The following is a 48,127-nucleotide window of genomic DNA, read 5'->3' as shown; positions in this document are numbered from 1 at the left end:
CGGCGTAGATGCCGGTCGCGGTGTAGTAGTGCCGCTTGTAGCGCAGCACGCAGACCAGCTCGGTGGCCAGCGCCTCGTTGCACACCTGGATCACGCGCTCCAGGTCGGCGCCGTACGCGGGGGTGATCGGCCCCTTGTCGATCTCCTGCCGGGCCCTGTCCCGGATCTCCGTGATGTCGGTCAGAAACTCTGCCATGTCCCTCCCCCTACCCTGCTTGTCTCACACGGCAAGCCCTCCGCTCCCCCAAGGGGAGACCTTCGAACGTGCCGGGTGAGAAAAGTCAGCCCCCGGTGTCCGCGGGCAGCGTGGGTTCGAGGTAGTGGGCGTGGATGACCGACTCGATCCGCTCCGGGTCGCCGGAGGCCAGGCCGCTGATGACGAGACGGTGGCGGCCCGCCGCCTCGGCCATCTCCAGCTGCTGGCGGTCGAGCGAGGAACGCATGAGGGCGTACATGTGGCCGTTCATGGTCTCCCACAGCTCGGCCAGGCGGCGGCGCCCGGAGGCCAGGACGATCTCACGGTGGAAGCGGGTGTCGATGTCCACCAGCTCCTGCATGTCACCTGCCCTGGCCGCGCCGTCCATCTCCTGGACGAGCTGTTCGAGACGTTCGAAGAAGCCGGAGGGCAGGTTGGTCACGGCGTCTCGGGCGGCGGCGGACTCAAGGACACAACGGGCGTAGCAGATGTCCTGGATGTCCTCGGTGGACATGCGGGTGACCATGCTGTACCTGCGCGGGTTGATGTCGACCAGTCCCTCGTTGGACAGGTCGCGCAGCGCCTGACGCACGGTCGCCCGGCTCACGCCGTACTCCTCGGCGATGCCCGCCTCGACGAGCCTGGTCCCGGCGGGCAGCTCGTCGTTGAGGATCTTGCGTCGCAGCGCCAGCCGTACCGTCTCGGGTAGGGATAGGTGTTCGAGCACTTCCCCTGGTGTCCTCTCTCGCGTCGCTCGCGTTGACGCCTGTCTGGTTCAGTATGGAGCGCCGCTCAGCACGGTCTCCGACAGCGCGGGTTCCCCGCCGGGGTCGACCGTGACGGGCAGCAGGTCCGCCGGGCCCGTCAGGACGGGGGTGACGCCGGGACCGTGGCCCGGCAGCGGGCTGTCGCCGTGCGCGACGACGCCGACGGTGCGCCAGCCGCGCCGGTAACCCATGTTGTGCCGCACGTCGACGTCGTCGAGCGCGACCAGGTCGCCCAGGCGCAGCCCGGCCAGGCCCGGGGTGGAGGGCGTGACCTGCACGTCCAGGTCCCACATCTGCGCGGGACGGCCCAGGCCGTTGCCCACCAGGCGGCTGGGGACCGTCCCGCGCACGGTCACCGTGACCTTCCCGTCCTCCACGCGCAGCGGCAGCAGGCCGAGCAGGCGCGGGTCGAGGTTGAGCACCTCGACGCCGGGCACGCCGAGGGAGGCGCCCTGGCCGTGCCCGCGCACGGAGATCCCGTCCCCCGGGCGCAGCGCCGCCAGATGCTCCTGCGCCATGCTGACGATCACCCGGCCCGCCTCGCCGCGTTTGCCGACCACCCAGCCCCGCGCGCCCCGCGCCGCCCCGGTACGGACCACGACCTCGTTGCCCACGCAGGCGTAGGCGGTCAGCGCGTGCCGGGCCGCCGGGTCGGGGTGGACCAGGCAGGCCCCCGGTGCCACGTGGTCGGCGTCGAAGCCGAACGCCGAGTCGCCGAGCCGTACGCCGAGCACGACACCGCCGTCACCGGCCGGGACGTACGGCCTGCCGTCGGCGTCGATCCGGTAGGGCGTCATGCCGTCGATCTCCGGGTGTTCGACGATCCCGAGCAGGTTCACGGCCAGCGTGCTCATCGGATCACCTCCAGGTTGGCGTCGGGACTGCGGACGATGTGGAAGGCCTCGGCGGGGCCGGTGATCAGGGACGACGGCCCCGGTCCGTGACCGTGCAGCATGCAGTGCCCGGTGGAGATCACGCCGATAGTGACATATCCGGACCGGTAGCCGCGACCGAAGCGGTGGTCGGCGTCCTCGATCGCCACGAAGTCACCGATCCGCAGCCCCTCAAGGCCCAGCGACAGGTCGGGGGACAGGCCCGCGTAGGCGCCCATGAGGTCGGTGTTGGCGAACTCGGAGGCCATGCCCGCGCCCGCCCCGACGGCCTCGGCCGGCACCGTCGCCGCCACGTGCACCTCAAGCCTTCCGTCTGCGCGGGTGCCGCCCGGCATCCGTTCGACCAGCTCGGGAGAGCAGTTCTTCACGGTGAGGGCGGGGTGGTCGGTGAGCCGCAGCCCCTGCCCCCTGGCCACGACCGTGACGGGGTCGCCGACGGTGACCTCGGCGAGCGCCTCCTCCGGCAGGTCGGCGAGCACGTAGGCGTGCTGGCCGATCACGAACCCCTCCGCCCCCGAGGCGGTGCGCACCGTGTTGCCGACGCAGGTGAGGAACTGCAGCGCCATGTTGGCCCCGGGGTCGCGGTGCCGGATGGACAGGCCGGGTTCCAGGTGGTCGGCGGCGTAGCCGGTGGCCGGGTCGCCACAGTGCACGCCGAGCGTGACGCCGCCCATGCCGGGCAGCAGGAAGGCGCGGCCGTCGGCGTCGGGCCTGGGGCCGTTCCTGTCGGCCAGCGGCGGCCAGACCTCGCCGGTCAGGATCTGGGTGACCAGGCGGGCGGCGTTGGTCTCCGCCCTCATGGCCTGGGTCCGAACCTGAAGCCGCGCACCCGCAGGGCGGGGGCGGTCGCGGCGCCGTTCCACACGTTCATCAGAGGCTGGGTGGCGAGTGTGTCGCCGACCGCGTCCACCCGGGACAGCAGCCCGAAGACGCTCTCGGTGAACCGCTTGCCCGCCACGGGGCGGGTGATCCTGCCGTTCTCGATCAGGAAGCAGCCGTCCCTGCTCACCCCCGTGATGGTGGTCCGCCCGGGGTCGACGACGCGGGTGTACCAGAAGCGCTGCACGTAGACGCCGCGTTCGACCCCGGCGACGAGCTCCTCGTACGGCGTCGCGCCGGGGGCCATGACCAGGTTGGCCGGGATCGCCAGGGGCGACTCCTCGCGGGCGATGTGGGCGTGCCCGGTCGAGGGGACGCCGAGTTCCGCGGCCGTGGCCAGATCGGTCACCGCCTCCCCGACCCGCCCCGCGGTGAGGAACCCGACCCGTCGTTTCGGTGTTCCCTCGATGTCGAACGGGAACGGCAGCCCGACCCCGGCGAGCGCGTCGTCGGCGACCGTGACGCACGGCGCGGCGACCGGCTCGCCCGGGGTGCGGGCGACGGCGCCGACCCCGGCGGCGAGCGCCTGCCCGGTGAACCCGAAGGCGCCGAAGAAGTGCAGCAGCTCACCGGCGGCGATCGGGCCGAGGACGACGTCGTGCACGCCGTCGGGCAGCTCGACCGGCCGCCTGGCCCGCGCCGCCTCGGCCACGGTACGGCTCGCCGCCTCCCGCAGGCCCAGCGCCCGCGCCGACCTGCCCAGGTCACACCAGTAGGAGGAGCCCTCGCCCGCCTTGACGGTGAGGGCGCCCGAGGCCTCGGTCGCGGCGGCGTAGGCCCGCACGCCGCCGGTCCCGGCGACCGCGAGCTCGGTGACGGCGCGGCCGAACATGCCGTAGGCCCCGGCGCCCGCGGCCCTGGCCTCACCGATGACATGGGCGGCCTCCGCCGAGCGGGCGGCGGCGTCCCACTCCTCGACGTCGGCGTGCCACAGGTCCGGTTCCGGGTACGGCCGCGCCCGGGCGACGCCGCAGGCCCCTCGGGCGCCGCCGCGCGCCAGTTCGAGCGCGGCCCGCGCGGCCGTCTCCGGCTCCTCGATCCTGGAGGTCGCGGCCCGCGCGGTACGGCCGTCCACGACGACCCGCACCATGAGCTGCCGTTCCACGATGTCCTGCGCCTGGTGAATGCGCTCCCCGGCGAAGCGGGTGTACTCCCCCGAGCGCACGGCGAGGAAGGCCTCCGCCTCGTCGGCCCCCGCGGCGCCCGCGAGCGCCCGTTCGACCGCCTCAAGCGCGCGGTCCCCGCCGGTGTAGGGCCTCATCCCGTCTCCCCCGTCCAGGTTTCCGTCCCGGCCTCTGTCCGGGATTCCGTTCGGGCCCGTCATCACGCGACCCCGATCCGCACGCCGCGTACGAGCGCCGGGGAGGCGCCGTGCCCGAGGAAGCCCCACTGTTTCGGCTCGCCCTTGCCGCAGGGCATGCCGAACGCCCTGAACTCCTCCGGGCCCGCGACGGCCTCGACCGAGCCCCAGAAGCGCGGCGTCACACCGCCGTAGGAGAGGTTCTTGAGCAGCCGCCCGCGCCTGCCACGCCGTACCTCGTAGGCGACCTCGGTGCCGAACTGGAAGTTCCAGCGGCGCTCGTCGATGGACCAGCTGCGGTTGTCGTCGACGTAGTAGCCGTCGCCGAGGCGGTCGAGCAGTTCGTCGAGGCTTCCCGAGCCGGGTTCGAGGAAGACGTTGGTGGCGAAGCAGACCGGCGGGTAGGCCCAGCCGTCGGCCCTCGCGGCGCCGATCGGGGTAAGGCCGAGCCTGGCGGCGCTGTCCCTGCTGGACAGGAAGTCGACCACGACGCCCTCGCGGATCAGCTCCCGGCGCGCGGCCGGGGTGCCCTCGTCGTCCCAGCCGAAGGAGCCCCGGGTGCCGGGCACGGACGGGTCGGCGGTGACGTTGACCGCGGGTGAGCCGTAGCGCAGCGCGCCGAGCGCGTCCGGGGTGATGAAGGACGTCCCGGCGAAGTTGGACTCGTCGCCGAGGATGCGGTCCAGTTCGAGGGCGTGGCCGCATGACTCGTGGATCTGCAGCGCCATCTGGGCGGGGCCGATCACCAGGTCCGCGGTGCCCGAGGGGGCGACCGGCGCGGTGAGCAGGGCGACGGCCTCCTCACCGACCCGCGCGGCCTGTTCGGCCAGCCGCAGCGACTCCACGTACTCCCATCCGGCCGCGGCGGTGTTGCCGTGGAAGGAGTTGGGATAGGAGCGGCGCTGCACGTCGTGCTTGTCGGCGGCGAAGACCAGCACCATGGCGCCCGACTCGACCAGGTGCTGGTGCTGGCGGGAGCCCTCGCTGTCGGCGAAGTGCCGGTGCTGCCGTTTGGCGTTCAGCCCGACCTCGGCGGAGACGACCTTCTCCGGTGCCCCGGCGGCGGCGAGGGCCTGGTCGAGCAGGCCGTACCTGCCGGGGAAGGAGAAGGGGTCGGTCGTGACCTCGGTGGTGTGGCGCCCGCTTGAGGGCGGGCGCGGCGGGAGGGCGACACGTTCGGCGCCCGCGAAGGCGGCGGCGCGTGCGGCGGCGACGGCCCGTCCCGCGACGGCGCGGACGTCGGCCTCGTCACCGAGCGGCGCCGCGGCGAACCCCCAGACCCCCTCGCGCAGGACCCGCACCCCGACACCCATGTTCAGCTCGGAGCGCTCGTCGCGCGCCCCGCCGTGCCTGCCGTACAGGCGGGTCTCCTCGCACTCGACGAGCCGGACGTCGGCGTACTCGACGCCGGGACCCGAGGCCGCGCCGAGCGCCGTCTCACACAGGGCCCGTGCCGCCGCGTCGTCGTGGGCGTTCCCCCAGGTGTGCGCCTCCTGGCCCGTCACCTGGCCTCCTCAAGCGATTCGAGCGGGCCCTCAAGAGGGCTCTCCAGGGGGCCCTCAAGGGGAAAGGTGACCCAGCTGCGCTCGCGGAAGGACCGTTCGAAGGTGTTGATCGTCTCCTGGACCAGCGCGCCCTGCCCGAAGTCGCCCTGGTTGAGCGGGCCGCCGGAGAGGATCTCGTCGGCGAAGTCCCGGCACAGGTTGGAGTAGAACAACAGCGGCCAGGGCTCGGTCGAGCGGCCGCCCTCGGGGAAGAAACGCTGCGGGATCTCCCGTTCGACGAACTCGACGGAGCCCTTGCTGGCCGTCCTGATCGTCTGGCAGACGCCCGCCTCCTCGACCAGCCTGACGACGATCGCGCCCTCGGAGCCGTAGACGCGGGCCTCGATGCCGGGGAAGTTGCCGACCGTGACGAACGACGACTGGATGGAGGCCAGCGCGCCGCTCTCGAACTCGGCGATCCACATGTCGCCGTCGTCGATGTTCATCCTGGTCATCAGGCCGGTGTCGCGTACGACGCGTTCGGGGACGAAGTTCCGCATCGTGCCGACCGCCGAGGTCATCGGGGAGTCGACCCACCAGTGCATGATGTCGATGATCGGCGCGCCGTACCCCTCGATGGACGACACCTGGATGACGTCCGGGTCGGCGTCGGCGTCCACCTGGCGCAGCGGGGTCGAGGGGTCGAGCCACTGGCTGTTCTGCTCGTAGCCGTTGAAGATGTACGGCTCGCCGACGAAGCCCGCGTCGATGAGCTCCTTGGCGTACAGCACGGCGGGGGCGTATCTGAAGGTGAAGCCCAGCTTGGTCTTCAGCCCCTTCGACCTGGCCAGTTCCGCGGCCCTGCGCGTCTGCCGGTAGTCGTGGTGCACCGGCTTCTCGCACAGGACGTGCTTGCCCGCCTCAAGGGCGGCCCAGGAGATCTCGAAGTGCGCCCGGTTCCCGGTGGCCACGTCGACGACGTCGATGCCGGGGTCGTCGAGCAGCTCGCGGTAGTCGGTGACGACGCGCCCGACGCCGAAGCGCCTGCCGGCCTCCCCGGCCACGTCCGCGTCGGAGTCGGCGAGGGCGACCACCTCGACGCGGGGGTCACGCTGCCAGCCGGGGATGTGGGCGACCTGTGCCCACCGGCCCGCGCCGACGACGGCGACCCGCACCTTGTCCTGTCCCATTGTGAGAGATCCCTTCGGGGGTTGTGCCGACCCGGTCAGCGGCGGTTGCGCACGCGAGGGTCGACGACCGCGTACGTGAGGTCCACGAGGAAGTTCATGACGACGACGAAGAAGGCGGCCAGCAGCACCGCGCCCGTGACGATCGGGACGTCGAGCTGGTCGATGGCGTCGTAGGTCAGCTTGCCGACGCCCGGCAGCCCGAAGACCGACTCGATGATCAGGACTCCGCCGAGGAAGTAGCCGAAGTCCATCCCGATCATGGTGATCAGCGGGGTGAGCGCGTTGCGCAGCGCGTGCCTGGTCAGGACGGTCCGCTCACGCAGCCCCTTCGACCGCGCCATCTGGATGTACGGCGAGCGCAGCACCTCCAGCATCTGGGCGCGGGTCATCCTGGCGTACCACGCCGCGCCCGCCAGGCCGAGGGTGAAGGTCGGCAGCGCCAGGTACCACCAGAGCGGGTCGCCGAGCCCGTTGAGCGGGAAGATCGAGAACCGGTAGGCCAGGTAGTACAGCAGCAGCAGCCCGACCCAGAACGGCGGGGCGGACAGGCCGATGAGCGCGCCGAGCGTGGCGAGCCTGTCGGCGGCGCTCTTGGGCCGGTAGGCGGCCACGATCCCGGCGGGGACGCCCAGGAGGAGCTGCCAGACGATCCCGCCGACCGCGATGAGCGCCGAGGTCGGCAGGGCCTGGGCGAGCTGTCCGGCGACCGGCGCGCCGTGCAGCGCGTAGGAGGTGCCGAGGTCGCCGTGCAGGAGCCTGCCGAGGAAGGCGGTGTACTGCGACCACAGGGGGGCGTCGAGCCCGAGCTGGTGCCGGATCGAGGCCACGGTCGCCGCGTCGGCGTTGGGGCCCGCGATCAGCCTGGCCGGGTCGCCGGGTACGGCGTAGGCCATGAGGAAGGCGAGTGTGACCACGCCGAGCAGGACCAGGACCATCTGCCCGATCCGGCGCAGAACCCATCCCGTCACGCCGTCACCTCCGTTCCGGTGCGGTCGGGTCGAGCAGGTCGCGCAGCCAGTCGCCCGCCAGGTTGAAGGCCAGGACGGTGGCGATCAGGCAGAGACCGGGGGCGAACAGCAGCCACGGCGCGACCTCGTAGTATCTGCGGCCGTCGTCGACCATCTGGCCCCAGGAGGCCTCGGGCACCGGCACGCCGACTCCGATGAACGACAGCGAGCTCTCGATGAGGATCGAACTGGCCACGCCCAGCGTCGCGTAGACGATGATCGCCGGGACGAGGTGCGGGAGGATGTGCCTGACCATGATCCGCGTGTCGCTCACGCCGAGCGTGCGGGTCGCGGTGACGAACTCCCGCTCGCGCAGCGAGAGCACCATCCCCCGGATGACACGGGCCAGGTAGGTCCAGTAGACCAGCGCGATGACCAGCACCACGTTGCGCTGGCTGGGCCCGGTGACGGAGATCAGCGCGACGCAGAAGAGCAGGATCGGGAACGACATGACCATGTCGGTGATCCGGCTGATCACGGTGTCCACCAGGCCGCCGAAGTAACCGGCGGTCACCCCTGCCACGACCCCGACGACGGTGGCCAGGCCGTTGGCGACGACGCCGATGGTCAGCGAGACGCGGGCGCCGTACAGGAGCCTGGACAGCACGTCGCGGCCGTTGGGGTCGGTGCCGAGCGGGAACTCCCCGCCGGGCGGCACGGGCGCGCCCCTGGCGGTCAGCCCCTCGGCGTAGGTGCGCATCGGGTCGTGCGGGGCCAGCAGCGGCGCCAGGATCGCGGCGAGCACCAGCAGCACGAGCACGGCGACCGAGACGAGGGCGGGGATGTCCCGCAGGAGGCTGCGTCCCGCCCTGCGCAGGCCGTCGCGCACGCGGGGCTCGATGGGCTCGGTGGGCTCGATGGGCTGTGCGGCGGTCACGGTGTCACCTCGGAATCGCGCTCCGGTTCGGGCGCGAGGTGGCAGGCGGTGAGCTGGCCGCCCCGTTTGACCGCGAGTTCGGGCCTGACGGTGCGGCAGATCTCCTCGGCGAGCGGGCAGCGCGGATGGAAGGCGCAGCCCGCGGGCGGGTCGGCGGGGCTCGGCGGCTCCCCGGCGAGCCTGACCCTCGGCCCGGTACGGCGCGCGCCGGGCACCGGGACCGCCGCGAGCAGCGCCTGGGTGTAGGGGTGCCGCGGGGCGCCGAAGACCTGGTCCCTGGTGCCGATCTCCACCAGCCTGCCGAGATACATGATCGCGATCCGGTCGGCGGCGAACCGCATCGTGGACAGGTCGTGGGAGATGAACAGGTAGGCCAGCCCGCTGTCCTCCTGCAGGTCCTTGAGCAGGTTGAGGATCTGGGCCCGTACCGAGACGTCGAGGGCGGAGACCGCCTCGTCGCAGGCGATCACGGCCGGGTCGACGCCGAGCGCGCGGGCGATGGAGACCCGCTGGCGCTGGCCGCCGGACAGCTCGTGCGGGTAGCGGGTGGCCAGGGCGGCCGGCAGCCCGACCCGCTCCAGCAGCTCCCGCACCCGCGCGGGCCGTTGCCCGGCGGGCAGGCCCCTGACGATCAGCGCCTCCTCGACGGTCGCGCCGATCCTCATGCGCGGGTCGAGGGAGTCGTAGGGATCCTGGTAGACCATCTGCATCTGGCGGCGGAAGGTCTTCAGGGCCGCGCCCCGCAGCCCCGCGATGTCGCGCCCGCCGATGCGGACGCGCCCACCGGCGGGGTCGGTGATGCGCAGCAGGGCGCGGGCGACCGTGCTCTTGCCCGAGCCCGACTCACCGGCCAGGCCGAGGGTCTCCCCCGGCGCGACCGTGAACGAGACGCCGTCGACGGCCCGCACGGTCACGCCGCGGCGGCGGGAGAAGTGCACGCGCAGGTCCTCGACCTCGACGACGTTCACCTCGCGTTCTCCTCTCTGGTGTGCGGTCCCGGTGCTCACGGGCGCTCCCCGGCCGCGGTGGCGACGTGGCAGGCGACGCCGTCCTTCATCAGCGGTTCGATCTCGTGGCAGACGTCCTCGGCGAGCGGGCAGCGTGAGGCGAACGAGCAGCCGGGCGGGCGGGCGCCCGCCTGGGGCGGGCTGCCCGGGATGGACGGCAGCCTGCGCGGCAGCGGCCCCGTCATGGCGGGGATCGAGCCGAGCAGGGCGCGGGTGTAGGGGTGGCGGGGGGCGCCGACGATCTCCTCGGTCGTGCCGCTCTCGACGACGCGCCCGCCGTACATGACCAGGACGCGGTCGCAGAACGTCGAGACGACGCCCAGGTCGTGGCTGATCAGGATGACGGCCGTGCCGAGTTCGGCGGTCATCCTGTCCATCAGGTCGAGCACCTGGGCCTGCACGGTGACGTCGAGCGCCGTGGTCGGCTCGTCGGCGATGAGCAGCCTGGGCGAGCAGGACACGGCGATGGCGACGGCGACCCGCTGCCGCATGCCGCCGGAGAACGTCATCGGGTAGTCGCGCAGCCGGGCCGCCGCGTCCGGGATGCCCACCTCGGCCAGCAGCTCCGCGGCCCGTACGGCGGCGGCCCCGCGGTCCATCCCCAGGTGCTCACGGAGCGTCTCGGTGACCTGACGTCCGATCCGCACCAGCGGGTTGAGGCTGGAGAGCGGGTCCTGGAACACCATGGCCGCCTGCGCGCCCCGCCAGCGGCGCAGTTCGTCCCTGGGGAAGGCGAGCACGTCGCGTCCCTCGAAGCGCACGGCGCCCGACTCGACGGTCGCGGCGGGCCCGAGCAGCCGCATCACGGCCTGGGCCGTGACGGACTTGCCCGAACCGGATTCGCCGACGATGCCGAGGCGTTCGCCCGCGGCGACGGAGAAGGAGACCCCGCGAACGGCCGTGTGGTCGCCGTTGGGCGTCGCGAAGCGGACGACGAGGTCGTCCACGTCGAGCAGCGCGTCCATGGTCAGCCTTTCACCGGGGGCAGCGGGAGCATCGGGGATCGTCACAGGGGGTCAGCCGAGCGGCTTGCCGTCGGTCTTCCAGTAGTTGGTCATGTCCCAGGCCCAGACGGGCTGCGGGAAGTAACCGCCCACGTTCTTGCCGAAGACCTCGGTCTTGGAGCCGTAGTAGAGGGGCACCAGCGAGTTGCCCGCCAGCAGCCTGGTGCTGGCCTGCGTGTAGAGCCGCTGGGCCTCCTGCTCCGAGTCGGTGGCCAGGGCCTTCGCGACCAGGTCGTCGGTCTCCTTGTCACAGGAGAAGGCGTAGTTCTGGCCGCCCTGGACGGCCGCGGCGCAGGCAGTGAGGGCCTGGAAGAAGTTGCTGCCCTCGGGGTAGTCGGCCACCCAGAAGCTGAGCGCCATCGGCGCCTTGCCCGGGGTGCCCGCCAGTTCGAAGAACGTGCTCTGCTGGAGCGGGCGGGGCTCGGCCTTCACGCCGATCTTGGCGAGGTCCTGCTGGAGCTGGGGCAGCAGGTTGGTCCACGGCGGGGTGTTCCAGGAGTAGAGCGTGGTGGAGAAGCCGTCGGGGTAGCCCGCCTCGGCGAGCAGCTGCTTGGCCTTGGCGATGTCCTGGTCGTGGACCAGCTTCTCGTCGGTGTGGCCGAGCACGCCGGGCGGCAGGAACTCGTTGGCCACCTGGCCCTGGCCGTTGACCAGCTTGAGCAGGAAGGCGCGGTCGACGGCGTAGGAGACGGCCTCACGGACCTTCGGGTCGTCGAACGGCTTCATCTTGACGTTCAGCGTCAGGAAGTAGGTGCTGGGCTTGGCGATGGTGACGGTGCGGTCCTTCAGCGCCGCGTTGGCCGTCACCGACAGGTACTGGGCGGGCGGGATCGGGTCGCCCATCAGGTCGATCTGGCCCTTCTCCAGCTGCAGCAGCGCCACGTCGGGGTTGACCCCGAGCAGCTCGACGACCTTGTCCACGTAGGGGCGGGGCTTGTCCCAGTACTTGGCGTTCTTCTCCAGCACGATCTGGCGGCCGGGGGAGAACTCCTTGAAGACGAACGGGCCGGAGCCGAGCGGTTTGGTGGCCGCCTCCGCGCCGGAGCCCTCGGGGATGACCGAGGCGTGCGGCATGGCCAGGATGTACTTGAAGGCGGAGTTCGGCTGGGTCAGCTCGATCCGCAGCTCGCTGTCGGAGACGGCCTGGATGCCCTTGGGGGTGCCCTCGGGCTTGTTTCCGTACTCCTCGGCGCCCGCGACGCCGGTCCAGAAGCCGCGCACCGGTGACTTGGTGGCGGGGTCGAGGATGCGGGCGAAGGAGTAGGCGAAGTCCTTGGCCGTGACGGGCGAGCCGTCGGAGAAGGTCATCCCCGGCCTGATCCTGATCGTGTAGGTCTTACCGTCGGGCGAGACCGCGGGCGGCGCCTCGGCGCCCTGCGGGACGAGTTCGCTGGTCGAGCCCTTGTAGTCGTAGAGGCGGTCGTACAGCATCCGCATGTTGTTCCAGCACGTCGCGTCGTAGCAGACGGCCGGGTCGAATGTCTTGGGGTCGGACTTGTAGGCGACGGTCATGGTCCCGCCGGCCCTGGGCGTGCCGTCGGCCGGGCCCGTGCCGGGGGTGTCCGCGTTTCGCTGGACCCCGCCGCAGGCCGCGGCGGCTCCGAGCGCGACCACGGTCGTCGCCGTGGCGAACATGATGCGGGAGCGGCGTGTTTTCGCCATCGGTTCCCTCCTCTGGAAGAGCAATGCGGAGTCCTCGATCCCCCGAGGACCTGGTGGAGGGACTGGCCCGCCGTCCTGCTCGCTGCCTCCGCTGTCGATCGTCGACAATCGACAATATGGAACGAGATTCGGGCTACCGTCAATAGCTGATTCAGCCCGTTATAAATCCGCGTTCAACATACCTTGCAGGGCTGTGAGCTGCCGAAACGCGGGCACGCCCGATCGCCCGCCCCACCGCGGCCCCCTTGGGGACACGCCGTACGGCGAGCCGCCCCACGGCGGCCCGCCGGAACTCCGGGACGGGCGTCAGGACATCCCTCGTGCGGTCAGTAACCCTTCTCCCGGTCGAAGACGTTGCGCAGCGGACGCCCGTCGAGCCAGCGCCTCAGGTTGTCGGTGAACAACTCGGTGATCGCCCGGTTCTCCGTGTCGACGGTCGAGGCGGAGTGCGGGGAGACGACGACGTTGTCCATGTCCCACAGCGGCGACCCGGGTGGCAGCGGCTCGGTCGAGAAGACGTCCAGGAAGGCGCCGCCGAGCCGGCGGGCGGCGAGCGCCTCCGTCAGCGCCCGCTCGTCGACCACCTGGCTGCGCGAGATGTTGACCAGCACGGCCCCCGGAGCCAGCGCGGCCAGTTGCCGTTCCCCGACGAGGCCCTCCGTCTCGTCGGTGAGCGGGCAGGCGAGCACCAGCGCCCCCGCCCCGGCGAGGGCGTCGTCGATCTCGGTGAACGGCCACAGCTCGGACAGCCCGGGGATGTCGTAGGTCCGCCCCGGTCTGCCGACGCCGACGACCTCGACCCCGAGGGCCGAGAACACCTTGACGACCTGGCGCCCGATGCCGCCGAGACCGACCACGGCCAGCCGCAGGCCCGTCAGCCCCCGGGTGGTGTAGCGCTCCCAGTTCCTCCGCGCCTGCCGTCGTGCCAGGTCGGGCACACCCTTGACGAAGTGCAGCACCCCGGTGAGCGCGAACTCCGCCAGGGGAACGGCGTGGACGCCCGCGGCGGTGGTGAGCACGAGGTCGCTGTCCGCCAGCCCGGTCCTGCGGGCGAACTGCCCGATGCCCGCGCTGGTGGCCTGCACCCAGCGCAGTTCGGGGCAGTTGACCGGCATGGCCGCCGGGTCGAGCCAGTCGAAGTCGAAGCTGACGTGCGCTCCGGCCCGCAGGTCCCGCCAGCGGCCGAGGTCGGCCTCAGACAGCTCGGGCCTGATCCCGGTGTGGTCGGCGGAATAACGCGGACGGGGCAGCAGATCCGGCTCGTAGAGGACCTCGACACGTGGATCGACGGCCCTGACGGCCTCCACATGCTCGGGTTCCAACGGTGACGCCACCAGCACGCGGAGCTTGTCTGCCACCACGCCTCCTCGATTGTCGATCGTCGACAATCGAGGCTAGGACGGCCTCTTTCCCTCCCGCAAGGCTCCGCGATCGTGAGTACCCCACAGTTCCCACACCTGCCGGTGAAGGAATCCTTAACGACGAGGCCCCTCGGCGGCCGGTTCGCGGTAAGGCCCTCCCTACCCCCGGCTCGGGTGCGCGCGGGCATGAACGGCCACGTCCTCGCGGTGGAGACTCTTCACGTATCGATCACCCCCGACTTCGAGGAGGCCTCATGTCCACCCAGCTCCTGGCCGGCTCTCCCTCCGTGCCCGCCTCCGTCAGGTCCGCCGCGTCGCTCTGGTTCATCGCCGTGGGCACGGGCGCGTTCGAGTCCGCCCTGGCCGTGGCCGATCTGCTCGCCAGGGGAACGGCCTCCGCGACCGGCTTGGCGGGCGGTCTCGGTCTCCGGCTCGCGGTCTTCGCCGGAGCGATCCTCCTGGCGGTGCGCCTGCGTCAGGGCCGGGGCTGGGCACGTGTCGCCCTGGCGCTGACCCTGGGGATCTTCGGCACGTTGTCGCTGGTCGTCGAGCCGGTCCGGTGGCTGATGACCGGGAACTCGATCCTCGGGTTCTTCGCCGACGCCGACCTCATGACCCTCGCCTTCGTCCTCAGCCGGGTGGTGCACCTGACGGCGGTGCTGGCCGCAATGGCCCTCATGTTCAGTCCCGCGGCCAACGTCTACTTCCGCGACGTCCGTTCCGGTCTCTCCCCGACCCCCGGCGAGATGGCCTGAGGCCTCGTCCGCGCTCTGATGTATCAACGTTTCACGTTGATATCCTTGGCCGGTGTCCGACATCCATGACGTGGTCGCCGGAACGCCGCACGTCCCCGCGCTGTTGCTGGTCGGCGGGGACGAGAGCGGCCTCGACCGCACGAGCCAGGCCTACCGGGCGATCAGGCGCCAGATCATCGACCTGACACTGCCGCCCGGCAGCGGCTTCACCGAGACGTCACTCGCCCAGCAGTGGGGCATCAGCAAGACGCCCGTGCGCGAGGCGCTCGCCCGGCTGAGGCGCGACGGGCTCGTGACCGCGCTTCCGCGCGCGGGCTACGTCGTCAGCCCGATCACGCTCCAGGACACCGACGATCTCTGCGCCCTGCGGTCACTGCTGTCCGGTGAGGCCGCGGGCGCCGCGGCGCGCCTGGGAGTCACGGCACCGGCACTCGAACGGCTCGAAGCGCTGTCCAGGGTGCCCTTCGCGCTCGCGGCGGGCGAGACGGGGCAGGAGGAGTCCCTCCGGGCCGGGATCGAGTTCGAGGGCGTCATCGCCAACTTCAGCGGGAACAGCCGTCTGGGCAAGGCGATCGTCGACGTGCTCGACGAGCTGGAGCGTGTCCTGCGGATGGCCGCGTTGATCGACCCCGGCATCGCGAGCCCGCCCGGAGAGCTTGGGACCGTCTTCGAACGGCTGCGCGAGCGGGACGCGGACGGTGCCCAGGACGCGATGCGCGCACGGTGCGAACGCGTGCGCCACGACGTGCTTCGGGTCCTCGCGAAGAGCGCCTCCGTGAGCAGGGCGCACATCGAGCTGCCCGCACCGTCGTCTCCCCGGCCCGGTGCCACGGCCGGGAAGCCTCCCGGCGCCTCCGGATGACGGATCGGCTTGTCCTGCTCGCTCCGGCCCGAAGGCCGGGGCCCCACGGACGGGCCCGGCCGTCTCCGATCCGGCCGAGCGCTCCCGGTTCCCGGTCCCGGCGCGGGACCCGCTCCGCCGGGACCACGAGGCCACGACGCGACCCGGCCGTCACACCCGCCCTTCGTGCCACCCGGCGCAGGACACGACCTCGAACCCCCGGCTGGGGAAGACGGCGTCCATGAAGAAGTCGTGCATCGCTTGGTCGCCGTCGGCGCAGCCGTCGCGCAGCACGGTCACCCGGTAACCGCGGTCCGCGGCGTCGTAGCACGTCGCGGCCACCATCGCGCTGGTCGCGACCCCGGCGACGGCGAGCGCGTCGACGCCGCGGGCGCGCAGCACGAGGTCGAGGTCCGTACCGGCGAACGCGCTGGCACGGCGCTTCAGCACGACGACGTCCTCGCCGGCGACCGGCAGATCGATCTCGGTCCCGGCCGAGCTCTCGTGGAAGGCGTCCCCGGCGTCGTAGAACGTCCGGTACAGCGCGTTGCCCGGCGGCAGGTCGGCCCCGTTGTCGCGGAAGGCGAAGTGCACGAACACGACGAGCGCACCGGCCGCGCGTGCGCGCGGGAGCAGCTCGGTGAGCGGCGGCAGAACCTGCCCGGCGAACGGATAACCGCCCGTGATGCCCCGTTGGACGTCGCCGATGATCAGTGCGGTGGTCATGAAAAGCTCCCGTCCGGCCGCTCCGTCCTGCGCCCCCGCCGGTCGAGGACCGCGACCGGGGCACCGGGGTCTCCTTCGCGTGACGCGCGGCTGAGATCACAGTAGGTGCGAGTTAAGATATCAGCAACCTTCCACAGCCGATCCGGCGAGCCTCACGACGGGGCGCCGCCGGGAACCGGGGCGGAGACCGCCTGGCCCGCGCGGCGCAAGCACCAGAGGCGACGGCCGAGCGCGACCGCCCCGAGCACGGAGCAGGTGAGGCAGAAGATCGCCAGCAGCGGCATCAGCCAGGCGGTGACGATCCAGTAATGGAAGCTGAACTCCCCCCAGATCGGTGTCGGCAGCACCACGCCCAGCACCGTCACCAGGGCAAGGGGAACGAGCCGCAGAACCAGCCTCGGCCGGCGCGCCGCACGACGCCGCGCGGCCCAGCGGCGCGCTCGGACGGCCACGGTGACCAGCAGCGCGGCCATCCCCGCCGTGAGCCCGAGCAGGATCGCGTTCACCATGGTGAGCGGGTTGCTCATCGGTGTTTCCGGGGACCCGATCCGTTCGGCGACGAGGTTGCCCGAGAGCAGGCTGGGATCTCCGCCGCCGTTGGTGAGGACGAGGGCGGCCACCCCTCTCCTGGGAGAGAAGACCATGTCCCCGGTCCACGTCGCCAGCGTCCCGCCGTGGCCGATCAACAACGGCGACGCGTCCGCCGTGACGGGGCGAACCTGCCAGCCGAGGGCGTAGCCACCGGCGTTCGGCTGGGCGGTGTGCAACTCGGCCAGGGAAGCGGCGCTCAGCAGGCCCGTACCGAGGGTGCCCTGGTTGAACCGCAGCCACCGCACCATGTCGTCCAGGGTCGAGATCACTCCGCCGTTGCCGACGCAGAACCCCGGCATCTCCGGTGCCGCGACCGCGACCCCGAGAACGACCTCGTACCCGGACGTCAGGCCCTCGGCCTGATCCGAACATCCCAGCGTCGAGCCGGTGTCGGTCATGCCCAGCGGTGTGAACAGCTCGGTGCGCAGGAAGGCGTCGAAGGGCTTCCCCGACACCACCTCGACGATCCGCGCCGCGATCGAGTAGTTGGTGTTGTGGTACTCCGCGTGGGTGCCCGGAGCGGTGGCCAGGGTCTTGTCGGCCAGCCCGGCCACGACTTCCCGTGCGCCGCGCGGGGGCGGGAACACGTACTCGTTGTTCGTGCTGATCGACAATCCCGAGGTGTGACTGAGGATCTGGCGCACGGTGATCCCGGTGAAGCGTGGATCGGCCATCTTGAAGTCGGGCAGGACCTTGACGACCGGGTCGTCCAGGGAGACGCGTCCACGGTCGGCCAGCAGCATGATCGCCGTGGCCGTCATCGACTTGCTCATCGACGCGACCCGGAACCGGGTTCGCGCCGTCACCGCGTTGCCGTCCCCGTCCCGGCCGCGAACGGTCGTCTCGACCGAGGACCCGTCGATCACGGCCGCCGCGACCCCCGGCGTGCCGAAGACGGAGCGATACTCGTCGACCAGTCGTCCGCCGGCGGCGGTGACGGTGACGGTGGCGGTGGCCGGTGCCGTCCAGCCGAGCAGTACGGCGACGAGCGCGAGGAGGGAAATCACACGTAGGAAACGCACGACGTCGAACCTAGGCCGGGCGCCACCGGCCGACATCACCCCGAGGGGTGAGAGGGCGCCGCCCGGCGGGGTGGAATCTCAGACAGGCAGATCGTTGCGGCCCACCAGCCCGTTCTCGTAGGCGTGGATCACCACGTGCACACGGTCGCGCAGGTTCAGTTTCTGCAGGACGGCCCGGACATGCGACTTCACCGTGTTCTCGCTCAGCACCAGTTCCGCGCGGATCTCGCTGTTGGACCTGCCACGGGCGAGCAGGTCGAAGATCTCGACCTCGCGTGGAGTGAGGCCGTTCAGGGCCGCCGTCCTGCGCACCGGCACCTGCCGTACGAAATCGAGGACCGTCGCCGCCACCCCGGGGGCCAGTGCCGACGTCCCGGAGGCGACGTCGCACACGGCCTGGGCCAGGGCGGCGGGCCGGACGTCCTTGGTCAGGTAACCGCTCGCGCCGGCCCGGATGGCGGCCACGACCAGTTCGTCGTCGTCGAACGTCGTCAGCATGAGCACCCGGGTCGCCGGGGAGATCCTGACGATCTCCGCCGTGGCGGCGACCCCGTCCACGCGCGGCATGCGGATGTCCATCAGCACCACGTCGAGCCGGTGCCGCCGGACGACCTCGATCGCGTCGCCGCCGTTCGCGACGTCGTGGGTGACCTCGATGCGTTCGTCGGCCGACAGCACCGTACGGAGCGAGGCCCGCAGCAGTTCCTGATCGTCGACGAGCATGACGTGGATCGCGGTCATGCCCCCTCCTTCGTGGGGAGCCGCGCCCGCAGCACCCATCCGTCGTCCCCGTCGTCGATCGACAGGGTGCCACCCGCGGTACTCACGCGTTCCCCGATCCCCATCAGGCCGGTCCCCTGGCCGCTGCCGCCGCGAGGCGCCCTGCCGCCGTCGTCGCGCACCTCGACCACCACCTCGGCCGGGGTCCAGCGCAGGTGAACGGTCACCTCGACCGGTGGTTCGAGGTGACGCAGCGCGTTGGTGACGCCCTCCTGCACGGTCCGGACCACCGCGACCTCCGCGCTCAGGCTCAACGGCCGTCGCTCCCCCACCTCGGCGAACGTCACCGTGTGGAGCGGGCTGGCCGCCGAGGCCACGAGGTCGGGGAGGACGTCGAGCGAGATCGGGACCTTTCCCGGCCGGGAGTCGGCGCGCGGTGCCACGGTGGCCAGCATCGCGCGCAGGCCCTGGTGGGCGTCCCGGCCGGTCTCGGCGATGTCACCGAGTTCGCGTCGGGTCGCCGGGTCCGCCGTCGTCACCGCCGCGGCCTCGATCCGCGCGACCATGACGGTGACCGTGTGGGCGATCACGTCATGCAGGTCGCGGCGGATACCGGCCCGTTCCTCCGCGACCGCCGCGGCCAGTCGTTCGCTCTCCGCCCTTCGGCGGGCCTCGTGCCTGCGGCGCACCAGCAGGGCCGCGAGCCACACGCCGCCGACCACGGACATCAGCAGCCCACCCTCGACCAGGTGGGTCCACGCGGAGACGCCGGAGGGCAGCCGGGCCCATGTCACCAGCTCGTTGAGGACGATCCCGAGCAGGGCGACGGCCAGCGCGGCCACCGAGGACCTGACCGGGACCAGGCCGGTCAGCCGCCACAACGCGAGGGGGAAGCACACAGCCGAGGGCAGCATGACCGGTGACCAGCCCAGCAGGGGCGTCAGCACCAGGACGAGCATCGCCAGCGCGCCGATCGCGTATCCCTCCCACGGCCGTCGGCGGGCCGTCACCGCTCCCACATGGAGCAGGACGGCGGCACCCGCCACGGCGAGGGTCTGCCACAGGCCCGCGCCGAGGTACCACAGGGCGCCCGCCAGGATGACCGTCGTCAGGAGGAACAGGACCACGTGCGCCACCACCGGCCATGCGCTCCGGCGCTGGGAGGCTGTCACGGTCGTCGCCTTCCGGTGGGCTCGTGGTGGGGAGCCGTGCCCGGCTCGACGTGCCACAGGATAGCCAGCGGCGGGCGGGCCCGATTCCGGTGCCCCGTCACGAACCCGTCGCCGAGGCCCGCCCATGAGCCCCTCGTCGGACGCCAGGTGGCGCTCATCCACGCCTGATCGGCTCCGCCCGCGCCCCGCGGCAAGGACCGCCTTACCCGATGTTACGGAAAGTATTCTTGTATTCACTTTCCGTGATGGCCATGGTGAGAGGGAACATCCGGGCGCGTCAAAGACCACGACGCGCCCGATCAGCCCCCTGGAGGAGTTCCCATGTCCCAGCCCCGTCGCGTCCGCGGCGCCGCCCTGCTGGCCGCCCTGGTCGCCGCCACCGGTCTCACCTCTCTCACCTCTCTCACCTCACCCGCCCACGCCGCCGGGAGCGTCACCTGCGACACCGCGGGCACGATGTACTTCAAGCCCGGGGTGCAGATCGTCCCCCTCAGGCAGGACATCGAGATCCGCGGAGCCAACGGCTCCTGCCGCGACTCCACCGGCCTCGGCATCGACGAGGCCAGGCTCACCGCGAACTTCAGCGGTGTCTGGCTCACCTGCGAACTCGGCGGCGGCGGCACCGGCCACGGCACCGGCACCCTGGACTGGATTCAGGACGACGGCACGCGGACCCGCAGCAATCTCGACCTGAACTTCGAAAGCAACATCGCCAGCGAGGTGACCCTGTCCGGCCAGGTCGTCGGCGGCCCCCTCGACGGGGAGAGGTTCTCCGCCCACCTCAGCGCCGACCTGCTCCGGGGCACCCTCAAGTGCACCGTCGGCGGCCCCTTCGGCGGCGCCAAGAGCGTCGGCTACCACGGCGAGTTCACCGTCGGCTGACCCCGTCCCACCTCTTGCGAGGTGATCCCCGAACCGCGAGGCGGTGCCGGGCCACCCGGCCCGGCACCACCTCGGCGTCTCACACGGCCCACCCGGCACCCAATGTGGCCCCGCCGTTCCCGCGGGGGCTCCCGCTCCGGGGGAACCGGCGGGGCGGCATGCTGGGGACATGAGTTATCGCGTGTGTCTGGTGTGCCTGGGAAACATCTGCCGCTCCCCCATGGCCGAGGTCGTCCTGAGGGACACCCTGGCCGACCACGGGCTCGGCGATCTGGTGACGGTCGACAGCGCGGGCACGGGAGGCTGGCACCAGGGCGACCCGATGGACCAGCGGGCCTCGGAGGTGCTGGCCGAGCACGGCTACGACGGTTCCGCGCACCGGGCGAGGCAGTTCCTGGCGGGCTGGTTCGGCGAGGTGGACCTGGTGCTGGCGATGGACCGGGACAACCTGCGGGTGCTGCGCCGCCTGGCCCCGGCGGGGGCCGACGTACGGCTGCTGCGTTCCTTCGATCCGGCGGCGCCGCGGGACGCCGAGGTGCCCGACCCCTACTACGGGGGCCGCACGGGCTTCACCGAGGTGCTGGAGATGGTACGGGCCGCCTCGGAGGGCCTGGCCAAGCACCTGGCGGCCACGCTGCGCTGACCCACGAACCTCCGCGCTTCTTCTCGATCCCCGCTGGCCGCTCCTGTAGCCCGGGTTCCGGAATCCGGGCCGTCCTCGTGGAATCGGCCCGACGGGATCAGTCCGTGAGCACGTCGCGGCGTCCTCCGCGCGGGCACGCCACTGTGCGCCGCGCACTGTCCGGGTGCTCCCTGGACGACACCCTGCGAAGACTTCGGATCCCGGATGTGCCCGCCGTTCCGTTGCCGTCCGTTCAGGCCTCGGCGGAGTTGGAGTCGGTGAGCCAGTCGACCGGCTCCGCGGGGAGAGAGATGTGCCGATAGTGCCGAGGTGGCGCACCGTAGGTAGCGCGGAAGGCCCGGCTGAAGTGGGCGGGATCGGTGAAGCCCCAGCGGCGGGCGATGGTGTGCACGGGATGCGTGCGGAACCGGGGGTCCGACAGATCACTGCGACAGCGTTCCAGGCGGAGCCTCCGGATCCAGGCCGCCGGCGCCATGCCCTCTGCGTCGAAGATGTCATACAGATAGCGCAGTGAGATCTGGTGCGCGACGGCGACGCCCATGGGACACAAATCCGGGTCACCGAGGTTCTGCCGGATGAATTCACGTATCCGCAGACCAAGTATCTTTTTGCGCGTCTCCGGCGTTTCGTCCACGAGGCTGTCCAGACGGGAGGACAGAACGGCGGCGAGCAGGTCAACGGTGACCGAGGCCAGGGGCGACGCGTCTGCCGCGCCGAACTGCTCGGCGCGCTGGTCCAGGCCGACAAGCCACTGGGCGAACAGCGCACCCATGCCCCGGCTCGCCGAGAAGGGTACCGCTATCAGACGTCCGGCCGCGTCCTGCGGCAGGGGCAGCAGCGTGCGCGGGATCTGCACCACCAGCGCGGACGTGGTCTCCGGTGTGCAGCTCCGCCACGCCGCGTACGGGTGGGAGGTGTCCACCAGAACGAACTGCCCCTGGCCGAGCCGCGCCCTCCGCCCCACGTGATCGACGACGGCCTCGCCGTTGAGGACGAGGTGGACCTGGTAGGGCTTCGGACCGCCCTGCCGTACCATCCTCTCCGACCTGCGTACCCACACGGACGGATGAGTGAGCGCGCATACTTGTATGCCCTCCAGTTCCAGGACGCGCGCCCGGCCGCGAAAACATTCTTCTTCGTCGCTGAACATCTGGGAGGGGCACAAGGTGGCCGCCATCTGTTCCGTCCACCAGGCGAATCTTTCCCCCGCAGGAAGACCGTCGGTACTGAATTCCGTCATCAACATCTATCACCGCAGATTCCAATTTCCAATGCCGGCGGTTCAGGCACATCCACCCCGTTCCCGTCCGCCCGCAATCGTTGAACACGGTGATGGTAACCGAGGAAACAGCAGAGAGAAAGACGCTCTGCACTGGATGTTCAATGCACGGACGACCGCCGGAACCGACCGGTGCAGGGAATGAACAACCGATCGGCAACCTGGTGTGGGCGGCAGGAGCCGCCGGTGCTCGTCTTCCTGCGCAAACCCAAAGCCAATCCCGTCACCATTGGTTCCACCATCCCCACACTGAGTGAGTGCCAGAATTGACAAGTCGGCCCGCACGCACAGTCAACGACACTCACGTTCGCATGTGATGTCATGTTTCGAAATCGAGTCAGAGACTGATTCGAAAACAGCAGAAAGAGGTGAGCGCATGAAGATCATCAACAAGTTCGGCGACGCGCTATTGGAGCGCCTTGCGCCGCGCACAGAAGCGGCCGCCGCGTGCATAACCTGCTCCCAGACCCAGAACCTGTACCGGCGGGCCTGGTACTACTGCACGGGCCCCGACACCAGTACATGCGGATACGTCCCGGCCCCCGGCAGTTCCTGCGGCGACTGCTGAGAGCGTAGTCAAGACGTCCTCACCCTGAGTGCCGGGAAGGCGGTTGCAGGCCGCAGAACAGGCCCGGTCACCGATCCGGACCTGCCGCCCGCCTTTCGCCCCGTGTGGGAGAAGGCGCCCGTCACGCGGGTTCTCCGATCGAAGGAGGGCTCCATGGTGAGAACACCCCCCTTGATCGCTGGGCACACACGCCCTGTGCGCGACGCGTGGTAAGCCGATGACGGCCGGCATTTCGAGAATCTCGTCATTCCTGACGGTCGTCATCGGCCACATCACCCGGTTCCGTCCAGGGCGGCAGGCTCGACGCTCCGCGCCGAGAGGGCTCGGTGATCGCCGGACCTGCTCACTCCAACCACTCTCGATCCTCCGGTGATCGATGGTGTACCGGCCCGTCCTCTCTGCGCGGAACCGGCCGGAGCGCGGGGTGGCTCGGCCATCGCGCTTCGACTGTCCGGCGCAGCGGTTACCGAAAGGCCCGTCCAATGCTCCTCGAAGTGAGTGTTGTCCTCATCGGAGGACTTTCCCTTCTTAATCTTCTTCTCACTCTCGCAGTCATCAGAAGAATCCGAAGGCCTTCCGCCTCCATGGGTTCGGAGATGTCGCCGATCTCATCTCTTGTCCTTGACAAGGGCATGTCGCCGGCACCGTTCAAGGCGACTCTGGAGAGTGGCAACGTATTCTCTTCCGACTCATGGGCGACATGGACCGTCGTGGCGTTCTTCTCTGACACCTGCTCTGCCTGCCGGGAAAAAATACCCTCCTTCACCGGCCAGGTGCAGGAGATAAGAGAACACGCCGCACGGAACGAGCGAGAGGCCCCGGCCGTCATCAACGTCGTGGTAGGCGATTATGCCTCCTGCGCGGACATGGTCGTGGCACTGGAGAAAACGGGAGAAGTGGTTGTCGAGCCGACGGACGGATCGCTCGTCAAGGCTTTTCAGGTCAAGGCTTTCCCGGTGATGTGCCTGCTCGACGAAGCCGGCTTCGTCACCGCCGTAGGAATGGACCTTGAATCCCTGTTGAGCCCGATTCAGGTATAGGGCACGTAGATGATCACTTTAGTGCTCGCGTTCACGAGCGTATGCGTCTTGGGGCTCTGCGTGGCCACATGGACGGTCCGGCGAAAACTGCGCGTTGTCACCGTCCGAGGTTGCAGCATGGAGCCAAGTCTGTTGAACGGTGAGAAGATTCTCGTCAAGCGTTGTACGGCCTCCGGTATACGGAGAGGCGATGTGGTCTTCCTGGAGATGGGTGAGCCACTGGGCTGGACCCCGGGCCGGCCGATACTGCCGTCGTCCGGATTCCGCTCGCACATCGTCAAACGGGTCGCCGCGTTGCCCGGCGAACGGGTCGGCGCCGACCTCGGCGTCACACGGTCCATTCCCCGGGACTCCGTCGTACCGGCCGGAAAGCTCGTGCTCCTCGGCGACAATCCGAACACAAGTGAGGACTCACGCAAATACGGCTACATCTCGGCCGCCTGGGTCACCGGAAAGATGATCAGAAAGCTGGGCTCGTGACGGCCGGCATGAGGTGGTCGTCCACGCGGCGCTCGCTGAGGACGCTGGGTCTGGCGATCGCCCTCGCCTGGCGCACGGCCGCCGGCCGGCTGACCGTGCTCGCGCTCGTCTCTCTTCTGTCCTCGATCGTCCCCGTCGCGACCGCGTGGCTCACCAAACTGGTGATCGATCAGATCGCGGCGGGAGAGTTCGACATCGTGTGGCTGACCACCGCCCTGGCCTCCCTGGGAATGGTCCCGATCGTCCTGCGAGGGTGGGGCAGATATCTCCAGAACGACCTGGACAGACAGACCAGACTTCTGGCCAAAGAACGCGTCTACGACGCGGTGAACCGGCTTCCGGGTATCTCCCGTTTCGAGGATCCCGTCTTTCTCGACAAACTCAGGATGGCCGGTCATTCAGGCGGAAGTGCTCCCGGACACATCGTACGGAGCGGTCTGGACATCTTCGGTGGCGCCCTTCTCGTCGGTGGATTCCTCGGGTCGCTGATCGCACTGAGCCCGGTCATGGCACTCGTGATAGCCCTGGGAGCCGTCACGACGCTGGCCGGCGAAATAGCGCTGTCGAGACGACGTGCGTCGACGACCCTGAAGATCAGCCCGATGCAGCGGCGTGAGCTGTTCTACAGCACCCTGCTCGCGGGTGTCGAGGCGGCGAAAGAGATCAGGCTGTTCGGCATCGGAGGTTTCCTAAAGGACAGAATGCTCGCGGAGGTGCGCCGGGCCGACGCCGAACAGCGCGCGACCGATCGGCGGGAGCTGTTCCTCCAGTCCAGCCTGGGCACGGTCTCGGCCGTTGCCGTGGGAGCCGGTTTGATCTGGTCGATCATCGGGGCCGGAAACGGCCATATGAGCGCCGGCGACATAGCGATGTTCATCGCCTCGGTCGCGGGTGTCCAGGGCTCCCTGGGGGGACTGACGACCCAGGTCGCCTTCATCCATCAGCAGACCCTGTACTTCCAGCAGCTCAGCGACATCGAGGAGAACGATCCCGACCTCCCGGTACCGGCCCGCACCGGGACGCTGGCCCCCCTCCGCCACGGCATAGTCTTCCACGACGTCTGGTTCCGTTACAGCCTTGACCATCCGTGGACCCTTCGTGGCGTCACCTTCGAGATCCCCGCAGGCAAGACCGTGGGGCTGGTCGGAAGGAACGGGTCAGGAAAGAGCACCTTGGTCAAACTCCTCTGCCGTTTCTACGAAGTAGAGCGTGGCGGTATTTACTGGGATGGGATCGATATCCGGGACATCGACCCGGTCCAGCTCCGGCAGCGTATGGGAGCGGTCTTCCAAGACTTCATGAGCTACGACCTCCCCGCGTTCGAAAACATCGGGATAGGGCATATGCCCTACATGGGCGATCGCCCCCGGCTTGAGGCGGCTGCTCAGCGGGCCAAGATCCACGAAGATCTACTGGCTCTCCCACGCGGTTATGAGACACCGCTCACGCGCCTTTTCATTGACGGGGAAAATCTTGAGAAGAACGGCGCCGACCAGGAGAGGGGTGTGTTTCTGTCGGGCGGGCAGTGGCAGCGCATCGCGCTTGCGCGAGGAGCGCTTCAGGTGGAGAAGGATCTCCTGATCCTTGACGAGCCGAGCTCCGGCCTGGACGCGCAGGCCGAATACGAGATCCACAAACAGCTCAGCGAATACCGTCGGGGACGTGCCGGCCTGCTTATCTCCCACCGGTTGAGCGCACTCCGCGATGCCGACTCCCTGGTCGTGCTTGAGGAGGGAAGAATAGTCGAAGAGGGGCCACATCCCGACCTGATGCTGGCAGGAGGGATCTATGCCGGGCTCTTCAGGACTCAGGCCGCCGGATATCTTGACGGTGGTGCGCGATGATGTACGTGTCGCTGACGTGTGCGGTGTCACTGGCCGCGGTGTTCGGTCACGCCGGGCTGGGAAAAGCCCGTGACCGGAAAGGTTTTGAGAAATCGATCAGAGACCTGGACTGGTTCCCGCCCGGAGTAGTGCCGACGGTGGCGCGGTCGGTGGCGGCCATGGAGTTGCTGGTGGTCCTTGCGTTCGCCGCCTCACCGGTGGCGGGGCCGAAGGCAGCCGTTGTCGGCTTTTCCGGCGCCCTGACCCTGCTGATCGGTTTCACCGGCGTCATCGTCCTGGCACTCAAACGCGGTGTGCGGGCGAGATGCAACTGCTTCGGAACAGCAGGGGCGGAGTATTCCTTACGTCATGTGGTCCGTAATTCACTTCTGGCCGGTATGGCCGTCACAGGAGTGTTAACGGTCGGTGCGGACCACCGGGCGCATATCAGCGGCATGACCCTCGCCATTCTCACAGGGTTGATCATCGCGGGACTGACCGTCGCGATGGACGACCTGCTGGGCCTGTTCCGTATGTAGATCACGCCCGGGCGGGAAACACCGATCTCTGATCTGTGAGGACACCTCGTTCCGCGGGCCGGATCACGCCTCAAACCACTGTCGAGACCTTTAGGGCACAGGCCGAATCTGCCAACCGGCGGGAAGGCCGAAGCGCTCGACGGCGTCGCGGAACCACGTACGGCGAGCTGTCCACTATCGGCCAGAAGGCCGATACGCACCCTATGGCTTGTTCTTAGCTGTTTGTTTTAACTTGAGGCGGAGCCTTTGGCGAGAGGAGACAGCGCACGTTCTCCACGAGGCGACGAGAGCACGCATCGTTCGATCGCGTCGGCACAGCGGTCGCCCCGGCGCCTCGCCGGTGAGACGGCATGTCGTCCCGTGTGACCAGGGTTCCAGGGCCGGCAGAGAGGTGATCGAGTGATCGCGCGCAGACGACTGAGGACGGCACTGCTGGTCACGGCTCTGGCCGTCGCGATCGGCGGCTCCGGCCCCCTGGCCACGGGAGTGGGGACGGCGGCGGCCTGGCCCCAGACCCCGAAGGTCGACCCTCTCCCGCTTCCCGTCGATCCGGGCACGCCCCAGGAGGCGCTGGACGCCCTGGGGATCAGCGGCTATCCGGACCGGCTGAGCGTCCAGCCGGGTGAGTCCGTGAAGTTCATGGTGAGCACGAAGAGCCCCACCTTCAGGGCGACGATGGTCCGGGTGGTGCACGGCGACGCGGACCCGCGCGGACCCGGCCTCAAGGAGCAGGTCATCGAGTCCGCCGTCAACAAGGAGTACCCCGGCCGTCACCAGACCCTCCCCGTCGGCTCGTACGTGAGCGTCCCGGACGCCCCCGCCCTGCGGCTCGGCGGAAGCTTCACCATCACGGCGTGGATCGCGCCGACCACCGTTCCCGGCTCCGAGCTCAACCCCGTCGCCTACCGGCGGACCCCCGTCGGCACCGGGGCCGCGCAGGGGATCGTGACCAAGTGGTCGGAGAGGGAACAGGCCGGATACGGCATGTTCGTGGACCGGGACGGCGGGCTCGGCCTGCGGCTGGCCGACCGGTCCGGGCAGGCCCACACGGTGAGCACCGGCGTGCGGCTCAAGCCGTGGGCCCCGGCGCTGCGCGGGGTCGAGCCCGGCGGCGCCGTACGGCCGCAGCACGTGAACTCCTCCGGCTGGTACTTCGCCGCGGTCTCCTACGACGCCGGGACCGGGAAGGTGAGGCTGTACCAGTACCCGCTGACCGGCCACCCCAACGACTCCCAGGCCGTCGTCACCCGCACGATCGAGGCCCGCGGGCTGAGAGACGCCACCGCCCCGCTGCTGGTGGCCGCCTACCAGGGAGCCCAGGACCGGCCCACCGGGTTCTACAACGGCAAGGTCGACGCCCCCCGGGTGTACGGCCGGGCGCTGGAGGAGCGGGAGGTCCAGGCCCTGCGCGACGGCGGCCCGGCCGGGCGGACGGCGCTCGCCCTCGACTTCTCCCAGCGGATGGACACCGACCAGGTCGTGGACGTCTCCCCCAACCGGCTGCGCGGCCGTACGGTCAACCTGCCGGTCCGCGCCGTCACCGGGCACAACTGGCAGGCCGACGAGCAGAACTTCAGGCGGGCGCCCGGGCAGTACGGGGCACTGTACTTCCACGACGACGACCTGGGTGACGCCGCCTGGGAGAGCGCCTTCACCTGGCGGGTACCCGCCGACGCCCGCAGCGGCGTGTACGCGGCCAAGCTGGAGGCCGACGGACGCGTCTACCACGCGACCTTCGTGGTGCGCCCCCAGCGGGGCAAGGCCACCTCCAAGGTCGCCCTGCTGGTGCCGACCTTCAGTTACCTGGCCTACGGGATGACGGGCGGCCTGACGAGCGGGATGAGCCAGTACTCCCGGCACAGCGACGGCAGCGGCGTGGTCTACTCCTCCGCGCTGCGGCCCATCACCAACCTGCGCCCGCTCTCCACCGGCCCGAAGGGTGAGGGCAGGCCGTGGCAGTTCGAGGCCGACACCCACATCATCGACTGGCTGGAGTCCACCGGCCGCACCGTGGACTACGTCACCGACCACGACCTGCACCGGGAGGGCAGGAAACTGCTGGACGACTACCAGGTCGTCGTCACCGGCAGCCACCCCGAGTACACCTCCGAACCCATGCTCGACGCCCTGGAGGGCTGGCTGAACGACGGCGGCAGGCTGATGTACCTGGGCGGCAACGGCTTCTACTGGGTCACCCCGCTCGACCGCACCGGCACCTACACCGAACTGCGCAGGCACGACGGCACCGAGGCCTGGCAGAGCGCCCCCGGCGAGTACTACCACAACACCACCGGCGAGTTCGGCGGCCTGTGGCGCTTCCGCGGCAGGCCCCCGCAGCAGCTGGTCGGCGTCGGCTTCACCGCCCAGGGCTTCGGCTCACGGCTGGGAACCGGCCTGTACAGCCGCCCCCTCGACCGCTCCCCCGAGAGTCACGACCCCAGGGCCGCCTGGGTCTTCGACGGCGTCAAGGCCACCGGCCCCATCGGCGACTTCGACTCCCTGCAGAGCAGGGGCGGCCCCATGGGCGAGGAGCTCGACCGCGCCGACTACGCCCTCGGCACCCCGGACAACACCGTCGTCCTGGGCTCGGGCACCGGCTTCGGCGACGAGTACATGTTCGTCAAGGAGGAGAACAACACGGCCAACCTCATGGAGGGCGGCACCGTCAACTGGCTGGTCCGCGGCGACGTGGCCCTCACCTTCTACCCCAAGGGGGGCGCGGTCTTCTCCGCCAGTTCGATCTCCTGGGCGGGCAGCCTGTTCTACGACCACTACGACAACGACATCTCCACCATCACCGGCAACGTCCTGAACGCCTTCTCCACCGACGGACCGCTCCCGGGCACCGGCTGAGGTGTACGTATCGGTACGCGACATCCCGCGCGGCACGGGGCCGAGAGCCCCCGTGCCCCGGGTCGTCGTGGTCCTCGGCCTGGTGAGCCTGATCACCGACGTCTCCTCCGAGATGGTGACGGCCGTCCTGCCGCTGTTCGCGACGCTCGCCCTGGGGCTCACCCCTCTGGCGTACGGCATGCTGGACGGTCTCTACCAGGGCGCGACCGTCCTGGTCCGGCTGCTCGGCGGCTTCTTCGCCGACCGGCTGCGCCGTCCCAAGCTCGTGGCGGGCGCGGGGTACGCCCTCGGGGCCGCCGCCAAGCTGATGCTGCTGCCCGTGGCCGGCGCGGGGGCGCTGTCGGCCGCGGTCGCGGTCGACCGCGCGGGCAAGGGGCTGCGGACCGCGCCGCGTGACCTGCTCATCGCCACCGCGGCTCCCCCCGGCCGGCTCGGCAGGTCCTTCGGCGTGCACCGGGCCCTTGACGCGACCGGCGCGCTGCTCGGCCCCGTCGCCGCCTTCGGGCTGCTCGCGCTCGCGCCGGGCGACTTCGACATGGTCTTCGTCGTCTCGTTCTGCGCCGCGGTCCTCGGCGTGCTGCTGTTCCTGCAGCGTGTACCGGAGCACACCCCGTCCCCGGCCGGGCCGCTCTCGCCCCGCGACGTCGCGGCGCTGCTGCGGATCGGCGGGTTCCTGCGGCTTCTCTGCGCCGCCGCCGTGCTGTCGGCGGCGACGATCGGCGACGGTTTCCTCTACCTCGTCCTGCTGCGCGGCGAGTCGGTCACGACCCGCTGGTTCCCGCTGCTGTTCGTCGGCACGAGCCTGGTCTACCTCGCCCTGGCCGTGCCGTTCGGCAGGCTCTCCGACCGCCACGGCAGGAACCGCGTCTTCGCCGCCGGGTACGGCCTGCTGCTGTGCGCCTACCTCGCCGCGATCCTGGCCGGAGGCGTCGCCGGAGCCGTGCTGTGCCTGGCGTTCCTCGGCGCCTACTACGCGGCGACCGACGGCGTGCTGCCCGCCGCGGCCGCCCCCATGCTGCCCGCCGGGCTGACGGCGACCGGGATCTCCGTCGTCCAGACGGCGGTCGCGGGCGGGCGGGCCCTGGGCGCGGTGGCCTTCGGCGCGATCTGGACGGTCGCCGAGGGCGAGACCGCCGTGTGGATCTTCGCCGCCGCCCTCACCGCCGCCCTGCTCACCGCCGTACCGATGATCACACGAGCCCGCGACCGCCGTACGGAGGCCCGATGACCCAGCCCAGCACGCGCGGGACCGGGAACGACAGGCTCATCAAGACGGCCGCGGTCCTCGTCGCCGCCGTTGCCGTGGGCTACGTCGTCCTTTCGGTGCTGCGCGCGGGGGCGACCGGCGCCGCGGGCGACGGCCGGGCCGAACTGCCCGAGGGCCGGCAGGTCGTGTTCCGGTCGTTGCGCCCGGGACCCGAGTTCGGCCACCTCGCCGTGCTCCCGGCCGCCGACGTGCGGCGCGAGCGCGTCGTCCTGCCGCCCCGCTGCGAGCGCACGGCCGCCTCCCCCGCGGGCGGCCTCTGCCTGCGCCAGACGCGCAACCCGATCCAGCCGTTCGCCGTCACCCTGCTGGACGAGCGGCTCCGACCCGAAGGGGAGGCCCCGGTCACCGGGATCCCGAGCCGCGCCCGGATCTCCGAGGACGGCCGCTACTACGCGACGACGACCTTCGTGACGGGGCACTCCTACCTCTCCGACGGTTTCTCGACCGAGACCCTCATCGGCCGGGTCGGCGGCGACCCGGTCGGCAACGTCGAACGGTTCACGTTCCTGCTGAACGGGCGGCCGAACGACAACGCCGACCGCAACGTGTGGGGTGTGACGTTCGTCCCCGGCGGGGAGCGCTTCTTCGCCACCGTGGCCACCCAGGACCGCAGGTACCTCGTCGAGGGCGACATCGGGCGGCGCACCCTGACCGCCCTGCGGGAGAACGCCGAGTGCCCGTCCCTGTCGCCGGACGGCGGGCGCCTGGTCTACAAGAAACGGACCGGGCTCAACACCGACGTCTGGCGCTTCCACTCCCTCGACCTCGCGACCGGCGCCGAGACCCCGCTCGCGGAGACCCGCAGCGTGGACGACCAGGCGGCGTGGCTCGACGACGACCATGTGATGTACGCGGTGCCGAAGGGGGGCGCGGGCGGCCGCGACGCCGACGTCTGGGTGGTGTCCCTGAGCGGCGGCGCGCCGCGCCTGTTCATCCCGGACGCCGACTCGCCGACCGCCCGCGCCCCCGCCTCCGAGATGCCGCTGCGCTGACCCCGGGCGGCGTCAGACGTCGGCGTCGATCAGATCGATCAGGTCGGCGACCGAGTCGGCCACCCGGGACGGGCGGAAGGGGTACCGCTCGATCTCGTCCTTGGACGTGACACCGCTGAGCACCAGGATCGTGTGCAGCCCGGCCTCCATGCCGGAGACGATGTCGGTGTCCATCCGGTCGCCGATCATGGCGGTGGTCTCGCTGTGCCCCTCGATGGCCCGCAGCGCGCTGCGCATCATCATCGGGTTCGGCTTGCCGACGAAGTACGGCTGCACGCCGGTCGCCTTGGTGATCATCGCCGCGACCGCGCCGCACGCGGGCAGCGACCCCTCACTCGACGGGCCGACCGGGTCGGGGTTGGTCGCGATGAAGCGGGCGCCGCCCTCGATGAGCCGGATGGCCCGGGTGATCTGGGTGAAGCTGTAGGTGCGGGTCTCGCCGAGCACCACGTAGTCGGGGTCGATGTCGGTCAGCACGTAACCGGCCTCGTGCAGGGCGGTCGTCAGCCCCGCCTCACCGATCACGTAGGCCGAGCCGCCGGGCCGCTGACCGTCCAGGAACCGCGCCGTGGCCAGCGCGGAGGTCCAGATCGACTCCGGCGGGATCTCCAGGCCGACGGCGCGCAGCCGTACGGACAGGTCCCGGGGGGTGTAGATGGAGTTGTTCGTGAGCACGAGGAAACGCCTGCCCGACTGGTGCAGGCGGCGGACGAACTCGTCCGCGCCGGGAACGGGGTGTCCTTCGTGGACGAGGACCCCGTCCATGTCCGACAGCCAGCACTCGATCGGCTTGCTTTCTTTCACCGTTCCCCCGCGTTACGGCCCGACAGATACGACATCACGCAACTAAGAATGACAGGTCCGGCATGCTTCACACGCCGCCGTCCCCCGTCACACGCCAGGCCTGTTCCTCGACCAGTTCCCCGCTGCGCCAGCCGTACGGCGTGCGGACCAGGCGGTGGTGGTGCCAGCCGCCGTGCCGGACGAGGCCGGCGTCCAGGACGCCTCCGGGAGGGACGAGCGTGCCGGTGTAGGGGACGGTCACCTCGGCCTCGTCCCCCTCGAACCTGACGACCGGCAGGCCGATCAGGTGGTGCCGCACCGGCCAGCGCGACAGCGTCTCGGCCAGCCACCGCCTGACCTCCTCGCGGGTGCCCCGGACGCCGCCCGCCGAGGTGTGGTCGAGCACCGCGCCCGCGGTGAACACGAGGTCGAGGCGTGCCCAGTCTCCGGCGTCCAGGACGTGGGCGTATCTGGCGAGCAGGTCGGCGATCTCCAGCCGGTCCGCGATCTCCCGTTCCCTCATGCCCCCATCCAACCCAACACCAGGTCAGGGTGCGAGGGCCTCCAGCGCGGCCTCCGCCCTGCGCATCGACTCACGGGGGTCGGCGTCGGGCGAACCGATCTCCGGATCGAAGTTGAGGTCGTGGAAGACCTCGGTGACGCCCTTGGCCTCAAGGGCGGCCACGTCCCGTCTGATCTCCTCGAACGATCCGGTCAGCGGGGCGCGCTCGGCCTCTCCCCCCGGCCTGACCCGGGTGACGCCCCGGGTGACGAAGCGCAGCGCCTCGGCGTCCCTGCCCGCCGCACGCGCCGCCTCCTTTACAATGTAGATTTTTTTGTCGACGCGGCCCAGGTCCTCACGGCTCGAACCGATCCAGCCGTCCGCGAGCCGGCCCGCCCGCCGCAGCGCGACCTCGGCGCTCCCGCCGAGCAGGATGGGCGGCGGCGTGGGCGGCTTGGGGTCCTGGTACGCGGGCGGCAACTCGTAGAACTCGCCCCGGTGTTCGACCGTCTCCTCCGACCACAGCCGCCGCAGCAGGCCGATGTACTCCTCGGCGCGCCGCCCCCGCCGTTCGAGGGGCACCCCGGAGGCGGCGAACTCCTCCGGCATCCAGCCGAGCCCGAGCCCGGCGTCAAGCCGCCCGCCGGAGACCGCCTGCAGGCTGGCCAGTTGCTTGGCCAGCAGCGGCGGCGAGGCGAAGGGCATGTTGAGCACCGCGACGCCGAGCCGTATCCGCTCGGTGACCCCCGCCAGGTAGGCCAGCGTCACCACCGGGTCGTGCACGCTGCGGTAGACCAGGTCCGTCCCGTGGCCCCGCGGGTACAGCAGCCGCTGGAAGGTCCACAGCTCGTGGTAGCCGAGCTCCTCGGCCCTGCGGGCGATCCGCACCATGTTGGCCGGTGAGGCCCAGGCCCCGGACAGCGGCGCCGCGAATCCGATCCTCATGCCAGCACCCTACGCGGGCCCGGATCGGTGGTTCACTTGCCGGGTGAGCGACAGTGAGGACTTTCACGACGGCCCCGACGACGATCTCATGGCCGGGCTCGGCCGTGTCGCCGCCCGGTACGGCACCGCCCCCGCCGAGGTGGTGCCGACCAGGCCGGACGTGGTCATCGTCCGGGCGGGCGGCGTCGTGGTGAAGGCGCACGCCCCCGGCGCCCCGCGCGAGCCGCTCGAACGGCGGATGCGGGCCGTGGCGCACCCGGCGCTGCGCGGGAGCATGCTCGGGCCCGTGACCGAGGAGGTGCTGTCGGTGGGCGGCAGGCTGGTCACCGTGTGGCCCGCGGGCACCCCGGTCGATCCCGCCGCCCCCGAGGCGGCCCCCTGGGAGGAGTCGGCGCGGCTGCTGGCCCGGCTGCACGCCGTACCGGCCGGGGCGCTGCCGCTGCTGCCCGCCGCGGGCGGACCGGGCAAGGTGGCCGCCTTGGCCGCCCGGCTGCGGGGCAACCCCTCGGCCGCGGCACGGGCCGCCCTGGTCGCGCTGGCCTGCCTTCCGGCCCTGGACGCCGCCCCCGCCCCCGAGGTGACGGGGCTCACCCACGGTGACTGGCACATGGGCCAGCTCGTCAGGATCGGGGAGGGGTGGATCCTCATCGACGTCGACGACCTGGGGGTCGGCGACCAGGCCTGGGACCTGGCCAGGCCCGCGGCGTGGTTCGCCGCCGGGCTGCTCGACCCGGCCGTCTGGCACCGTTTCCTGGCCGCCTACCGGGCGGCCGGCGGGCTCGCCGCGGGTGTGGACGGCGACCCGTGGGAACGGCTGAACCTCCCGGCTCAGGCGATGACCGTGCAGCTCACCGCGGCGGCCGTGATCGCGGCGGAGCGGGAGGGGCGGCCACTGGACGAGGTCGAACAGACACTCGTCGACACCTGTCAGAGGATTGTCCAGTTCCGAACCGCCTGCCATAGTGTGCCCACGCAGTAGGTTGTGGTTACGCCAAAAGCAACCCTAGGACAAGGAGATCGGCCAGATGCAGTGCCCGAAGTGTCGGGGCAACATGCGCACCTATGAGCGCAACGGTGTCCACATCGACCAGTGCGACAGTTGTCGCGGCATCTTCCTGGACTACGGCGAGCTGGAGACGCTGACCCGGATCGAGAGCCAGTACCACTCCGCTCCCCCGCCTCCCCCGCCGCCGCCCATGCAGCACGGGGCTCCGGGCTGGGGCGCGCCGCACCACGGTCACTACGGTCACCACCGCCGCAGTTGGGTGGGCATGCTGTTCTCCAGCTGACGCCCTACGGGCCACCGGAGAGGCCGGGACCGCGATCTCGCGACGGAGGTCGCGGTCTCGTCGTTCCCGGCCCCCAAAGAGTCAGCTGGGGAACTCGCTCGGTTTGATGTGCCTGGGCCGTACGGTGCCGCCGACGACGGCGTTGAGGGTCAGCGTCCAGTTGGTCCAGCGGATCTGCGACCAGGTGCGGGTGGTCCTGAACTTGACGGACTTGCCGAACTGCTCGAAGGTGCACGAGCGGCTGAAGGCGCGGGCCCTGGAGTCCCAGTCGACGCCGAGGGTGTAGTAGACCTTGTACGTGCCGTCCCGCACCCCCTTGATCTTGAACGACGACTTCTTGCGGACGTAGACCGAGATCACCTTCTTCTTGCCGCGTGTCAGCACGACGACCGCGTCCCTGTTGTTGCCGTTCTTCAGCTCCAGGTAGGCGCGTCCCGGGCGGCTCTCGGAGGAGATGTAGGAGCCGTTGCCCAAGCGGCGCGACCGCTCGCCGCTGACCTTCACGGAGACGACGTCGGCCGGATAGCCGGTCAGCGCGCGGCCGCTGTCGCGCACCGGCGAGAGGCGTCCGCTCTCGTCGGCCCCCGTCAGCACCGCGGGCCCGGTGCACACGTCCTGCGCCTCGACGTCCTCCTTGGCGTCGGACAGCGCGCTCGTGAGACTTCTGAGCGCGCCCACGTAGTTGCCGTGCTGGACCTTGACGTCGGACGGCGGGACGAGGGCCTCCAGGCCCGAGACGGCGCTCTCCATCGTGGAGACCGTCCGTTCGAGCCGTTCGCCGAGGCCCTTGCCTCCGGTGTCGTTCAGTTTCCTGATGGCGTCCCTGATGGGGCCGCGCGCCTTGTTCAGTTCGGCGCGGTAGGCGTCGGCCGTGAGCTCGACGACCGTCGGCGCGGTGGCCGGGTCCGATCCCACGACGGGTCCGGTTCCCTCTCCGACCACACCGCCGGCGGTCGGGCCGCCGACCACGGGATCGTTCGAGCTTACGGTGGTGCAGGCGCTCAGGGCCATCGTGGTGACCACGGCGCATGAGATCAGTCGGGGGGCAGTCACCTGCCCAACTATCGCCGGGCCTGTCACGACCCGTCAAACGTGAAAAACCCGATCAGTCATCCTCCGCCTCGTTTACGGCGTTTCCTGGGGCCATTCCCCTGATGCGCGCGGCCCTCAGCAGACGTACGGCCGGCCACAGCCGCCGGGTCAGCACCCCGGCCGCCACACCGACCCCGGCCCCCGCGAACACGTCGCCCGGGTAGTGCACGCCGGTGTAGACCCGCGAGAAGCAGACCGCCGCCGCGAGAAGCGTGACGGGGGCGGCGACGGGCAGCGGAGCCTCCATCGCCACGGCGGTGGCGAAGGCGGCGGCCGAGGCCGAGTGCCCGGACGGGAACGAGGTCGAGGCGGGCACCCTGATCAGCCGGGCCAGCGGGAAGCCCTCCAGGGAGGGCCTGGAGCGGCCGAAGAACCGCTTGCAGACCAGGTTCACCGTCGGGCTGGCCACCCCGATCGCGAGCAGCCCCCGGGTGGCCGCGCGGCGCAGCGGCGCACGGCCGCTGAGCGCGCATCCCCCGGCGACCCCCGCCCACAGCAGCGAGTGGTCGGCCGCCCGCGACAGGGCGGGCAGGAGGCGTTCGAGGCCGGGGAGCCTGGCGTCCGCGACCGCCGCGAACACCCGCCGGTCCAGTGCGCCCAGCCGGGATCTCAGTCGCATGACGGCCTTTCCAGATGACGAAAGAATGAACGGCCTCTTAATTCTCATGCATACCCCGGCATCCGGCGCGCGTTCGTTTCCCCTCCTCCGATAATTCCAACAAGAGATGCTATTTGTAGAAATGGGGTGGAATGAAACGGTCGATCGGTGTCGTCCTCGCGCTGCTGCTCGGCGCCGCGGTCGTCGTGGCCGTCGTCCTGGGCAACAGGAACGACGAAGGCCCAGGTGGCGGCCTGGTGACGGTGCGCGGGGTGATCGGCTCGGAGAAGAAGCCCTTCTTCGAGGATCCTCAGGTCCGTGCCGCGTTCGCCAAACACGGCCTGCGGGTCGAGGTGGACACCGCGGGCTCCCGGCAGATCGCCACCGAGGTCAAACTCGACGGCTACGCGTTCGCCTTTCCCTCAAGCCTTCCCGCCGCCGAGAAGATCAGAAAGGACCGCGGGGTCTCCGCCGTCTTCTCCCCCTTCTACTCCCCCATGGCCATCGCGACCTTCCAGCCGATCGCCGACCTGCTGACGAAGGCGGGCCTGGTGCGTGACTCGGGGCACGGCTACCCGGTGTTCGACGTCGCCAAGTATCTCGACCTGGCCGCCAAGGGCACCCGCTGGGACAAGCTGCCCGGCAACACCGCCTATCCGGCGCGCAAACGGGTGCTGCTGACCACGACCGACGTCAGGACCTCCAACTCGGCGGCCATGTACCTGGCCATCACCAGCTACGTCGCCAACGGCGAGGACGTGGTCAACAGCACCGCGCAGGTGACCGGGGTGGCGAGGACCGTGGCGCCGATCTTCCTCGACCAGGGTTACTCCCAGGCCTCCTCCGAGGCCCCCTTCGACGACTACCTGGTCATGGGGTCGGGCAAGACGCCGATGGTCATGATCTACGAAGCCCAGTACCTCTCCCACGTCTTCGCGGGGGACGGCTCGATCAAACCCGGGATGCGGCTGCTCTACCCGTCGCCGACCGTGCTGAGCAAGCACACGCTGGTGCCCCTCACCGCCGACGGCTCGCGGGTCGGCAAGCTGCTGACCGAGGACCCCGGGCTGCGGGGCCTGGCCGCCAGGTACGGCTTCCGCACCGCGGACCCCGCGGCCTTCACCGCTCTGGTCGCCAAGTCCGGCGCCCCGGCGGCGCGTGACCTGGTCGACGTGGTCGAACCCCCCACCTACGAGCACCTGGAGGGGCTCATCACGAACATCGACCGGCTGTACGCCAGCGGCGCCGTGCCCCAGCAGGGAAACCCGGGCAGCCCGGGACGTCAGGAAGCCCCGGAAAAAGCGCTGGAAAAAGCGCCGGAAGGAGTGCGCTGAAGGTGGCCGAGAACGAACTGGTGCTCACCCCCCCGGCCCCGGTCACGGCCGTCTCCCCGTCCGCGGCGGCGACCATGCTGCCGCTGGCCGAGGGCCGCGCGGACGAGCTCGCCGCCAAGGCGCGGCGGTTCGCCGACGAACTGGCCGCGCTCGACCACAGGGCCCCTGACTTCACCCGCAAGGTGAACGACATCTCCTCCATGGGGGACGGCGAGATCCGCTCCGCCTCCCAGACGGCCAACCGGATGCTCAAGCGCCCGGTGACCGCCCTGGCCTCGGCCAAGGGCGAGAGCGCGGACGCCCGGGGCCGGGTGGCCGACCGGCTGGTCGCGCTGCGCCGTACGGTGGTCGACCTCGACCCCAGGCAGGCGGCGAGCGGCCCGCGCAAGCTGCTCGGGCTCATCCCGTTCGGCGACCGGCTGCGCGACTACTTCGCCAGGTACCGCTCCGCGCAGCAGCACCTGGACGACATCATCAGGGCGTTGAAGTCCGGCCAGGACGAGCTGCTGAAGGACAACGCCGCCATCGAGGGCGAGAAGGCCAACCTGTGGGAGACGATGACCCGCCTGCAGGAGTACGCCGTGATGGCCGCCGAGCTCGACCGCGAGCTTGAGGGGCGCGTCCTCGTCCTGGAGGCCTCCGACCCGGAGAAGGCCACCGCGCTGCGCTCTGACGCCCTGTTCACCGTACGGCAGCGGCACCAGGACATCCTCACCCAGCTCGCGGTCTCCGTTCAGGGGTATCTGGCCCTCGACCTGATCCGCAAGAACAACCTCGAACTCAGCAAGGGCGTCGACCGCGCCACGACCACGACGGTCGCCGCGCTGCGCACCGCGGTCACCGTCGCCCAGGCGCTGACCAACCAGAAGCTGGTGCTCGACCAGATCACCGCGCTCAACGCGACGACCGGCGACCTGATCCTGGCCACCAGTGAGATGCTGCGCACCCAGGCGGGGGCGATCCAGAACCAGGCGGCCTCGACGGTCGTCGACATGGACGTGCTGCGCAGGGCCTTCGACAACGTCTACGCGACCATGGACATGATCGACGGCTTCAGGTCGCAGGCCGTGGAGAGCATGGCGACCACCGTGGAGAGCCTGAACACCGAGCTGGCGCACGCCAGGACCTACCTTGAGCGCGCCGAGGGGGCCCGATGAGGCGTCTCGCAGGCCGTCGTACGGCCCGGTTGACGGTGGCGCTCGCGCTGCTCTGCGTGACCGCGCTCGCGGCGTGCTCGAACGGAACGGGCGACGAGGTCGAGGACGGCCCCGACGTCCTCAGGGTGCTGGCGGGAAGTGAGGTCAAGGACCTCGAACCGATGCTGCGGAACTCGGGGGTGAAGGTGCGGATCTCCTACGCCGGCACCCTGGACGGCGCCGAGCAGGTGGCCAGGGGCGACGCGGACGGCTCCTACGACGCGATCTGGTTCTCCTCCAACCGCTACCTGTCGCTGATCGACGGCGCCAAGGGCCGCCTGTCCACCGAGACCAGGATCATGTCCTCCCCCGTGCTGCTCGGCCTCAGGACGGCCAAGGCACGCGAACTCGGCTGGGAGGGCAGACCGGTCAGCTGGCAGCAGATCGCGGACGCCGCCCAGCAGGGACGCTTCACCTTCGGCATGACCAACCCGGCCTCGTCCAACTCCGGATTCTCCGCGCTTGTCGGGGTGGCCGCGGCGCTGTCGGACGCCGGGGAGGCGCTGAGCCCGGAGCAGGTCACGGCGGTCACGCCCAAGCTGAAGCAGTTCTTCTCCGCCCAGCGGCTGACCTCGGGCTCCTCCGGCTGGCTGGCCGAGGCCTACGCCAGGGACGGCGGGGTCGACGGCCTGGTGAACTACGAGTCGGTGCTGCTGGGCGTCAAGGGGATGAGCCTGATCTACCCGAGCGACGGGGTGGTCACCGCGGACTACCCGCTGACCCTGCTGGCCTCGGCCACCCAGGAGAAGCGGGAGCTGTACGGCAGGCTGACCTCCTGGCTGCGCACCCCGGACACCCAGCGGCAGATCATGACCACCACCCACAGGCGGCCCGCCGTGCCACAGGTACGGCCCGGCCCCGAGTTCGGCACCGCGCCGCTGCTCGAACTGCCCTTCCCCAACCGCAGGAGCACCGCGGACGGGCTGATCACCGCCTACCTCGACGAGGCGCGGGTCCCCTCCCGGGCCCTGTTCGTGCTGGACGTCTCGGGGTCGATGGAGGGCGACAGGATCGAGAACCTGCGCCGGGCGCTGGTCACCCTCACCGGCGCCGACACCTCGGCCTCCGGCACGTTCTCCCGCTTCCGCGACCGGGAGAACGTGATCATGATCCCGTTCAGCGGCTCGGTCGGGCAGCCGAAGTCGTTCACCCTCCCGGAGGGGAATCCGCAGCCGGTCCTCAACGAGATCAAGTCCTACGCGCAGGGCCTGCGGATCGAGGGCGGGACGGCGATCTTCGACGGGCTGCGCACCGCGTACCAGCAGGCGGCGACGGCCGGTGACGGGCACTACACGTCGGTGGTGCTGATGACCGACGGCGAGAACACCGACGGCATCTCCTACGACGACTTCGCCGCCTTCTACCGGGCGCTGCCCGGCGAGCAGCGGCGGACCAGGACGTTCGTGGTGCTGTTCGGCGACAGCGACGTCGAGGAGATGAGGCAGATCGCCACGCTGACCGGCGGCGCCGTCTTCGACGCCCGCGACGGGTCACTGGCCGCGGCGTTCAAGGAGATCCGTGGCTACCAGTGAGCGGGTGCTGAGGTATCTCGGCTCGACCAGGAACATCACCGGATGCGTCCTGGCCCTGGCCGGTCTCGGCGCCCACCTGCTCGGCCTGGCGGGCGCGTTCTGGCCGCTGGTCGTCGCCGGTCTGTACGGCGTCGGCGCGCTGCTGGCCCCGCCGGAGCGGATCAGGCTGGCCGTCTCCAACGCCGAGGTCGAGGCGGGCCTGCTCAGGACCGACCTGGAGGCGCTGCGGCGGAAGGTGCGCGGCTCGGCGCGTTTTCCCGAGGACGTGCAGGCCAGGGTCGGCGCCCTGGCCGAGGTGCTCGACGGCGTCCTCGGCCGGGCGGAGGCGCTGACCACCTCCCCCGACCACCTGCACGTCGTCTCCCAGACGATCCGCGACTATCTGCCCTCCAGCCTGGAGGCCTACGCCAATCTGCCCCGCTCCTACGCGCTGAGCCGCCGCTCGGAACGCGAACGCAGCGCCCACGAGGAACTGCTCGCCCAGCTCGGCCTGCTGGAGACCAAACTGGGCGAGGTGGCCCAGGCCGTGCACAGGGGCGACGACCAGGCCCTGAGAGACCACGGCCGCTTCCTCCGCGACCGCTTCACCTCCTCAGAGCTGGATCTCTAGTCCTTCGACCAGGCGCTTCGGCTTGGGCGCGTCGGTGCCTGGACCGAGGAGCGAAGGAGCGAAGCGGATGAGCGACGAGGGAAAGCACCGGCCCGAAAGCGCCCAGGCCCGCGACGCCGCCAGGCGGGGCGGATGTCACAGCATCTTCTCCTCCATCGCGGCGCAGACCGTTTCCGCCACCACGACGCGGGCCAGTCGTTTGTCGTCGCCGGGGACGACGTGCCAGGGCGCGCGGGGCCGGTCGGTGCGGGCGAGCATCTCCTCGACGGCGGCCTCGTACTGCGGGCGCTTCTCGCGGTTGCGCCAGTCCTCGTCGGTCAGCTTCCAGACCCGCAGCGGGTCACCCGCCCGGTCCTCGAAGCGCCGTAGCTGTTCCTCCGGCGAGACGTGCATCCAGAACTTGACCATGATCATGCCCTCGGCGACGAGGGACCGCTCGAACTCCACGATCTCGTCGTAGGCCCGCGACCACTGTTCCTCGGTGGCGAACCCCTCGACCCGCTCGACCAGCACCCGCCCGTACCAGGAGCGGTCGAGCACGGTCATCCCGCCCCAGCCGGGCAGCACCGGCCAGAACCGCCACAGGAAGTGGTGCCGTTTCTCGTCGTAGGTCGGCGCGGCGAACTGGGCGACCCGTACGTGCCGGGGGTCGAGGGGACGCACGAGGCGTTTGATGGCCCCGCCCTTGCCTGAGGCGTCCCAGCCTTCGAACACCACGCACACCGGCGGGCCGATGCGGCGCTCGCCGATCTGCCCGCCCAGCATGAGTCTCAGCCGCAGCAGCCGTTCGAGGGCGGCGTCGAGCCGTTCCGTGGCCTCCTTCTTGGAGAGCTTCTGGGAGAGATCGACATCGGACAAACGGTGGTTCATGACCCCAAGCCTGACATCGAAGGCGGCGGGACCGCCACCGGCTCAGGTGACGGTGATCTTGAAGGTCGCCTGCTCCCGCCCGCCGTCCGCGCAGTCGGCGCAGGCGAGGAGGGTGATGGTGGCCGTGCCGCGATACTTGGCGTTGAACACGAAGTAGCGGGTCGCGCGCCCGTCCTCGGTCCGCCGCTCCTGACTGATGAAGGAGGCGACCCTGGCGTCCGGCAGGGCCGCGAGCCGCCAGCCCGCGGCGCCGTCGGTCACGGCGAGGGAGAAGCGCCTGCCGAGGGGGAGGCCGACCTCGACGGTCCTGCCCGCCTCCCCGCGCACGACGGTGCCGAAGTTGTAGACGGCGCCTCCGGCACCGCAGCCGGTGACCAGACCCGCCAGGCCGGTCAGCAGAACCGTCAGTACGGCCGCGACGGCCCGCGTTCGGTGAACCACGCAGGCCACACTAGCGACCGGGACCGCCGGTGCCGCACCTGGCCGTACGGCGCGCCCGGCGGGATCCCTCACTGGGAGACCGCGCCCCCGTGAAGGTCCCCTCCGACCGTCGCGCCGAGACGCGTCCGCATCGCGTGCTCGACCAGGGCGATCAGCACCTCCTTGCCCGACTCCCGCTGCCTGGCGTCGCACATCACGATCGGGATGTCCTCGTGGAGGGTGAGGCCGAGCCGTACCTCCTCCAGGTCGTAGCGGCGGGAGTCGTCGAAGCAGTTCACCGCGACGATGAAGGGCGTCTGGCGCCGCTCGAAGTAGTCGAGGGAGGGGAAGCAGTCGGCCAGCCTGCGGGTGTCGGCGATGACGACCGCGCCGAGCGCGCCGAGCGCCAGCTCGTCCCAGAGGAACCAGAACCGCTCCTGGCCGGGGGTGCCGAAGAGGTAGAGCCGGTAGGCGTCGCCGATGGTGATGCGGCCGAAGTCCATCGCGACCGTGGTCGTCCGCTTGCTCTCGACGCCGGACAGGTCGTCGATGCCGACGCCCCTGTTGGTCAGCGTCTCCTCGGTGCTCAGCGGCGCTATCTCGGAGACGGAGCCGACCAGGGTCGTCTTCCCCGCGCCGAAGCCTCCCGCGACCAGGATCTTGATCGCCCTGGGCAGCTTGATCCGGCCCGCGTCGCGGCTAGAGCGCACGGAGTCCATCGAGCACCGCCCTGTACAGCCTCTCGTCTTGCATGTCGGTCTCCGAATGCGGCTCTTGCAGGGCGATGTAGCCCTGGTCGAGCAGGTCGCCCAGCAGGACACGGACCGTGCCCGCCGGAAGGTTGATGTGCGCGGCGATCTCTGCGACCGACTGCGGCTGCAGGCAGAGCCGCACGATGGCCAGGCACTCAGGATCGAGCCCGGTGTCCCGCTGCGACAGGGCTCTGACGGCCACCGCCAGTGTGACGAGGTCGAATCTGCCGCTGGCCGGTTCCGTCCTGCCGCGGGTCAGGATGTACGGCCGGACGATCGCCCCGGCATCGTCACCCACCCACTGCGTGTCGGGCAGCTCCTCGAAGGGGTCGTTCATCGTGGTACGTCGTCCTTGACCGGCTCCGCCGTTCTGGCGGGCGAGATGAGGTACTGGCCGACCCGCGCGACGAGCATGGCCATCTCGTAGGCCACCAGGCCCACGTCGGCCTCGTTCGTGCAGAGCACCGCCAGGCAGGCGCCCTGGCCCGCCGCGGTCACGATCAGGTAGGCGGAACGCATCTCGATGATGGTCTGGCGTACCGCGCCGCCGTTGACCCGGTCGCTGACGCCCTTGCCAAGGCTCTGGATCGCCGATCCGACGGCTGCCAGGTGTTCGGCGTCCGACCGGTCGAACTCCGCCGAGGTCGCCAGCAACAGACCGTCGGTGGAGAAGACGATGCCGTGTTCGGCCTCTCCGACCCGCTCGATGAGATCGTCCAGCAACCAGGCCAGGTCGGTGGAAGATCCTGTTCCCTGCACCACTCGTAGTCCTCTTTCTGCCGGTGGGCGTTCGATCGTGTGTCTCTGGCGGCCCGTCTGCACCGGATCGGCGCGGCGGAGATCCGGGACGGTCCCGGTTCTCACCCGCGGGATCCGCCCCCGTCGGCGCGGTCATCCTCCTTGTCGAGCAGCTGTGCCGCGTCCGAACGCCCCCGGCGGGTGCCGTCCTGGAAGGACGCCATGGCCGTGCGGATCATCTCCGGGGAACGCTCGTCCGGATCTTCGGTGCCCGGCCCCCGCGGCGCGGGCTCGTCCTCCTGCAGCGGTGCGGCGAGGTGCGTCTGCGGCACGCGCCGCGGCAGGCCGCCGGGCGTGTGGCTGGTGTCGGGGGGAGGCAGGACGGGGGGCAGCGCCGTACCGGGACCGCCCTCGCCCACCTGGGGCTCCTGCACTCCTCCCGGAATCCTCCTGTGGGTGACCGGGCGCGTCTCGCGCCGCCCGGCGCCGCCCTGGCCGGTGCCCGTCAGCGGATCAGCGCCCCGGTTCCGTGGCCCCTGCGGCGGCTGAGGCGCTGCCTGGTGCCCTCCCTGGGGCCCGCCTTGGGTCGCCGCGCGGGGTCCGGCGTGCGGTGCCGGCTGGGCCAGCGGCCCTCCCAGGCCTCCCGGGCCTCCCACGCCGACCGTGCGGGGCTGCGGCACCGCGACGGCGGGTTCCGGCTCCCGCTCCGCCTGTTCCTTGATGAGCTCCTGGGGCAGCAGGACCACCACGGTCGTGCCGCCGTACGGCGAGGCCTTGAACGTCACCCGGATCTCGTGCCGTTCGGCCAGGCGGCTGACCACGTAGAGGCCCAGGCGGGCGTTGCCCGACAGCTTGAGCTCCGGCGGGTTCGCGATCCGCTCGTTGGCGGCGTCGATGTCCTCCTGGCTCATGCCCAGGCCCCGATCCTCGATCTCCAGGGCGTGCCCGTGGGCCACGGAGTATCCGCTGACCTGCACCGTCGTGTAGGGCGGGGAGAAGGCGGCGGCGTTCTCCACCAGCTCGGCGACCAGGTGGATGACGTCGCCGACGGCCCGCCCGTCCAGCGCGACCTCGCCGAGCGGCAGCACGTCGACCCGGGTGTAGTCCTCGATCTCGGCCAGCGCGCCGCGGACCACGTCGATCATCGGCACCGAGTCGCGCCAGGCGCGTCCGGGGGCGGCCCCGGACAGCACCAGGAGGTTCTCGGCGTATCTCCGCATGCGGGTCGCCAGGTGGTCGAGGCGGAACAGGTCACGCAGTTCCTGCGGGTCGTCCTCCCGCCGTTCCATGATGTCCAGGACACTCAGCTGCCGGTGGACCAGCGACTGGGTACGGCGGGCGAGGTTGCGCAGGATGTCCGCGATGTCACGCCGTAGCTGCGCCTGCTCGGCCGCGACCTTGACGGCGGTGCGCTGTACGGCGTTGAAGGCCTGGCCGACGTGGCCGATCTGGTCGTTGCCGAACTCCAGCGGCGGCGCCTCCGCCGCGATGTCGACGTCCTCGCCGTGGCCGATGCGCTCGACCACGGAGGGCAGCCGCTCGTTGGCCAGGTCCCAGGCGGCGACCCTGAGCTTGTCGAGCTGCTGGACCAGGGTTCGTGCGGTGGTGATGGACAGGACGATCGAGGCGATGACGGCCAGCAGGCCGAGTCCGCCCGCGAGCGAGAGCCGTACGATCACGCCGGTGGCGACGGGGGTGGCCCGCTGGACGACGCCGTCTCCCGCGCTCAGCACCACCTCCTGGAACTTGGCCAGCACGACCTGGGTCGAGGCGGCCCACTGCCGGGCGTCGACGGGCTCGGTGGGGGCGGGCGCGCCGCCCCGCATGAGCTGCTCCTCCATGACGCGCATGCGGGTGAAGGGCTCGCTGCCGATCAGGCTGTCGCAGATGGCCCGGTCCGCGGCGGGCAGCTCGGTGAGGGCGTCCTGGAAGAGGAAGCGCCGGGTGCCGACGGTCTGCGCGAACAGGGCGCGTTCGGCGTCGGTCAGGCGGCCCGCGGTCAGGCCGCCCGCCGCGACGGCGTCCTCCAGGGCCAGAAGGTCCCTTGCCCTGCTCAGCTCGATGACCGTCCGGGTGTCCTTGGCGATGGCGGCGTCGTCGAGCGTCGCCATGGAGTCGTAGATCCGGTAGAGGGAGTCGACGACGTCGGTGAAGACGTCGGCCGCCTTGAGCCGGTCGATGGTGCCCGCGTCGATGGCCTTGCGGCCCTGCCGCAGGCCGTCGAGTCTCTGGACGGTCTCCGTGATGCGCCGGTTGAGGGCGTCGCCGCCGAGCCACTGGACGTCGCCGCCCTGGGCGAGGGCCCTGAAGTTGGCCACCGCGTCCTCGGTGCGTCTGCGCTGGGCGCTGAGGGTCTCGCGCTGCTGGCGGGCCGAGCCCGAGGTGCCGAGGTAGATCAGGCTGAGTCTGCGCTCGTTCTGCAGCTCGACCAGCAGCTTCTCGCTCGGTTCCGCGACGCTCGCGTCGAGCCTGGCCACGCCCAGCATGTTGAAGCCCTCACGTACGGTGACCCATGCGGTGAAGGCCCACAGCGCGATAAGTGACACCAGCAGTGCCGTGACCTTGGTCCGCAAACGCGCATTGCGCAAGCGCATAGCACCCATCCCGGCAAAAGTGAGAGAAAGTCACATTATCGTTTCACGACGATAAATACGTGTGAAGGAATAGACGCCACATTGCGCCGGACGACGGCATCCGGCCATGGCACCCGGAGAACCTTAGCAATATAGCCAATTACACTCAAGGCAACATTGACCAGATGTGGGCTTCTGTCCTTTTCGCAGATCAATATTCTGCGTTGAATTCCGGTCACCGTCCGCTGTCAGGGACGCGCCGGCCGGGCCGCCCTGCCGTGACCGGTGTGCCACGGCAGGTCACGGACGGTGGCGACGCGCCAGGTGAAGGGCGCCCAGGACGGCCGCCCTGACGATCGCCGCCGGGTAGTAAAGGTCTTTGTCGTGCCAGAGAGCGGGTCTGTCCAGCGGTTCCCCGAACCCGGTCACCATGGTCAGCAGCCTGCGGTGCCCGCGCTCGACGGCCGCCGCGCGGCGCTCCTGCTCGACGGCCTCCTCCGCGGCCCCCTCTGTGGCCCCCGCTGTGGCCCCTGTTGCGGCCCCTGTCGTGGCTTCTGTTGGGGCCTCTTCCGTGGCCGGCAGGGCGGCAGGCGTCAGCAGCAGGGTCTGCAGGGCGTAGGCGGTCTCCTCCGCCGTTCCCGTCCAGCGGCCCCATGAGCCGTCCTCACGCTGGGTGTCCAGCAGCCAGCGCGTGGCGCCGCGCACCGCGTCGGCCGACTCCGCGCCGCCGTACTCGCCGAGGGCCAGGGCGCAGCAGGCGGTCGCGTAGTACGGCGAGACGTGCCAGCGGTCCAGCCAGCTGCCGTCGGGTAGCTGGCGCCCGCGCAGCCAGGCCGACAGCTTGCCCGTCGCCGCCGCGTAACGCGCGTTCCGCCCGCCGGTGCCCGCCAGCCGCAGATACTCGCCGAAGGCGTCCAGCACGTGCGCGTTGACCGTCGGCGACGCCCCCTCCTCCCCCTGCCAGGTGCAGAAGTGGGTCTCGGTCTCGTAGGCCCACAGGGCGTCGGGCTCCCGGGGCGCGCGCAGCAGCGCCAGCGTGTACAGGCCGACGGAGGTGGTGTCGGCGTCCGGCG

General features: G+C 70.6%; 46 protein-coding genes and 2 pseudogenes. 18 read left to right on the top strand and 30 right to left on the bottom strand.

The annotated features are described in order from the left end of the window. The 13 genes and pseudogenes from ACFOYY_RS04425 to ACFOYY_RS04365 form a co-directional block, all read right to left on the bottom strand. Positions 1 to 196, bottom strand: a pseudogene (locus tag ACFOYY_RS04425) (bacterioferritin); the annotation flags it as partial. An 85-nt stretch (positions 197 to 281) separates the two neighbouring features. Beyond that, the gene (locus tag ACFOYY_RS04420) at positions 282 to 923 is read right to left on the bottom strand and encodes a GntR family transcriptional regulator (RefSeq protein ID WP_352012060.1); all 642 of its coding nucleotides are present in this window, start codon (positions 921 to 923) and stop codon (positions 282 to 284) included. Between the two features lie 48 nt (positions 924 to 971). Beyond that, entirely contained in the window at positions 972 to 1,817 is an 846-nt protein-coding gene (locus ACFOYY_RS04415; RefSeq protein ID WP_386188018.1) for a DUF4438 family protein, read from the bottom strand. Then, the gene (locus ACFOYY_RS04410; RefSeq protein WP_352012058.1) at positions 1,814 to 2,656 is read right to left on the bottom strand and encodes a DUF4438 family protein; all 843 of its coding nucleotides are present in this window, start codon (positions 2,654 to 2,656) and stop codon (positions 1,814 to 1,816) included. The genes ACFOYY_RS04415 and ACFOYY_RS04410 overlap by 4 nt, the downstream gene beginning before the upstream one ends. Next, entirely contained in the window at positions 2,653 to 3,996 is a 1,344-nt protein-coding gene (locus ACFOYY_RS04405) for a TldD/PmbA family protein (protein ID WP_352012057.1), read from the bottom strand. The genes ACFOYY_RS04410 and ACFOYY_RS04405 overlap by 4 nt, the downstream gene beginning before the upstream one ends. Positions 3,997 to 4,058: 62 nt before the next feature. Next, entirely contained in the window at positions 4,059 to 5,540 is a 1,482-nt protein-coding gene (locus ACFOYY_RS04400) for a TldD/PmbA family protein (protein ID WP_386188015.1), read from the bottom strand. After that, positions 5,537 to 6,709, bottom strand: a complete 1,173-nt coding sequence (locus tag ACFOYY_RS04395) for a Gfo/Idh/MocA family protein (protein ID WP_352012055.1) — start codon at positions 6,707 to 6,709, stop codon at positions 5,537 to 5,539. The genes ACFOYY_RS04400 and ACFOYY_RS04395 overlap by 4 nt, the downstream gene beginning before the upstream one ends. A gap of 35 nt (positions 6,710 to 6,744) precedes the next feature. After that, positions 6,745 to 7,677 carry an ABC transporter permease gene (locus ACFOYY_RS04390; protein ID WP_352012054.1) on the bottom strand — a complete coding sequence of 311 codons (933 nt, stop codon included), beginning with the start codon at positions 7,675 to 7,677 and terminating at the stop codon, positions 6,745 to 6,747. A gap of 4 nt (positions 7,678 to 7,681) precedes the next feature. After that, positions 7,682 to 8,593 carry an ABC transporter permease gene (locus ACFOYY_RS04385; protein ID WP_362911786.1) on the bottom strand — a complete coding sequence of 304 codons (912 nt, stop codon included), beginning with the start codon at positions 8,591 to 8,593 and terminating at the stop codon, positions 7,682 to 7,684. Next, complete coding sequence (locus ACFOYY_RS04380; RefSeq protein ID WP_352012052.1) at positions 8,590 to 9,561, bottom strand: ABC transporter ATP-binding protein; 972 nt, start codon at positions 9,559 to 9,561, stop codon at positions 8,590 to 8,592. The genes ACFOYY_RS04385 and ACFOYY_RS04380 overlap by 4 nt, the downstream gene beginning before the upstream one ends. 35 nt (positions 9,562 to 9,596) lie before the next feature. Then, a complete protein-coding gene (locus ACFOYY_RS04375) occupies positions 9,597 to 10,610 on the bottom strand; it encodes an ABC transporter ATP-binding protein (RefSeq protein ID WP_352012051.1) in 1,014 nt (337 codons plus the stop codon). Positions 10,611 to 10,616: 6 nt separating this feature from the next. After that, on the bottom strand, positions 10,617 to 12,266 hold the full coding sequence (locus ACFOYY_RS04370) for an ABC transporter substrate-binding protein (protein ID WP_352012050.1): 1,650 nt from the start codon (positions 12,264 to 12,266) through the stop codon (positions 10,617 to 10,619). 326 nt (positions 12,267 to 12,592) lie between these two features. Next, entirely contained in the window at positions 12,593 to 13,624 is a 1,032-nt protein-coding gene (locus ACFOYY_RS04365; RefSeq protein WP_386188010.1) for a D-2-hydroxyacid dehydrogenase, read from the bottom strand. Between the two features lie 257 nt (positions 13,625 to 13,881). On the opposite strand from ACFOYY_RS04365, the gene ACFOYY_RS04360 reads away from it, so the two are divergent. Both ACFOYY_RS04360 and ACFOYY_RS04355 read left to right on the top strand, forming a co-directional pair. Continuing rightward, a complete protein-coding gene (locus ACFOYY_RS04360) occupies positions 13,882 to 14,382 on the top strand; it encodes a hypothetical protein (RefSeq protein ID WP_386188007.1) in 501 nt (166 codons plus the stop codon). Positions 14,383 to 14,434: 52 nt separating this feature from the next. After that, positions 14,435 to 15,244, top strand: coding sequence for a GntR family transcriptional regulator (locus tag ACFOYY_RS04355; RefSeq protein ID WP_362775961.1), 810 nt, complete (start codon positions 14,435 to 14,437; stop codon positions 15,242 to 15,244). 150 nt (positions 15,245 to 15,394) lie between these two features. Here ACFOYY_RS04355 and ACFOYY_RS04350 read toward each other — a convergent pair whose 3' ends face one another. The 4 genes from ACFOYY_RS04350 to ACFOYY_RS04335 form a co-directional block, all read right to left on the bottom strand. Next, a complete protein-coding gene (locus ACFOYY_RS04350; RefSeq protein WP_352012046.1) occupies positions 15,395 to 15,949 on the bottom strand; it encodes a cysteine hydrolase family protein in 555 nt (184 codons plus the stop codon). A gap of 152 nt (positions 15,950 to 16,101) precedes the next feature. Continuing rightward, positions 16,102 to 17,562: a serine hydrolase domain-containing protein gene (locus tag ACFOYY_RS04345; RefSeq protein WP_386188003.1), complete on the bottom strand. Its 1,461-nt coding sequence runs from the start codon at positions 17,560 to 17,562 to the stop codon at positions 16,102 to 16,104. Positions 17,563 to 17,640: 78 nt separating this feature from the next. Beyond that, positions 17,641 to 18,303 (bottom strand): response regulator transcription factor, encoded by a 663-nt coding sequence (locus ACFOYY_RS04340; protein ID WP_352012044.1) that lies wholly within the window; start codon positions 18,301 to 18,303, stop codon positions 17,641 to 17,643. Further along, positions 18,300 to 19,454, bottom strand: coding sequence for a sensor histidine kinase (locus ACFOYY_RS04335; RefSeq protein ID WP_362775966.1), 1,155 nt, complete (start codon positions 19,452 to 19,454; stop codon positions 18,300 to 18,302). Before ACFOYY_RS04335 ends, ACFOYY_RS04340 begins: the two co-directional genes overlap by 4 nt. A gap of 321 nt (positions 19,455 to 19,775) precedes the next feature. Between ACFOYY_RS04335 and ACFOYY_RS04330 the strand changes: the two genes are divergently transcribed. Both ACFOYY_RS04330 and ACFOYY_RS04325 read left to right on the top strand, forming a co-directional pair. Continuing rightward, positions 19,776 to 20,336, top strand: coding sequence for a hypothetical protein (locus ACFOYY_RS04330; protein WP_362775968.1), 561 nt, complete (start codon positions 19,776 to 19,778; stop codon positions 20,334 to 20,336). A 169-nt stretch (positions 20,337 to 20,505) separates the two neighbouring features. After that, complete coding sequence (locus tag ACFOYY_RS04325; protein ID WP_352012041.1) at positions 20,506 to 20,979, top strand: low molecular weight protein-tyrosine-phosphatase; 474 nt, start codon at positions 20,506 to 20,508, stop codon at positions 20,977 to 20,979. A gap of 232 nt (positions 20,980 to 21,211) precedes the next feature. On the opposite strand, the gene ACFOYY_RS04320 is transcribed toward ACFOYY_RS04325, so the two are convergent. After that, positions 21,212 to 22,156 (bottom strand): AraC-like ligand-binding domain-containing protein, encoded by a 945-nt coding sequence (locus ACFOYY_RS04320; protein ID WP_352012040.1) that lies wholly within the window; start codon positions 22,154 to 22,156, stop codon positions 21,212 to 21,214. A 478-nt stretch (positions 22,157 to 22,634) separates the two neighbouring features. Between ACFOYY_RS04320 and ACFOYY_RS04315 the strand changes: the two genes are divergently transcribed. From ACFOYY_RS04315 to ACFOYY_RS04280, 8 genes are all read left to right on the top strand, one after another. Then, a complete protein-coding gene (locus ACFOYY_RS04315) occupies positions 22,635 to 22,826 on the top strand; it encodes a hypothetical protein (protein ID WP_352012039.1) in 192 nt (63 codons plus the stop codon). Between the two features lie 482 nt (positions 22,827 to 23,308). Beyond that, positions 23,309 to 23,866, top strand: a complete 558-nt coding sequence (locus tag ACFOYY_RS04310; RefSeq protein ID WP_362775973.1) for a hypothetical protein — start codon at positions 23,309 to 23,311, stop codon at positions 23,864 to 23,866. A gap of 9 nt (positions 23,867 to 23,875) precedes the next feature. Next, entirely contained in the window at positions 23,876 to 24,346 is a 471-nt protein-coding gene (locus ACFOYY_RS04305; protein WP_386187997.1) for a S26 family signal peptidase, read from the top strand. After that, positions 24,343 to 26,190, top strand: a complete 1,848-nt coding sequence (locus ACFOYY_RS04300) for an ABC transporter ATP-binding protein (RefSeq protein ID WP_386187995.1) — start codon at positions 24,343 to 24,345, stop codon at positions 26,188 to 26,190. Before ACFOYY_RS04305 ends, ACFOYY_RS04300 begins: the two co-directional genes overlap by 4 nt. Next, complete coding sequence (locus tag ACFOYY_RS04295; RefSeq protein WP_386187992.1) at positions 26,187 to 26,708, top strand: MauE/DoxX family redox-associated membrane protein; 522 nt, start codon at positions 26,187 to 26,189, stop codon at positions 26,706 to 26,708. The genes ACFOYY_RS04300 and ACFOYY_RS04295 overlap by 4 nt, the downstream gene beginning before the upstream one ends. Positions 26,709 to 27,107: 399 nt before the next feature. Continuing rightward, entirely contained in the window at positions 27,108 to 29,561 is a 2,454-nt protein-coding gene (locus ACFOYY_RS04290; protein WP_386187989.1) for a N,N-dimethylformamidase beta subunit family domain-containing protein, read from the top strand. 52 nt (positions 29,562 to 29,613) lie between these two features. Beyond that, positions 29,614 to 30,789 carry an MFS transporter gene (locus tag ACFOYY_RS04285; RefSeq protein ID WP_386187987.1) on the top strand — a complete coding sequence of 392 codons (1,176 nt, stop codon included), beginning with the start codon at positions 29,614 to 29,616 and terminating at the stop codon, positions 30,787 to 30,789. After that, a complete protein-coding gene (locus ACFOYY_RS04280; RefSeq protein ID WP_386187985.1) occupies positions 30,786 to 31,820 on the top strand; it encodes a TolB family protein in 1,035 nt (344 codons plus the stop codon). The genes ACFOYY_RS04285 and ACFOYY_RS04280 overlap by 4 nt, the downstream gene beginning before the upstream one ends. Positions 31,821 to 31,832: 12 nt before the next feature. Here the strand turns inward: ACFOYY_RS04280 and ACFOYY_RS04275 are convergent, their stop codons facing one another. From ACFOYY_RS04275 to ACFOYY_RS04265, 3 genes are all read right to left on the bottom strand, one after another. Continuing rightward, on the bottom strand, positions 31,833 to 32,585 hold the full coding sequence (locus ACFOYY_RS04275) for an HAD-IIA family hydrolase (protein ID WP_386188055.1): 753 nt from the start codon (positions 32,583 to 32,585) through the stop codon (positions 31,833 to 31,835). 106 nt (positions 32,586 to 32,691) lie between these two features. After that, positions 32,692 to 33,126 carry a nuclear transport factor 2 family protein gene (locus ACFOYY_RS04270; RefSeq protein WP_352012030.1) on the bottom strand — a complete coding sequence of 145 codons (435 nt, stop codon included), beginning with the start codon at positions 33,124 to 33,126 and terminating at the stop codon, positions 32,692 to 32,694. 24 nt (positions 33,127 to 33,150) lie between these two features. Then, positions 33,151 to 34,050: a TIGR03619 family F420-dependent LLM class oxidoreductase gene (locus ACFOYY_RS04265; protein WP_352012029.1), complete on the bottom strand. Its 900-nt coding sequence runs from the start codon at positions 34,048 to 34,050 to the stop codon at positions 33,151 to 33,153. A gap of 43 nt (positions 34,051 to 34,093) precedes the next feature. Between ACFOYY_RS04265 and ACFOYY_RS04260 the strand changes: the two genes are divergently transcribed. Together ACFOYY_RS04260 and ACFOYY_RS04255 are read left to right on the top strand one after the other, a co-directional pair. After that, positions 34,094 to 35,029 carry a phosphotransferase family protein gene (locus ACFOYY_RS04260; protein WP_386187981.1) on the top strand — a complete coding sequence of 312 codons (936 nt, stop codon included), beginning with the start codon at positions 34,094 to 34,096 and terminating at the stop codon, positions 35,027 to 35,029. A gap of 46 nt (positions 35,030 to 35,075) precedes the next feature. Next, positions 35,076 to 35,339 carry a TFIIB-type zinc ribbon-containing protein gene (locus ACFOYY_RS04255; RefSeq protein ID WP_352012027.1) on the top strand — a complete coding sequence of 88 codons (264 nt, stop codon included), beginning with the start codon at positions 35,076 to 35,078 and terminating at the stop codon, positions 35,337 to 35,339. An 81-nt stretch (positions 35,340 to 35,420) separates the two neighbouring features. Here ACFOYY_RS04255 and ACFOYY_RS04250 read toward each other — a convergent pair whose 3' ends face one another. Both ACFOYY_RS04250 and ACFOYY_RS04245 read right to left on the bottom strand, forming a co-directional pair. Beyond that, positions 35,421 to 36,392 (bottom strand): hypothetical protein, encoded by a 972-nt coding sequence (locus ACFOYY_RS04250; protein ID WP_352012026.1) that lies wholly within the window; start codon positions 36,390 to 36,392, stop codon positions 35,421 to 35,423. Positions 36,393 to 36,444: 52 nt separating this feature from the next. Continuing rightward, positions 36,445 to 37,050, bottom strand: a complete 606-nt coding sequence (locus ACFOYY_RS04245; protein WP_352012025.1) for a phosphatase PAP2 family protein — start codon at positions 37,048 to 37,050, stop codon at positions 36,445 to 36,447. Between the two features lie 131 nt (positions 37,051 to 37,181). Here ACFOYY_RS04245 and ACFOYY_RS04240 point away from each other — a divergent pair, with 131 nt between their 5' ends. Genes ACFOYY_RS04240 through ACFOYY_RS04225 form a run of 4 tightly spaced genes read left to right on the top strand, consistent with a single transcriptional unit; the run spans position 37,182 to position 41,701 of the window. Further along, on the top strand, positions 37,182 to 38,363 hold the full coding sequence (locus ACFOYY_RS04240; protein ID WP_386187977.1) for a hypothetical protein: 1,182 nt from the start codon (positions 37,182 to 37,184) through the stop codon (positions 38,361 to 38,363). 2 nt (positions 38,364 to 38,365) lie between these two features. Continuing rightward, a complete protein-coding gene (locus tag ACFOYY_RS04235; protein WP_386187974.1) occupies positions 38,366 to 39,520 on the top strand; it encodes a toxic anion resistance protein in 1,155 nt (384 codons plus the stop codon). Then, positions 39,517 to 41,091, top strand: coding sequence for a vWA domain-containing protein (locus ACFOYY_RS04230; protein WP_362775990.1), 1,575 nt, complete (start codon positions 39,517 to 39,519; stop codon positions 41,089 to 41,091). The genes ACFOYY_RS04235 and ACFOYY_RS04230 overlap by 4 nt, the downstream gene beginning before the upstream one ends. Continuing rightward, positions 41,078 to 41,701, top strand: a complete 624-nt coding sequence (locus ACFOYY_RS04225) for a hypothetical protein (RefSeq protein WP_352012021.1) — start codon at positions 41,078 to 41,080, stop codon at positions 41,699 to 41,701. The genes ACFOYY_RS04230 and ACFOYY_RS04225 overlap by 14 nt, the downstream gene beginning before the upstream one ends. Before the next feature lie 135 nt (positions 41,702 to 41,836). Here ACFOYY_RS04225 and ACFOYY_RS04220 read toward each other — a convergent pair whose 3' ends face one another. The 7 genes and pseudogenes from ACFOYY_RS04220 to ACFOYY_RS04190 all read right to left on the bottom strand — a co-directional run. Then, the gene (locus ACFOYY_RS04220) at positions 41,837 to 42,571 is read right to left on the bottom strand and encodes a polyphosphate kinase 2 family protein (RefSeq protein ID WP_362911763.1); all 735 of its coding nucleotides are present in this window, start codon (positions 42,569 to 42,571) and stop codon (positions 41,837 to 41,839) included. A 42-nt stretch (positions 42,572 to 42,613) separates the two neighbouring features. Next, entirely contained in the window at positions 42,614 to 43,012 is a 399-nt protein-coding gene (locus ACFOYY_RS04215; protein WP_352012019.1) for a hypothetical protein, read from the bottom strand. A gap of 68 nt (positions 43,013 to 43,080) precedes the next feature. Then, positions 43,081 to 43,710, bottom strand: a complete 630-nt coding sequence (locus ACFOYY_RS04210; protein WP_352012018.1) for a GTP-binding protein — start codon at positions 43,708 to 43,710, stop codon at positions 43,081 to 43,083. Continuing rightward, positions 43,691 to 44,080 (bottom strand): DUF742 domain-containing protein, encoded by a 390-nt coding sequence (locus ACFOYY_RS04205; protein WP_352012017.1) that lies wholly within the window; start codon positions 44,078 to 44,080, stop codon positions 43,691 to 43,693. Before ACFOYY_RS04205 ends, ACFOYY_RS04210 begins: the two co-directional genes overlap by 20 nt. Beyond that, positions 44,077 to 44,505: a roadblock/LC7 domain-containing protein gene (locus ACFOYY_RS04200; protein ID WP_352012016.1), complete on the bottom strand. Its 429-nt coding sequence runs from the start codon at positions 44,503 to 44,505 to the stop codon at positions 44,077 to 44,079. The genes ACFOYY_RS04205 and ACFOYY_RS04200 overlap by 4 nt, the downstream gene beginning before the upstream one ends. A 98-nt stretch (positions 44,506 to 44,603) precedes the next feature. Further along, positions 44,604 to 47,075, bottom strand: coding sequence for a sensor histidine kinase (locus tag ACFOYY_RS04195; RefSeq protein WP_386187970.1), 2,472 nt, complete (start codon positions 47,073 to 47,075; stop codon positions 44,604 to 44,606). Positions 47,076 to 47,354: 279 nt separating this feature from the next. Next, positions 47,355 to 48,127, bottom strand: a pseudogene (locus tag ACFOYY_RS04190) (prenyltransferase/squalene oxidase repeat-containing protein); the annotation flags it as partial.

Origin of the sequence: Streptosporangium jomthongense, from assembly GCF_042650425.1 — a bacterium.
Taxonomy (GTDB): Bacteria; Actinomycetota; Actinomycetes; order Streptosporangiales; family Streptosporangiaceae; genus Streptosporangium.
Note: the sequence above shows the minus strand (reverse complement) of the source record. Positions and strands in the feature narration are given on the sequence as shown.

What these genes read in the sequence shown, in the direction of transcription:
- ACFOYY_RS04415 (WP_386188018.1), bottom strand. Translation starts at nt 1,817, where the DNA reads ATGAGCACGCTGGCCGTGAACCTGCTCGGGATCGTCGAACACCCGGAG.
- ACFOYY_RS04410 (WP_352012058.1), bottom strand. Translation starts at nt 2,656, where the DNA reads ATGAGGGCGGAGACCAACGCCGCCCGCCTGGTCACCCAGATCCTGACC.
- ACFOYY_RS04405 (WP_352012057.1), bottom strand. Translation starts at nt 3,996, where the DNA reads ATGAGGCCCTACACCGGCGGGGACCGCGCGCTTGAGGCGGTCGAACGG.
- ACFOYY_RS04395 (WP_352012055.1), bottom strand. Translation starts at nt 6,709, where the DNA reads ATGGGACAGGACAAGGTGCGGGTCGCCGTCGTCGGCGCGGGCCGGTGG.
- ACFOYY_RS04370 (WP_352012050.1), bottom strand. Translation starts at nt 12,266, where the DNA reads ATGGCGAAAACACGCCGCTCCCGCATCATGTTCGCCACGGCGACGACC.
- ACFOYY_RS04360 (WP_386188007.1), top strand. Translation starts at nt 13,882, where the DNA reads ATGTCCACCCAGCTCCTGGCCGGCTCTCCCTCCGTGCCCGCCTCCGTC.
- ACFOYY_RS04350 (WP_352012046.1), bottom strand. Translation starts at nt 15,949, where the DNA reads ATGACCACCGCACTGATCATCGGCGACGTCCAACGGGGCATCACGGGC.
- ACFOYY_RS04340 (WP_352012044.1), bottom strand. Translation starts at nt 18,303, where the DNA reads ATGACCGCGATCCACGTCATGCTCGTCGACGATCAGGAACTGCTGCGG.
- ACFOYY_RS04330 (WP_362775968.1), top strand. Translation starts at nt 19,776, where the DNA reads ATGTCCCAGCCCCGTCGCGTCCGCGGCGCCGCCCTGCTGGCCGCCCTG.
- ACFOYY_RS04325 (WP_352012041.1), top strand. Translation starts at nt 20,506, where the DNA reads ATGAGTTATCGCGTGTGTCTGGTGTGCCTGGGAAACATCTGCCGCTCC.
- ACFOYY_RS04320 (WP_352012040.1), bottom strand. Translation starts at nt 22,156, where the DNA reads ATGGCGGCCACCTTGTGCCCCTCCCAGATGTTCAGCGACGAAGAAGAA.
- ACFOYY_RS04315 (WP_352012039.1), top strand. Translation starts at nt 22,635, where the DNA reads ATGAAGATCATCAACAAGTTCGGCGACGCGCTATTGGAGCGCCTTGCG.
- ACFOYY_RS04310 (WP_362775973.1), top strand. Translation starts at nt 23,309, where the DNA reads ATGCTCCTCGAAGTGAGTGTTGTCCTCATCGGAGGACTTTCCCTTCTT.
- ACFOYY_RS04305 (WP_386187997.1), top strand. Translation starts at nt 23,876, where the DNA reads ATGATCACTTTAGTGCTCGCGTTCACGAGCGTATGCGTCTTGGGGCTC.
- ACFOYY_RS04295 (WP_386187992.1), top strand. Translation starts at nt 26,187, where the DNA reads ATGATGTACGTGTCGCTGACGTGTGCGGTGTCACTGGCCGCGGTGTTC.
- ACFOYY_RS04280 (WP_386187985.1), top strand. Translation starts at nt 30,786, where the DNA reads ATGACCCAGCCCAGCACGCGCGGGACCGGGAACGACAGGCTCATCAAG.
- ACFOYY_RS04275 (WP_386188055.1), bottom strand. Translation starts at nt 32,585, where the DNA reads ATGGACGGGGTCCTCGTCCACGAAGGACACCCCGTTCCCGGCGCGGAC.
- ACFOYY_RS04270 (WP_352012030.1), bottom strand. Translation starts at nt 33,126, where the DNA reads ATGAGGGAACGGGAGATCGCGGACCGGCTGGAGATCGCCGACCTGCTC.
- ACFOYY_RS04265 (WP_352012029.1), bottom strand. Translation starts at nt 34,050, where the DNA reads ATGAGGATCGGATTCGCGGCGCCGCTGTCCGGGGCCTGGGCCTCACCG.
- ACFOYY_RS04255 (WP_352012027.1), top strand. Translation starts at nt 35,076, where the DNA reads ATGCAGTGCCCGAAGTGTCGGGGCAACATGCGCACCTATGAGCGCAAC.
- ACFOYY_RS04245 (WP_352012025.1), bottom strand. Translation starts at nt 37,050, where the DNA reads ATGCGACTGAGATCCCGGCTGGGCGCACTGGACCGGCGGGTGTTCGCG.
- ACFOYY_RS04240 (WP_386187977.1), top strand. Translation starts at nt 37,182, where the DNA reads ATGAAACGGTCGATCGGTGTCGTCCTCGCGCTGCTGCTCGGCGCCGCG.
- ACFOYY_RS04230 (WP_362775990.1), top strand. Translation starts at nt 39,517, where the DNA reads ATGAGGCGTCTCGCAGGCCGTCGTACGGCCCGGTTGACGGTGGCGCTC.
- ACFOYY_RS04220 (WP_362911763.1), bottom strand. Translation starts at nt 42,571, where the DNA reads ATGAACCACCGTTTGTCCGATGTCGATCTCTCCCAGAAGCTCTCCAAG.
- ACFOYY_RS04210 (WP_352012018.1), bottom strand. Translation starts at nt 43,710, where the DNA reads ATGGACTCCGTGCGCTCTAGCCGCGACGCGGGCCGGATCAAGCTGCCC.
- ACFOYY_RS04205 (WP_352012017.1), bottom strand. Translation starts at nt 44,080, where the DNA reads ATGAACGACCCCTTCGAGGAGCTGCCCGACACGCAGTGGGTGGGTGAC.
- ACFOYY_RS04195 (WP_386187970.1), bottom strand. Translation starts at nt 47,075, where the DNA reads ATGCGCTTGCGCAATGCGCGTTTGCGGACCAAGGTCACGGCACTGCTG.